The 56,812-nt window shown below is 66.9% G+C and carries 49 protein-coding genes and 1 tRNA gene (2 of these 50 running past the window's edge); 23 read left to right on the top strand and 27 right to left on the bottom strand.

The features are described 5' to 3' along the window. From AC3WLD_RS01950 to AC3WLD_RS01925, 6 genes are all read left to right on the top strand, one after another. Positions 1-1,369: the 3' portion of a 3-hydroxyacyl-CoA dehydrogenase NAD-binding domain-containing protein gene (locus AC3WLD_RS01950; protein WP_492555215.1), read on the top strand. 686 nt of this gene lie to the left of the window's left edge; only the last 1,369 of its 2,055 coding nucleotides appear in the window; the start codon falls outside the window, past its left edge; the stop codon is at positions 1,367-1,369. 102 nt (positions 1,370-1,471) lie between these two features. Beyond that, on the top strand, positions 1,472-1,771 hold the full coding sequence (locus AC3WLD_RS01945) for a PilZ domain-containing protein (protein WP_492555214.1): 300 nt from the start codon (positions 1,472-1,474) through the stop codon (positions 1,769-1,771). 126 nt (positions 1,772-1,897) lie between these two features. Next, the gene (locus AC3WLD_RS01940; RefSeq protein WP_492555213.1) at positions 1,898-2,557 is read left to right on the top strand and encodes a PilZ domain-containing protein; all 660 of its coding nucleotides are present in this window, start codon (positions 1,898-1,900) and stop codon (positions 2,555-2,557) included. A gap of 142 nt (positions 2,558-2,699) precedes the next feature. Continuing rightward, positions 2,700-4,280 carry an NAD(P)/FAD-dependent oxidoreductase gene (locus tag AC3WLD_RS01935; protein ID WP_492555212.1) on the top strand — a complete coding sequence of 527 codons (1,581 nt, stop codon included), beginning with the start codon at positions 2,700-2,702 and terminating at the stop codon, positions 4,278-4,280. A gap of 80 nt (positions 4,281-4,360) precedes the next feature. Beyond that, on the top strand, positions 4,361-4,783 hold the full coding sequence (locus AC3WLD_RS01930; protein ID WP_492555211.1) for a GtrA family protein: 423 nt from the start codon (positions 4,361-4,363) through the stop codon (positions 4,781-4,783). After that, positions 4,780-6,552 carry a hypothetical protein gene (locus AC3WLD_RS01925; protein WP_492555210.1) on the top strand — a complete coding sequence of 591 codons (1,773 nt, stop codon included), beginning with the start codon at positions 4,780-4,782 and terminating at the stop codon, positions 6,550-6,552. Before AC3WLD_RS01930 ends, AC3WLD_RS01925 begins: the two co-directional genes overlap by 4 nt. A gap of 80 nt (positions 6,553-6,632) precedes the next feature. Here the strand turns inward: AC3WLD_RS01925 and AC3WLD_RS01920 are convergent, their stop codons facing one another. The 3 genes from AC3WLD_RS01920 to sucC all read right to left on the bottom strand — a co-directional run bounded on the left by AC3WLD_RS01920 (position 6,633) and on the right by sucC (position 9,748). Beyond that, on the bottom strand, positions 6,633-7,565 hold the full coding sequence (locus tag AC3WLD_RS01920; protein ID WP_492555209.1) for an electron transfer flavoprotein subunit alpha/FixB family protein: 933 nt from the start codon (positions 7,563-7,565) through the stop codon (positions 6,633-6,635). After that, on the bottom strand, positions 7,565-8,311 hold the full coding sequence (locus AC3WLD_RS01915; protein WP_492555208.1) for an electron transfer flavoprotein subunit beta/FixA family protein: 747 nt from the start codon (positions 8,309-8,311) through the stop codon (positions 7,565-7,567). Before AC3WLD_RS01915 ends, AC3WLD_RS01920 begins: the two co-directional genes overlap by 1 nt. 237 nt (positions 8,312-8,548) lie before the next feature. Beyond that, positions 8,549-9,748 (bottom strand): ADP-forming succinate--CoA ligase subunit beta, encoded by a 1,200-nt coding sequence (sucC, locus tag AC3WLD_RS01910; RefSeq protein WP_492555207.1) that lies wholly within the window; start codon positions 9,746-9,748, stop codon positions 8,549-8,551. Positions 9,749-9,921: 173 nt separating this feature from the next. Here sucC and AC3WLD_RS01905 point away from each other — a divergent pair, with 173 nt between their 5' ends. Next, positions 9,922-10,698 carry a 3'(2'),5'-bisphosphate nucleotidase CysQ gene (locus tag AC3WLD_RS01905; protein WP_492555206.1) on the top strand — a complete coding sequence of 259 codons (777 nt, stop codon included), beginning with the start codon at positions 9,922-9,924 and terminating at the stop codon, positions 10,696-10,698. Between the two features lie 3 nt (positions 10,699-10,701). Here AC3WLD_RS01905 and AC3WLD_RS01900 read toward each other — a convergent pair whose 3' ends face one another. Together AC3WLD_RS01900 and AC3WLD_RS01895 are read right to left on the bottom strand one after the other, a co-directional pair. Beyond that, positions 10,702-11,739, bottom strand: a complete 1,038-nt coding sequence (locus tag AC3WLD_RS01900) for an aldo/keto reductase (RefSeq protein ID WP_492555205.1) — start codon at positions 11,737-11,739, stop codon at positions 10,702-10,704. Between the two features lie 81 nt (positions 11,740-11,820). Then, a complete protein-coding gene (locus AC3WLD_RS01895; protein WP_492555204.1) occupies positions 11,821-12,507 on the bottom strand; it encodes a YiaD family glycine zipper/OmpA-like lipoprotein in 687 nt (228 codons plus the stop codon). Positions 12,508-12,759: 252 nt separating this feature from the next. On the opposite strand from AC3WLD_RS01895, the gene AC3WLD_RS01890 reads away from it, so the two are divergent. Continuing rightward, positions 12,760-14,085 (top strand): hemolysin family protein, encoded by a 1,326-nt coding sequence (locus AC3WLD_RS01890; protein ID WP_492555203.1) that lies wholly within the window; start codon positions 12,760-12,762, stop codon positions 14,083-14,085. 153 nt (positions 14,086-14,238) lie between these two features. Here the strand turns inward: AC3WLD_RS01890 and AC3WLD_RS01885 are convergent, their stop codons facing one another. The 9 genes from AC3WLD_RS01885 to AC3WLD_RS01845 form a co-directional block, all read right to left on the bottom strand. Then, entirely contained in the window at positions 14,239-14,649 is a 411-nt protein-coding gene (locus tag AC3WLD_RS01885; protein WP_492555202.1) for a DUF3035 domain-containing protein, read from the bottom strand. Then, positions 14,649-15,185, bottom strand: coding sequence for a signal peptidase II (lspA, locus tag AC3WLD_RS01880; protein ID WP_492555201.1), 537 nt, complete (start codon positions 15,183-15,185; stop codon positions 14,649-14,651). The genes AC3WLD_RS01885 and lspA overlap by 1 nt, the downstream gene beginning before the upstream one ends. Further along, a complete protein-coding gene (ileS, locus tag AC3WLD_RS01875; RefSeq protein WP_492555200.1) occupies positions 15,182-18,112 on the bottom strand; it encodes an isoleucine--tRNA ligase in 2,931 nt (976 codons plus the stop codon). Before ileS ends, lspA begins: the two co-directional genes overlap by 4 nt. Positions 18,113-18,361: 249 nt before the next feature. Further along, a complete protein-coding gene (locus AC3WLD_RS01870; protein ID WP_492555199.1) occupies positions 18,362-19,288 on the bottom strand; it encodes a bifunctional riboflavin kinase/FAD synthetase in 927 nt (308 codons plus the stop codon). 118 nt (positions 19,289-19,406) lie between these two features. Continuing rightward, a complete protein-coding gene (locus AC3WLD_RS01865; protein WP_492555198.1) occupies positions 19,407-19,895 on the bottom strand; it encodes a dihydrofolate reductase in 489 nt (162 codons plus the stop codon). A 7-nt stretch (positions 19,896-19,902) separates the two neighbouring features. Continuing rightward, on the bottom strand, positions 19,903-20,961 hold the full coding sequence (locus tag AC3WLD_RS01860) for a 5-(carboxyamino)imidazole ribonucleotide synthase (RefSeq protein ID WP_492555197.1): 1,059 nt from the start codon (positions 20,959-20,961) through the stop codon (positions 19,903-19,905). A gap of 1 nt (position 20,962) precedes the next feature. Continuing rightward, positions 20,963-21,448, bottom strand: coding sequence for a 5-(carboxyamino)imidazole ribonucleotide mutase (purE, locus tag AC3WLD_RS01855; protein ID WP_492555196.1), 486 nt, complete (start codon positions 21,446-21,448; stop codon positions 20,963-20,965). 25 nt (positions 21,449-21,473) lie between these two features. Continuing rightward, positions 21,474-22,160 carry a 2,3-diphosphoglycerate-dependent phosphoglycerate mutase gene (gene gpmA / locus AC3WLD_RS01850; RefSeq protein WP_492555195.1) on the bottom strand — a complete coding sequence of 229 codons (687 nt, stop codon included), beginning with the start codon at positions 22,158-22,160 and terminating at the stop codon, positions 21,474-21,476. Positions 22,161-22,202: 42 nt separating this feature from the next. After that, a complete protein-coding gene (locus tag AC3WLD_RS01845) occupies positions 22,203-22,352 on the bottom strand; it encodes a hypothetical protein (RefSeq protein WP_492555194.1) in 150 nt (49 codons plus the stop codon). A gap of 122 nt (positions 22,353-22,474) precedes the next feature. On the opposite strand from AC3WLD_RS01845, the gene AC3WLD_RS01840 reads away from it, so the two are divergent. Further along, positions 22,475-22,549 (top strand) — tRNA-Thr (locus AC3WLD_RS01840). 193 nt (positions 22,550-22,742) lie between these two features. On the opposite strand, the gene AC3WLD_RS01835 is transcribed toward AC3WLD_RS01840, so the two are convergent. The 5 genes from AC3WLD_RS01835 to rtcR form a co-directional block, all read right to left on the bottom strand. Then, positions 22,743-23,270, bottom strand: coding sequence for a hypothetical protein (locus AC3WLD_RS01835; protein WP_492555193.1), 528 nt, complete (start codon positions 23,268-23,270; stop codon positions 22,743-22,745). Continuing rightward, positions 23,267-24,871, bottom strand: a complete 1,605-nt coding sequence (locus AC3WLD_RS01830) for a sensor histidine kinase (protein WP_492555192.1) — start codon at positions 24,869-24,871, stop codon at positions 23,267-23,269. The genes AC3WLD_RS01835 and AC3WLD_RS01830 overlap by 4 nt, the downstream gene beginning before the upstream one ends. Continuing rightward, on the bottom strand, positions 24,868-25,581 hold the full coding sequence (locus AC3WLD_RS01825; protein ID WP_492555191.1) for a response regulator transcription factor: 714 nt from the start codon (positions 25,579-25,581) through the stop codon (positions 24,868-24,870). Before AC3WLD_RS01825 ends, AC3WLD_RS01830 begins: the two co-directional genes overlap by 4 nt. Before the next feature lie 11 nt (positions 25,582-25,592). Then, on the bottom strand, positions 25,593-27,164 hold the full coding sequence (locus tag AC3WLD_RS01820; RefSeq protein ID WP_492555190.1) for a DUF4153 domain-containing protein: 1,572 nt from the start codon (positions 27,162-27,164) through the stop codon (positions 25,593-25,595). Positions 27,165-27,486: 322 nt separating this feature from the next. Beyond that, the gene (rtcR, locus tag AC3WLD_RS01815) at positions 27,487-29,073 is read right to left on the bottom strand and encodes an RNA repair transcriptional activator RtcR (protein WP_492555189.1); all 1,587 of its coding nucleotides are present in this window, start codon (positions 29,071-29,073) and stop codon (positions 27,487-27,489) included. 269 nt (positions 29,074-29,342) lie between these two features. Here rtcR and AC3WLD_RS01810 point away from each other — a divergent pair, with 269 nt between their 5' ends. The 3 genes from AC3WLD_RS01810 to rtcA all read left to right on the top strand — a co-directional run bounded on the left by AC3WLD_RS01810 (position 29,343) and on the right by rtcA (position 33,825). Continuing rightward, positions 29,343-30,890 (top strand): vWA domain-containing protein, encoded by a 1,548-nt coding sequence (locus AC3WLD_RS01810; RefSeq protein ID WP_492555188.1) that lies wholly within the window; start codon positions 29,343-29,345, stop codon positions 30,888-30,890. A 645-nt stretch (positions 30,891-31,535) separates the two neighbouring features. After that, complete coding sequence (locus AC3WLD_RS01805) at positions 31,536-32,762, top strand: RtcB family protein (RefSeq protein WP_492555187.1); 1,227 nt, start codon at positions 31,536-31,538, stop codon at positions 32,760-32,762. A 46-nt stretch (positions 32,763-32,808) separates the two neighbouring features. Next, positions 32,809-33,825, top strand: coding sequence for an RNA 3'-terminal phosphate cyclase (gene rtcA, locus AC3WLD_RS01800; protein ID WP_492555186.1), 1,017 nt, complete (start codon positions 32,809-32,811; stop codon positions 33,823-33,825). 230 nt (positions 33,826-34,055) lie between these two features. Here rtcA and AC3WLD_RS01795 read toward each other — a convergent pair whose 3' ends face one another. Further along, positions 34,056-35,489 (bottom strand): glycosyltransferase family 39 protein, encoded by a 1,434-nt coding sequence (locus tag AC3WLD_RS01795; protein ID WP_492555185.1) that lies wholly within the window; start codon positions 35,487-35,489, stop codon positions 34,056-34,058. Positions 35,490-35,783: 294 nt separating this feature from the next. Here AC3WLD_RS01795 and AC3WLD_RS01790 point away from each other — a divergent pair, with 294 nt between their 5' ends. Next, positions 35,784-36,521 (top strand): methyltransferase domain-containing protein, encoded by a 738-nt coding sequence (locus tag AC3WLD_RS01790; protein ID WP_492555184.1) that lies wholly within the window; start codon positions 35,784-35,786, stop codon positions 36,519-36,521. Positions 36,522-36,523: 2 nt separating this feature from the next. On the opposite strand, the gene AC3WLD_RS01785 is transcribed toward AC3WLD_RS01790, so the two are convergent. Beyond that, the gene (locus AC3WLD_RS01785; RefSeq protein ID WP_492555183.1) at positions 36,524-36,817 is read right to left on the bottom strand and encodes a GNAT family N-acetyltransferase; all 294 of its coding nucleotides are present in this window, start codon (positions 36,815-36,817) and stop codon (positions 36,524-36,526) included. 53 nt (positions 36,818-36,870) lie between these two features. Here AC3WLD_RS01785 and AC3WLD_RS01780 point away from each other — a divergent pair, with 53 nt between their 5' ends. Together AC3WLD_RS01780 and AC3WLD_RS01775 are read left to right on the top strand one after the other, a co-directional pair. Beyond that, positions 36,871-37,887, top strand: coding sequence for a threonine aldolase family protein (locus AC3WLD_RS01780; RefSeq protein WP_492555182.1), 1,017 nt, complete (start codon positions 36,871-36,873; stop codon positions 37,885-37,887). Continuing rightward, positions 37,884-38,801, top strand: a complete 918-nt coding sequence (locus AC3WLD_RS01775; protein WP_492555181.1) for a DMT family transporter — start codon at positions 37,884-37,886, stop codon at positions 38,799-38,801. The genes AC3WLD_RS01780 and AC3WLD_RS01775 overlap by 4 nt, the downstream gene beginning before the upstream one ends. On the opposite strand, the gene AC3WLD_RS01770 is transcribed toward AC3WLD_RS01775, so the two are convergent. Further along, positions 38,711-39,559 carry an SDR family oxidoreductase gene (locus tag AC3WLD_RS01770; protein WP_492555336.1) on the bottom strand — a complete coding sequence of 283 codons (849 nt, stop codon included), beginning with the start codon at positions 39,557-39,559 and terminating at the stop codon, positions 38,711-38,713. The two genes, AC3WLD_RS01775 and AC3WLD_RS01770, sit on opposite strands and share 91 nt — an antisense overlap. A gap of 54 nt (positions 39,560-39,613) precedes the next feature. Between AC3WLD_RS01770 and pepN the strand changes: the two genes are divergently transcribed. The 3 genes from pepN to AC3WLD_RS01755 all read left to right on the top strand — a co-directional run bounded on the left by pepN (position 39,614) and on the right by AC3WLD_RS01755 (position 43,354). After that, positions 39,614-42,238 (top strand): aminopeptidase N, encoded by a 2,625-nt coding sequence (pepN, locus tag AC3WLD_RS01765; protein WP_492555180.1) that lies wholly within the window; start codon positions 39,614-39,616, stop codon positions 42,236-42,238. Next, complete coding sequence (pgeF, locus tag AC3WLD_RS01760) at positions 42,235-42,996, top strand: peptidoglycan editing factor PgeF (protein WP_492555179.1); 762 nt, start codon at positions 42,235-42,237, stop codon at positions 42,994-42,996. The genes pepN and pgeF overlap by 4 nt, the downstream gene beginning before the upstream one ends. 82 nt (positions 42,997-43,078) lie before the next feature. Next, positions 43,079-43,354, top strand: coding sequence for a hypothetical protein (locus AC3WLD_RS01755; RefSeq protein ID WP_492555178.1), 276 nt, complete (start codon positions 43,079-43,081; stop codon positions 43,352-43,354). Positions 43,355-43,375: 21 nt separating this feature from the next. Here the strand turns inward: AC3WLD_RS01755 and AC3WLD_RS01750 are convergent, their stop codons facing one another. From AC3WLD_RS01750 to ctrA, 3 genes are all read right to left on the bottom strand, one after another. Continuing rightward, entirely contained in the window at positions 43,376-43,699 is a 324-nt protein-coding gene (locus tag AC3WLD_RS01750; protein WP_492555177.1) for a hypothetical protein, read from the bottom strand. After that, positions 43,692-43,898, bottom strand: a complete 207-nt coding sequence (locus AC3WLD_RS01745) for a hypervirulence associated TUDOR domain-containing protein (protein ID WP_492555176.1) — start codon at positions 43,896-43,898, stop codon at positions 43,692-43,694. The genes AC3WLD_RS01750 and AC3WLD_RS01745 overlap by 8 nt, the downstream gene beginning before the upstream one ends. A 142-nt stretch (positions 43,899-44,040) precedes the next feature. After that, a complete protein-coding gene (gene ctrA, locus AC3WLD_RS01740) occupies positions 44,041-44,736 on the bottom strand; it encodes a response regulator transcription factor CtrA (protein ID WP_492555175.1) in 696 nt (231 codons plus the stop codon). A 183-nt stretch (positions 44,737-44,919) separates the two neighbouring features. Between ctrA and AC3WLD_RS01735 the strand changes: the two genes are divergently transcribed. Next, a complete protein-coding gene (locus AC3WLD_RS01735; protein ID WP_492555174.1) occupies positions 44,920-48,531 on the top strand; it encodes a CHAT domain-containing protein in 3,612 nt (1,203 codons plus the stop codon). Here AC3WLD_RS01735 and AC3WLD_RS01730 read toward each other — a convergent pair whose 3' ends face one another. Both AC3WLD_RS01730 and AC3WLD_RS01725 read right to left on the bottom strand, forming a co-directional pair. After that, the gene (locus tag AC3WLD_RS01730) at positions 48,532-50,067 is read right to left on the bottom strand and encodes a glycosyltransferase family 39 protein (RefSeq protein ID WP_492555173.1); all 1,536 of its coding nucleotides are present in this window, start codon (positions 50,065-50,067) and stop codon (positions 48,532-48,534) included. Next, on the bottom strand, positions 50,064-51,071 hold the full coding sequence (locus AC3WLD_RS01725; RefSeq protein ID WP_492555172.1) for a tetratricopeptide repeat protein: 1,008 nt from the start codon (positions 51,069-51,071) through the stop codon (positions 50,064-50,066). The genes AC3WLD_RS01730 and AC3WLD_RS01725 overlap by 4 nt, the downstream gene beginning before the upstream one ends. A gap of 277 nt (positions 51,072-51,348) precedes the next feature. Here AC3WLD_RS01725 and AC3WLD_RS01720 point away from each other — a divergent pair, with 277 nt between their 5' ends. The 4 genes in view from AC3WLD_RS01720 to AC3WLD_RS01705 are tightly spaced (at most 16 nt apart) and all read left to right on the top strand, a layout consistent with a single transcriptional unit that may run on beyond the window. Next, positions 51,349-53,910 (top strand): cyclic nucleotide-binding domain-containing protein, encoded by a 2,562-nt coding sequence (locus AC3WLD_RS01720; protein WP_492555335.1) that lies wholly within the window; start codon positions 51,349-51,351, stop codon positions 53,908-53,910. Between the two features lie 3 nt (positions 53,911-53,913). Next, positions 53,914-54,876 carry a hypothetical protein gene (locus AC3WLD_RS01715; RefSeq protein WP_492555171.1) on the top strand — a complete coding sequence of 321 codons (963 nt, stop codon included), beginning with the start codon at positions 53,914-53,916 and terminating at the stop codon, positions 54,874-54,876. Between the two features lie 4 nt (positions 54,877-54,880). Beyond that, the gene (locus AC3WLD_RS01710; RefSeq protein ID WP_492555170.1) at positions 54,881-56,758 is read left to right on the top strand and encodes a cytochrome c3 family protein; all 1,878 of its coding nucleotides are present in this window, start codon (positions 54,881-54,883) and stop codon (positions 56,756-56,758) included. 16 nt (positions 56,759-56,774) lie between these two features. After that, positions 56,775-56,812, top strand: partial view of a phosphodiesterase gene (locus AC3WLD_RS01705; RefSeq protein WP_492555169.1) — the beginning only. 826 nt of this gene lie beyond the right edge of the window; 38 of the gene's 864 nt are visible here — the first part of the coding sequence; it begins with the start codon at positions 56,775-56,777; its stop codon lies beyond the right edge, outside the window.

The raw sequence follows: 56,812 nt of genomic DNA, 5'->3' as shown, positions 1-56,812 counted from the left end.
CTTCCGCGGATTCAAGGCGCCGTTCAACATCGTCAAGGCGATCGAGGCCTCAGCTGAACTGCCGTTCGACGAGGGCATGATCCGCGAGCGCGAGCTGTTCATGGAGCTGATGGCGAGCACGGAAAGCGCCGCCCAGCGCTATTACTTCTTCGCCGAGCGCGAAGCGGCGAAGGTCAAGGACCTGCCTGCCGACACCCCGCTGCTGCCGGTCAGGTCGGTCGGTGTGATCGGCGCGGGCACGATGGGCGGCGGAATCACCATGAACTTCCTCAACGCCGGGATTCCGGTGACGCTCGTCGAGATGAGCCAGGCCGCGCTTGACCGCGGTATCGCCGTGATCCGCAAGAACTACGAGAACTCCGCCGCCAAGGGCCGGATGACCGCCGAACAGGTCGAGCAGCGGATGGGCCTGATCACCCCTGCGCTGGACATCGCCGCGCTCGGCCAGGTCGACCTTGTGATCGAGGCCGTGTTCGAGGAGATGGGGGTCAAGAAGGAGATCTTCAGCAAACTGGACGCCGTGGCCAAGCCCGGCGCGATGCTCGCCTCCAACACCAGCTACCTCGACATCGACGAGATCGCCTCGGCCACCAGCCGGCCCGAATCGGTGCTCGGGCTGCACTTCTTCTCGCCCGCCAACGTCATGCGCCTGCTCGAGATCGTGCGGGGCGCGAAGACCTCGAACAGCGTGCTGGCGACAGCACTCAAGCTCTCCAAGACCATTGCCAAGGTGCCGGTGGTCAGCCGCGTCGGCCATGGCTTCATCGCCAACCGGGTGATGAGCCCGCGCAGCCAGCAGGCGATGCAGCTCGTCCTCGAAGGGCCGAGCCCGCAGGACATCGACAAGGCGATCTACGATTACGGTTTCGCGATGGGGCCGTTCGCGATGGGCGACCTTGTCGGCCTCGATGTGATCGGACGGGGCAGCAATGAGCGTACACTGCGCGGCGATCTCGTCGATCTCGGTCGGCTGGGGCAGAAGTCCGGCGCAGGCTTCTATGACTACGACGAGAGGCGCAACGCCTCGCCCAGCCCGGTCGCGGCCAAGGTCATTGCCGATTTCGCCGCTCACAAGGGCGTCGAAGACAAGGGCCCGTCGTCCGCGGAAGCGATCGTGGCGCGGCTGCTCTACCCGGTCGTGAACGAAGGCGCGAAGGTTCTTGCCGAGGGCGTCGCCCAGCGCGCGAGCGATATCGATGTCGCCTGCATTCTCGGGTACAACTGGCCGGTCTATACTGGCGGACCGATGTTCTGGGCTGACAGCGTGGGCCTCGCCAAGGTGGTCGAAGGGCTGAAGGACATGGGCATCGAGCCCGCACCCCTGCTCGCCGAGAAGGCGGCGGCGGGCAGCAGCTTCACCCGCGCCTGATCAACGGAATCTTGACGGTTTCCCGCTAGCCCTCGCTGCCGGCCCGCGCGTTCTGCGGGCGGAGCGGGGGCATGCGGCCGGGTGGAAGCAAGATCTAACCAGTTGCGGATCGAACGCGCGGCGGAGCGCCAGCCGTTCCTCGCGCAGGTCCAGTACCGCCGCGGGCGATTCCGCGCGCGGGTCGAGGTCGTCGACGTATCCGTGCTCGGCGCCAAGGTCCGTGCGCTCGATGCGCTGCGCACCGGCGACCCGATCTGGCTGACCTTTCCCGGGCTCGAGCCTCTCGAGGCGATCGTCGCCTGGGCCGACAAGTTCCTGTGCGGCTGCCGCTTTGTCCGGCCGATGCACCCGGCTGTGTTCGATTCGATGCTGGCCCGGCGCCAGTCCGAGCTGGGCTGGTGAATCGGCGGGCTATCGTTCGATTTGCGCCGTCGCCGGTAACCTCCCGGAAACCACTGTGCCGTAACGTCGTGTCCGAAGCGGGCGGGTTTCCATCCGCAGGGGCACTTTCGGTTCGGGGGACCGGCTTTGGGTGAACTGCATCGTTCCGAGAGTTGGGAAAGCCTGGGTCCGGCCGGCCCGGAGGGCCGTCACGCTCCGCGTTTCACCCTGTTGCTCAGGACCGCAAAGCTGATCGCCGACGGGCGCGAGTTTCTGTGCATCCTCCGCGACGCCTCGGCCACCGGGGTCAAGGTTCGCATCTTTCACGAGATTCCGGAACACAAGGCCCTGCTGCTCGAATTGGGCAGCGGAGAGCGCTATCCGGTCGAGCTGGTGTGGAGCGGGGACGATCACGCCGGCTGCCGATTCCTCCGAGACGTCGACGTCCACAAGCTGATCGACGATTCGAACGGGACCTACCCCAAACGCCAGCTGCGCCTGCGCATTACCCTGCCGGCCATGCTCCATTCGGGCGGAACGGCGACGCCGGTCACCTTTCGCGACATCTCCCAGCAGGGTTGCTCGATCGAGAGCGACAAGTGGCTGATGATGAACGAGCTGGTGCGGATCGACACCCAGGTCCTGCCGCCGATCTACGCCAAGGTGCGTTGGCGCAGCGCACCGCGCTATGGCCTGATCTTCGAGCATCCGTTCCGTCTCGACGACCTCGCCCGCGTTTCCGCGCCGATCCAGTTTGCCGAGGCGGTCGAGCAGGCCAGTGCCCTGGGATCGCGCAAGCCCGTTTGAGCCCAACCGGCTCGTTGTGAGGAAGCCCGGCCCGCGCCTGCGGTGCCGGGCTTTTTCGTGAGGCCGCAGTCCGGCGTTAACCTTCCCTTAGCCAATTTCCTTCACTCCCTGATCACGAGATCGGAAGCGATCGACAGGGGGTATGTCCATGACCGCAGGTTCTGTTCGTGACGTTGACGTGGCCATCATCGGGGCCGGGCCGGCGGGGCTCACCGCCGGGTACCTGCTGACCAAGGCCGGGCTTTCGGTCGCGATCATCGAGAAGGACAGCACCTACGTCGGCGGGATCAGCCGCACGGTGGAGCACGAGGGCTACCGCTTCGACATCGGCGGGCACCGGTTCTTTTCCAAGAGCCAGCAGGTCGTCGACCTGTGGAACGAGATCCTGCCCGATGACTTCATCCAGCGTCCGCGGATGAGCCGCATCTATTACGAGGGCAAGTTCTACTCATACCCGCTGCGCGCGTTCGAGGCGCTGTGGAACCTCGGCATCGTCCGCTCGGCGCTGTGCATGGCAAGCTTTGCCAAGGCCAAGCTGATGCCGCGCAAGACCGTGAAAAGCTTCGAGGACTGGACCACGAACCAGTTCGGGGTGAAGCTCTATTCGATCTTCTTCAAGACCTATACCGAGAAGGTCTGGGGCATGCCCTGCGACGAGATGAGCGCCGACTGGGCGGCCCAGCGGATCAAGGGTCTGTCGCTGTGGGGTGCCGTCGTCGATGGCCTCAAGCGCAGCCTCGGCCTGAACAAGGCGCCGAACGACGGGCAGGCGGTGAAGACCTTGCTCGAAACCTTCCGCTATCCGCGCCTCGGCCCCGGCATGATGTGGGACGCCGCGCGGGACAAGATCCTCGCCACCGGCAAGGGCGAGGTCCTGATGGGCCATGCCATGAAGCAGCTTGCCGCCGACGGCCAGGGCGGCTGGCGGCTTTCGGCCACCGGGCCGCAAGGCGAGACCGTGATCCGCGCCCGCCATGCGATCAGCTCTGCCCCGATGCGCGAACTTGCCGCGCGCATGCACCCGCTGCCGGCGACGACGCTGGAAGCGAGCAAGCTCAAGTACCGCGACTTCCTCACCGTCGCGCTGAAGATCCGGGCCGACGAGGACCTGTTCCCCGACAACTGGATTTACATCCACGACAGCAAGGTGAAGGTCGGCCGCATCCAGAACTTCCGCTCGTGGTCGCCGGAAATGGTGCCCGATACCGGGGTGGCCTGCGTCGGCCTCGAATACTTCTGCTTCGAAGGCGACGACCTCTGGGCCTCGTCCGACGATGACCTTGTGGCCCTCGCCACCCGCGAGATGGCGACACTGGGCCTCGTCTCGGCGGACCAGGTGATCGGCGGGGTCGTGGTGCGGCAGGAGAAGGCCTACCCGGTCTACGACGAGGACTATGCCGCCAACGTCGCCGCGATGCGCGCCGAACTCGAAGCCGCGCACCCGACGCTGCACATGGTCGGCCGCAACGGCATGCACCGCTACAACAACCAGGACCACGCGATGATGACCGCGATGCTGACGGCCGAGAACATCCTCGCCGAAGCCCGCGTCTACGACATCTGGTGCGTCAACGAGGACGCCGAGTACCACGAAGCCGGCGACGAGGGCGAACAGCAGCAACTCGCGGCCCGCGCGGTCAGCGAAGACCAGGCCGCCGCACTCGCCTCCGTTCGCGAAGTGCCAGAGCGGATCAAGCCGGATACGGACCGCAAGGCCGCCTGAGTTCGATGAGACCCGCGCCCCCGCGGAACGCGGGGGCTTCGTGCCGCTGGCAGACCATCTGCGTGACGAGTGCGATACCGATGAACCACGTCCTCCCCCTGATGAACCGCCTGCGCCAAGTGACGCTGCTGCGCTACCTGATCGCCAGCGTCGGCGCGCTCGCGGTCGACATGGGCAGCTTCCTTGCCCTGCTCGCGCTCGAGGTCCCGGCCATCGTCGCCTCGGCGCTGGGCTACAGTCTCGGCATTGCCGCGCACTGGGTCATGTCGAGCCGCAAGGTCTTCGCCGATTCGGTGGCGGAGCGCGGCATGGCGCGGACCCGGCAGAAGGCGCTGTTTGTCGCCTCGGCGCTGGTCGGGCTCGCCGTGACCACCGCGATCGTCGGCACGGGTGAGCGCATCGGCATCGACCCGCGTATTGCCAAGCTCTTCGCCATCGCCGCCAGCTTCACCGTGACCTGGCTACTGCGCGAGCGGGTGATCTTCCGCAAGGACGCTGCATGAGAAGCTCCGATGCGGCGTGGCAGGGGCTGACCCGTCCGCTGCTGCTGCGCGTGATTCTCGTGTGGCTCACCGTCGCGGCCCTGTCGCTGGTGGCGGCGCGGGCGAATGTCGCCGGCTTGCGCTTTGCCGATCCCGACGACACCCTGCGGCTCGTCCAGGTCCGGAACCTGCTGGCCGGGCAGAGCTGGTTCGACGTCCACATGTGGAAGATCGATCCGCCGGCCGGCGTGCTGATGCATTGGTCGCGGCTGGTGGATATACCGCTGGCGCTGGTGATCCTCACCCTCACGCCGATGGTGGGCGCAGGCGCTGCGGAGACCGCCGCCGTGATCGCCGTGCCGCTGCTGACGCTGCTGTGTGGGATGCTTCTGACCGCCCGCCTCGCCCTGCGTCTTGCCGATGAGCGCGCCGCATTGGTTTCGTGCCTGCTGTGGCCGCTGGCCTTCGCGACGATGACCCAGTTCGCGCCCTTGCGGATCGATCACCACGGCTGGCAGATCGTCACCCTGCTTGCAGCGGCCAATGCCCTGTTCGCCCGCGACCGGCGTATCGGCGGCTGGCTGTGCGGCGCGGCGCTCGCGACCGGCATGGCGATCAGCCTGGAGTTGCTGCCTTACGCCGCGCTGTTCGCGGGCGTGCTGGCGCTGCGCTGGCTGCGCGATCCCGAAGCGCGCGGAGGGCTCGTGGCGATGCTGGACAGCCTTGCCGCGACCGGCGCCGCGCTGTTCCTGCTGACCCGCGGCACGGACTTGACCGGCTACTGCGACATTGCCTCGCCTGGTTACCTCGCCGGGTTCGCCGTCGCCGCGATCGGGTTGCGGCTGGTCGCGCTGCGCAATCCGCCGCCGCGAGCGGTGGTGCTGCTTCTGGGCCTCGTCGGCGTGGCGGTGGTGGTGAGCTTCCTCGTCGTGGCCCCGCAATGCACCCGCGGGCCATTCGCCGCGCTCGATCCGCTGGTCCAGCAGGTCTGGTATCGCAACGTCCTCGAAGGCCTACCGGTGTGGCGGCAGCCCGCCGTTGCCGCCGTCCAGATCGCCGCGCCGCCGTTCATCGCACTCGCCGCCTCGCTGTTCCTGTGGCGCAGCCCCGAAACCGCCGACCGCCGCGATGCGTGGTTCGAGTTTGCGCTCCTGCTCGCCGGGTTCGCACTGGTCGCGCTGCTGGTGTCGCGGGCGGGCGCAGCGGCATGCGCGCTGTCGACCATTGCCGTCGCGGCCGCGCTGCGCCCGCTACTCGCCCGGATCGAGGCGCTGGCGAGCATGCGCGCCAAACTCGGCGCGCTGGTTCTCGTGCTGGCGGCGCTGGCCCCCGGAATGGTTGCTTTCGCGGTCGACCGGGCGATCCCCTCGGCTCACGCGGAGCCCGCCAAGGGAGGCATGTCCGACGTTTGCGGCCTGCCCGGCTCGCTCGCCGCGCTGCGCAGCCTGCCGCGCTCTACCTTGTTCACCCCGCTGGACCTCGGCCCGTGGGCGCTGCTCCGCACCGATCACGCGGTCGTCGCGACAAGCCACCACCGCGCCAGTGCCGCCATGCACGACGTGATCGCCGCCTTCCTGGGTACCGGCGACGAGGCCCACGCACTGGTCCGCAAGCATGGCGCGGCCTACGTCGTCGCCTGCGACGACCTCGTCGAGGCCGGGGTCTATCGCGACATGCAGGAGCAGGGCCTGATGGCTCGGCTTCTCGCGGGCAAGCCGCCGGTCTGGCTGCAGCCGGTTCCGCTTCCGCCGGAGGCCGGGACGCTGCGGGTGTGGCAGGTGGTCCGCTAGACCGTCGGCTTTCGCTCCGGACAAACGAAAAGGGGCCCTGCGTTCCCGCAAGGCCCCTCTCTGTTTTGGCTGGGTCCGGTTCAGAGCTTGCCGGTCAGCTCCGGCACCAGCGTGAACAGGTCGCCGACGAGGCCGATGTCCGCGACCTGGAAGATCGGGGCGTCCTCATCCTTGTTGATGGCGATGATGGTTTTCGAATCCTTCATGCCGGCGAGATGCTGGATCGCGCCCGAGATGCCGACTGCGATGTAGACTTCCGGCGCGACGATCTTGCCGGTCTGGCCGACCTGGTAGTCGTTCGGGACATAGCCCGCATCGACCGCGGCGCGGCTTGCCCCGACGCCCGCATTGAGCTTGTCGGCCAGCGGGAAGATGACCTGCTTGAAGGTGTCCGCGTCCTTGAGGGCGCGGCCGCCCGAGACGATGATCTTGGCGCTGGTCAGTTCCGGGCGCTCGCTCTTGGCGATTTCCGAACCCTGGAAGGCCGAGAGGCCCGACTCGTTCGCGCCGCCGACCGCTTCGACCGAAGCAGAGCCGCCGGTCGCCGCCGCCTTGGCGAAGGCAGTGCCGCGCACGGTGATCACCAGCTTGGCGTCGGTGCTTTCGACCGTGGCGATGGCGTTGCCGGCGTAGATCGGCCGGGTGAAGGTCTTCGGACCCTCGACCGAGAGGATGTCCGACACCTGCATCACGTCGAGCAGCGCGGCGACGCGCGGCGCGACGTTCTTGCCGGTGGTGGTGGCAGGCGCAACGAACGCGTCGTAGTTCGCCATCAGCCCGGCAACCAGCGGCGCGACGTTTTCGGCGAGCGCGTTGGCGAGGGCTGCGTCGTCGGCCTTCAGGACCTTCGAGACACCGGTGATCTGCGCGGCGGCGGCAGCGGCGCCATCGCAGCCCGAACCGGCGACGAGCGCGGTGACTTCACCGAGCTGCGAAGCGGCGGTCACCGCGGCGAGGGTGGCGTCCTTGACCGACGCGTTGTCGTGTTCGACCCAGACGAGAACGTTGGCCATCAGGCGACTCCCATTTCCTTGAGCTTGGCGACGAGCGTATCGACGTCGGGCACCTTGATGCCGGCGCTGCGCACCGGCGGTTCCGAAACCTTCAGCGTCTTGAGGCGGGCGGCGGTATCGACGCCGTAGTCGGCCGGTGCCTTGGTGGCGAGCGGCTTGGACTTGGCCTTCATGATGTTCGGCAGCGAGGCGTAGCGCGGCTCGTTGAGGCGCAGGTCTGTGGTGACGACTGCGGGCAGCGCCAGCTTGACGGTTTCGAGACCGCCATCGACCTCACGCTTCACCACGACCGAATCGCCCTCGACGGTGACTTCATTGGCGAAGGTGCCCTGCGGGCGGCCGAGCAGCGCGGCGACCATCTGGCCGACCTGGTTGCTGTCGTCGTCGATCGCCTGCTTGCCGGTGATGATCAGTCCGGGCGCCTCTTCATCGGCGATGCCCTTGACGATCTTGGCTACGGCGAGCGGCTCGACCTCGTCATCGGTCTGGACGAGGATGGCGCGGTCCGCGCCCATTGCCAGCGCCGTGCGCAGCGTTTCCTGGGCCTTCTGCGGGCCGACCGAAACCGCGACGATTTCCGTGACCACGCCCTTTTCCTTGAGGCGGATGGCTTCCTCGACGGCGATTTCGTCGAACGGGTTCATGCTCATCTTGACGTTGGCAAGATCGACGCCGGTGCCGTCGGACTTCACCCGCGGCTTCACGTTATAGTCGATCACGCGCTTGACGCAGACCAAGGCTTTCATCGAGTGGTCCTTCCTCTCGGGGGAATGGCCGGTTTAGCCGTACGATTAAATTCAGCGCGGTCGCCATTGCCGCACTTGCGAAGAAGGTCAAGACCCTACGTTGGGGTATCACAAGGGCGACCCTCTCTGCCTCCGGCATAGCCCGCCGCCCGCCACCCTGCAACGCGCCGCGCGCATGAAAACGGCGGCAGGATCGCTCCCGCCGCCGCAATTCAGCCTGCCGTAGCGTCAGCGCGCTCAGGCGACCTTCTTGACCTCGGCCACGATCTTGCGAGCCGCGTCGCCCAGGTCGTTGGCGGGGACGATCGCGAGGCCGGAGCCTGCGAGGATGGCCTTGCCCTGCTCGACATTGGTGCCTTCGAGGCGGACCACCAGCGGAACCTGCAGGTTCACTTCCTTCGCCGCCGCGACGATGCCGTCGGCGATGATGTCGCACTTCATGATCCCGCCGAAGATGTTGACGAGGATCCCCTTCACCGCCGGGTCGGACAGGATGATCTTGAACGCCGCGGTGACCTTTTCCTTCGAAGCGCCGCCGCCGACGTCGAGGAAGTTGGCCGGGAACATGCCGTTCAGCTTGATGATGTCCATCGTCGCCATGGCGAGGCCCGCGCCGTTGACCATGCAGCCGATATCGCCGTCGAGCTTGATGTAGGCGAGATCGTACTTCGAGGCTTCGATCTCCGCCGGGTCTTCCTCGGTCTCGTCGCGCAGGGCCATCACGTCGGGGTGGCGATAGAGCGCGTTCGAATCGAAGCTCATCTTGGTGTCGAGCACCAGCAGCTTGCCGTCGACGGTCTCGACCAGCGGATTGATCTCGAGCATCGAGCAGTCGAGCGCCATGAACGCTTCATAAAGCTGCCCGGCGAGCTTCTGCGCCTGCTTGTTGAGATCGCCCGAAAGCTTGAGTCCGTACGCGATCGAGCGGCCGTGGTGGGGCTGGAAGCCTTCGGCCGGGTCGATGGTGATCGTGGTGATCTTCTCAGGCGTCGAGTGGGCGACCTCTTCGATGTCCATCCCGCCTTCGGTCGAGGCGATGAACGCGACGCGGCCGGTGGCACGGTCGACGACCATCGACAGGTAGTATTCCTTGGCGATGTCGACGCCGTCGGTCACGTAGAGCCGGTTGACCTGCTTGCCCGCGTCGCCCGTCTGGATGGTGACGAGGGTGTTGCCGAGCATTTCCTTCGCGTTGCTTTCGACCTCGTCGAGGCTCTTGGCGAGGCGGACGCCGCCCTTCGCTTCAGCACTCAGCTCCTTGAACTTGCCCTTGCCGCGCCCGCCGGCGTGGATCTGCGCCTTGACCACGTAGAGCGGCCCGGGGAGCTGCTTCGCACCGGCGACCGCTTCCTCGACAGTCAGCGCGGCGTGGCCCGCCGGGATCGGCACGCCGAATTTTGCCAGCAGTTCTTTGGCCTGATATTCGTGGACGTTCATGCAAGTTCCCCGGGGATGAAGAGAAGCCAATGCCGGGGAGTCGCCCCGATCCGCGCCGCCTAAAGCACAGCGGTCCGGCAATGAAAAGGCCCTAAGTAGCGCGATTAAAGAGGCATGGCCCTTACGGCGCGCTTGCCTTGCCGGCGCTTTCGCGACAGGGCGTTTGGCCAACGATGATAGATCACGGTCGCCTTGAAAGCATTGTCCGCGAAGCCGGGGCGATGGCGCTCGCCAGGTGGCCGGGTCATGGCCATGCCCTGAAGACATGGGAGAAGACCCCGGGCAATCCGGTGTGCGAGGCAGACATCGCCGTGGACACCTTCCTCAAGCGTGAACTGCACGCGCTGCTTCCGTCGGCCGGATGGCTGTCGGAAGAGACGATTGATCATCCCGAACGGCTGGGCAAGGGGCTGTGCTGGCTGGTCGACCCGATCGACGGGACCCGCGATTTCATCCGTGGTCGGCCGGGCTGGGCGGTCTCGGTGGCGCTGGTCAGCTCGGGACGCCCCCTGATCGGCGCGCTGTGTGCACCGGCGCGCGACGAGATGTGGTGGTCCGAAGCGGGCCGCGGAGCGAGGCGCAACGGACATCGCTTGCGTGCCAGCCAGCGGAAAGAACTGGCCGGGGCTCGGGTGCCCGCGGACAGCCTGGCCAAGGTCGATAGCGACCTCGTGACGGTCGACAAGCCAAACTCGATCGCGCTCAGGATCGCGATGGTCGGGGCGGATGAAGCCGACCTGCTCGCCACGCTGCGCTGGGGCTTCGAATGGGACGTCGCTGCCGCCACGCTGATCGCGCGCGAGGCCGGAGCGGAGGTCAGCGACGCGTTCGGCAAGCCGCTGGTCTACAACAAGCGCGACCCGCGCGCGTTCGGCCTGCTGGTTACCGCGCCCGCGATCCACGCCGCCGCGGTCGAGCGGCTGGCGGAGCGGGCGGCGAAGCTGGCTTAGGCCTTAGGCCTGCTCCAGCCGCCAGGCGTCGATCGCCTCGCGTTCGCCCTCGAAGACTTCAGTGTCTATGCTCGCCTGCATGCCCCGTGAGTAGCGTTCGCCAGCCACGGTCTCGCGGTTTACCAGCGCGTCTATCTCCGCGGCAACGGCGGGCGCGACTTCGTAATCCCAGCGGGCGATGTTCTCGGCCAGGTGCGCCTCGTTAGAGGTGCCGGGGATCACCACCACGTGCTCACCGCGGCCAAGCACCCAGGCGTTGGAAAGCTGCGCGGCGGTCACGCCCTCCCGGGCGGCGATCGCCTGGAAGGCAGCGATGGTCTCGCGGTTGCGCTGCCAGTTTGCCCCGGTGAAGCGGGGCATGGACTTGCGGATGTCATGCGGGGGCAGTGCTGCCATTTCCGGCAGGTCGTCGACCAGTATCCCGCGCCCGACCGTCCCGAAGGCGACGAAGGTCGTACCTAGTTCGCGGCATGCCTCGAGGACCGCGATGTCCGGATTGCGGGTCATCACCGAGTACTCGCTTTGCATCGCGGCAATGGGATGGACGGCAGCAGCCTTGCGCAGCGTGTCGGCCGACATCTCGGACAGGCCGATCGCGCCGATCTTGCCTTCCCGCACGCAGTCCGCCAGCGCGCCGACCGAATCCTCGATCGGCGTCTGGAAGTCGCGGCGATGGAGGTAATAGAGATCGATATGGTCGGTCTGCAGCAGCTTCAGCGAAACCTCTAGCTGCTCCTTGACGAATTCGGGCTTGCCGTTGATCGCCCGGCTCTTGCCGTCCAGGAGGATGCCCGTCTTGGAGGCGAGGAAGAAGTCGCTCCGCCGCGCTTTCAGCGCCTTGCCGATGAGCGTCTCGTTCTGGCCGAGGCCATAAAGCCGCGCGGTGTCGAGATTATCGTAACCAAGGTCGAGCGCTAGGTTCAGCAGCCGAATCGCCTCGTCCTCGCTCGGCGGGTTGCCGTAGGCCCAGCTGAGTGACATGCAGCCATAGCCCACCGGGTTGACGGAACGGCCGTTGATGGTGCGGCGGGCGATAGGCATGGGCAAATCTCCTTTGCCCCATGCGTTGCCAGCCGGATGACCCGAAGGTCAACCGGCTGGCGATCGCATTTTCAGTAGATCTTACTGACCTGCGCGAGCCGCGTTCACATCGTCCTGGGTGACCGGGATGATCTTGATTTCGACCCGGCGATTGGCGGAGCGACCTTCCTCGGTCGCGTTCGAGGCGATCGGCTGGCTTTCACCGAAGCCCTGGCTGCGAATGCGCGCTGCCGGCACGCCGCGCGAGATCAGGTAATCGGCAACGGCCTGGGCGCGGCGCTGCGACAGGGTCTGGTTGTATGCGTCCGACCCGGTCGAGTCGGTGTGGCCATAGACGTCGATCAGGCTGTTGGGATACTTGATCAGCGACGCGGCAACATCGTCGAGCGTGGCGCGGAAGCCGGGCTGAACGGTGTAGCTGTCGACCGGAAAAGTCACGCCGTTCGGCAGGTTGAGCAGGATCGACTGGCCATCGCTGGTAACATCGACGCCCGAACCGGCGGTCGATTCCTTGAGTTCCTTGATCTGCTGGTCCATCTGGTAGCCGACCGCGGCCCCGGCGACACCGCCGATGCCGGCGCCGACGATACGGGCGGTCTTGCCACCGATGATCCCGCCGAGCAGGTACCCTGCGAGCGCGCCGCCGACACCGCCGATGGCGGTGCGGGAAACCTTGCGCTCTCCGGTATTAGGATCGGTGACGCAGGCCGAGAGGCTGACGAGCGAAACAGCGGCGAGCGAAGCGACGAGTGTGCGACGAATCTTCATGATACTTTGAGTCCTTCTAAACCCTGTTCCGGCGGCGCCCTGTTTGCGACCCGAGAGCCCTGTGCCGAACTGGTTGTGCTCCCGAATACGCACTCGCTGCATGAACGGTTCCCGAATGCACAATCTGCAACTGTATCCGCTTTGGCGAGTTGAGGGCTGTGGCGCTGAGGTCATTGGTTAATTTTTATGCGCCAGAATCTTGCCAACAGGACGCTTAGACTTGCCCGACAACTGTGCTAGCGCGGCGTTGCTGTGACGCCATCGCCTTTCCCCTGGTCCGACGTCTTCATCATTGCGGCCCTCGTGCTTCTCAACGGGCTGTTCTCGATGTCCGAACTCGCCATCGTCTCTGCCCGTCCCGCCCGGCTCAAGGTCGCGGCCGAGGACGGCAGCCGCGGCGCGCAGGTCGCGCTGGACCTTGCCTCCAATCCCGGCAAATTCCTCTCGACCGTGCAGATCGGCATCACCCTGGTCGGGATCATCGCCGGCGCCTATTCGGGCGCGAGCCTGGGCGGGCCGACCGGCGAGCGTCTGCAGATGCTTGGCGTGCCGGCGGAATATGCCGACAACGCCGGCTTCATCCTGGTCATCGCGATCACCACTTACTTCAGCCTTGTCGTCGGCGAGCTGGTGCCCAAGCAGTTCGCGCTCCGCGCCGCAGAGCCGATCGCCCGCCTCGCCTCGGTGCCGATGCTGATCGTCTCCCGGGTCTGCGCCCCGTTCGTCTGGCTGCTCGACCGTTCGTCCGACCTGCTGCTGCGCCTCACCGGGGTGCGCCATGCCGGCGAGAACGAGGTCACGGCCGAGGAACTCCACATGATCTTCGCCGAAGCCACCCGCTCCGGTGTGATCGAGGAGGAAGAGCGCGCGATCATGACCGGGATCATGCGCCTCGCCGACCGCCCGGTGCGCGAGCTGATGACCCCGCGCACCGAGCTTCACTGGATCGAGCGCCGCGCCCCCGAGGCGGAGCTGCGCACGGCGATCGAGAACAGCCCGCACTCGCTGCTGCTGGTCGCCGAAGGATCGATCGACAACGTCACCGGCGTGGTCAAGGTCCGCGACGTGCTCTCGGTCTGGCTGCGCGGGCGCAAGGTGCAGATGGCGCGGCTGATGAAGAAGCCGGCGATCGTCCCCGACCAGCTGGATGCGATGGACGCGCTGCGGGTGATGCAGCAGGCCGACGTGGCGATGGCGCTGGTCCACGACGAGTACGGCCACCTCGAAGGGATCGTCACGCCCGCCGACCTTCTCTCGGCCATCGCGGGGCAGTTCATCGCGCATCAGGATGAGGGCGACCATCCTCTTGTCGTCGAGCGCGAGGATGGCTCGCTGCTCGTTTCCGGCGCGCTGCCGGCCGACGCGATGGCGCTGCGGCTGGGGATAGATCTGCCGGAAGACCGGGATTTCGCGACGGCGGCCGGCTTTGCCCTGTCGGTGCTCAAGCGCCTGCCGCACGAGGGCGAGACATTCGACGAACAGGGCTGGCGCTTCGAGATCGTCGACATGGACGGCCGCAAGATCGACAAGCTGCTGGTGAGCCGCCGCAAGAAGGCGGCGGAGGAAGCTGGGGCGTAAGTTTCAGGCCCACCATCGCCCCCCCCCCCCCCGCATGCGGGAGGGGAGTAGGTAGCTCGAGGTTTGCCCTCCCGCAGGCGGGAGGGCCGCGAGACTTATGCAGCCGAAGGCGGAATTGGTCGCAGCGGGGTGGGCAATCGCGCTGTTGCGCGCTCAGCCCGGGATCGCCGCCTGCGCCTCGCGTCCATCGCCTTCCGGCGCGGCGAGGATGTCGCGGGTGACCGAACCCTTGGAGACGGTCTGCGTCGCCGGATCACCGACGGTCGAGCGGATGCCTGCGGCCGAGGCCCCGGCCTTCGACACCGCGTCGCTTTCCACCGCGCTGCGCGGGGCGGGGCCGCCGAACAGGGCGTCCATCGCCTGGCTGCTGGCGTCGGAATCCTGCGGGCGCGGCGCGCCGGGGTTCGGCGGGGTCAGCGCGAAATCGGGCGGGACGACCAGCGGGGCCTGGCGCGAGACGGCGAATTCGTCGGGCCGGTCGCGGTTGAACAGGCCGGTGCTGCCGCAGGCCGAAAGCGTGACCGCCGAGGCGGCAAGGACGAGGACGGCGGCGGCTTTACGCATCAGGCATTCTCCGTGGCGGAAGAGGTTTCCCCCTTGTCCGCTGTGTTGTCGGGCTTTTCGCGCAGAAGCAGGGCGCGGGCAAGCAGTATCAGCACGCCGAAGGTGATCGCGGCGTCGGCCAGGTTGAAGATCAGGAAGGGACGGAACTCGCCGAAGTGGAGGTCGGCGAAGTCGATCACGTAGCCGCGCGAGATGCGATCCCAGATGTTGCCGAGCGCGCCGCCCAGCACCATCGCCAGGGCGAGGATGTCCCACTTCTGGGTCTCGCGCAGCATCCACACGAACACGCCGATGGCGATCGCGGCGGTGACGGCGATCAGGCCGATCCGCATCTCGAGCGAGGTCGCGGTGAACATGCCGAGCGACACGCCGAAGTTCTGCGTCCAGTTGAGCTGGAAGATCGGCAGCAGCTCGATTGGCGTACCGCGCTCCTGCAGGAACAGCACATGCGTCATCAGCAGCTTGGTGCCGCGGTCGGCGAGGAAGATCGCCAGCGCGGTGATGAGGCCGGCGCGGCGCAGCGGGGTGAGGGTCATGCCGCTTCCCCATCGAGCACCGCGACAACGCTCTCGCAGCGGTCGCACAGGTCACCGTCCTCGCGTACCTCGGGGAGGTGACGCCAGCAGCGGCCGCACTTGTGGTCGGTGGCGGGGGCGACGGTCACGCTATCGCCTTGCCCGCGCGCGACTGTCGCGGTGATGAACAGTTCGGCGAGGTCGGCCTCGGGCGCGGATGCCGGCACGGTGACCGTCGCGGCGAGGCTCGATCCGACGACCTTTTCGCGCCGCAGCGGCTCGATCGCCTCGTTGACGGTGGTGCGCAGGCTGCGCAGTTCGGTCCAGCGGTCCTCGTCGATCGCCGAGGTCGGGATTTCCGGCCAGTCGAGAAGGTGGACGCTGCCACGCTCTGGATAGCGCGTCCCCCACACTTCCTCGGCGGTGAACACCAGCACCGGCGCGACATAGCGGACGAGCGCATGGAACAGCGTGTCGAGCACGGTGCGATAAGCGCGGCGCTTCGGATCCGACGGCGCGTCGCAATAGAGGCAGTCCTTGCGGATATCGAAGAAGAAGGCCGACAAGTCCTCGTTGCAGAACTCGGTCAGCGCACGGACCCAGGTGTTGAAGTCGTAATCCAGCGCAGCCTGCCGCAGCGTGGCGTCGAGCCGTTCGAGCAGGACGAGGACGTAGCGTTCAAGCTCCGGCATCTCCGACACCGGCACCCGCTCGCTCTCGTCGAAACCGTCGAGCGCACCGAGCAGGTAGCGGAAGGTGTTGCGCAGCTTGCGGTACTGGTCGGCGACCCCTTTCAGGATTTCGTCGCCGATGCGGTGGTCCTCGGTGTAGTCGACCGACAGGGCCCACAGGCGGATGATGTCCGCCCCGTTGGTCTCCATGACCTTGAGCGGGTCGATGGTGTTGCCGAGGCTCTTGGACATCTTCATGCCCTTGGAATCCATCGTGAACCCGTGGGTCAGCACGGCGTCATAGGGCGCACGGCCGCGGGTCGCGCAGGATTCGAGCAGCGAGGACTGGAACCAGCCGCGATGCTGGTCCGAGCCTTCGAGGTAGAGGTCCGCCGGCCACTTCAGGTCAGGCCAGCGCCCCGATTCCAGCACGAAGGCATGGGTCGAACCCGAATCGAACCAGACGTCGAGGATGTCGGTGACCCGTTCGTAGTCCTCAAGCCGGTAATCGGCGCCGAGGTATTCCTGCGCGCGGCTTTCGTCCCACGCATCGACCCCGCCCGCGCGGATCGCGGCGACGATGCGGGCGTTGACCGCCGGATCGCACAGGTACTGGCCGGTCTTGCGGTCCACGAACAGCGTGATCGGCACGCCCCATGCCCGCTGGCGGCTGAGCACCCAGTCGGGCCGCCCCTCGACCATCGAGCCGATGCGGTTGCGGCCCTTTTCGGGGACGAAGCGGACGCGCTCGATCTCGGCGAGGGCGGTTTCCCTCAATGTCCCCCTCCCGCTCGCGGGAGGGGTCAGGGGTGGGCTTGTTTCAGGGGTATCGCCGGCCGACAAGCCCACCCCCGACCCCTCCCGCATGCGGGAAGGGAGGTCCTTGTCCATCGGCACGAACCACTGCGGGGTGCAGCGATAGATCACCTTGGCTTTCGAGCGCCACGAGTGCGGGTACGAATGCCTGTAGTCCGCCGACGCCGCCAGCAGCCCGCCCGCCTCGCGCAGGTCCGAGCAGATCGGCCCGTCGGGCGCGTTGAACTTGGGGTTGATGACCGAGCCCTGCCCGCCGAGCCAGCCCCAGTCCTCGCGGTACTTGCCGTCGCCCTGGACCGCGAACACCGGCTCGATGCCGTGCGCCTTGCACAGCGCAAAGTCGTCCTCGCCGTGGTCCGGCGCCATGTGGACGAGCCCGGTGCCGCTGTCGGTGGTGACGAAATCGCCGGGGAGGAACGGACGCGGCTTGGCGAAGAACCCGCCCAAGTGGTGCATCGGGTGGCGGGCGATTGTGCCGGCGAGGTCGGAGCCCTTACCCTCCCAAGTGATAGTCTTGAGACCGATCATCTGGCCTTTGAGGCGCTGTCCCACAGTCTCCATTAGCGACTTTGCGATCAGAACGGCTTTTGGAAACTTCGAGCGATGATCTGCCCACTTTTGAATCTGATCGTCAGGTATTCCTTCCGGGACTGCTCCACCGTAGGGTTGCATTTCTAGCAGCACATACTCAACCTCCGGCCCATAAGCCAAAGCCTGGTTCACCGGGATCGTCCACGGCGTCGTCGTCCAGATCACCGCGTGCGCGCCGACGAGTTCGGGGATCGGCGATTCCGTGATTTCGAACGCCACGTCGATCTGGGTCGAGACGATGTCCTCGTACTCGACCTCGGCCTCGGCCAGCGCGGTCTTTTCGACCGGGGACCACATCACCGGCTTGGCCCCGCGATAGAGCTGGCCGCTCTCCGCGAACTTCAGCAGTTCGGCGACGATCGTGCCTTCGGCTTCCGGGTCCATCGTCAGGTAGGGATTGTCCCAGTCGCCGTTGATGCCGAGCCGCTTGAGCTGCTCGCGCTGCGTGTCGACCCAGTGCTGCGCGTAAGCGCGGCATTCGGCGCGGAATTCCTTCGCCGGGACCTCGTCCTTGTTGAGCTTCTTCTTGCGGTACTGCTCCTCGACCTTCCACTCGATCGGCAGGCCGTGGCAGTCCCACCCGGGCACATAGGGCGCGTCCTTGCCGAGCAGCGTCTGGGTGCGGCAGACCATATCCTTGAGGATGTGGTTGAGCGCGTGGCCGATGTGCATGTCGCCGTTGGCGTAAGGCGGGCCGTCGTGCAGCACGAACTTCTCGCGGCCGCGGCGGGCGTCGCGCAGCTGCTTGTAAATGTCTTGCTCCTGCCAGCGCGCGAGAATGCCGGGCTCCTTCTGGGGGAGGCCGGCCTTCATCGGGAAATCGGTCTTCGGGAGGAAGACGGTGCTGCGGTAGTCGCGCTGTTCAGTCATGATGCGCCGCGCATTAGCGGGCGCGGGGGATTCCTGCAAACGGGGAGGACGCAGTGCAGCTTTATGCTGTGTTGGCACTCAAAGGATCGTCACCCTGAACTTGTTTCAGGGTCCATTTTCGGTTTGCTCCACCAGGTGGAATCGTGGCGCGCCTTTGCCGCCAGGTAGCGCCCTGTTCATTGCTCCAGCGCTGTCGGAGAGTGGACCCTGAAACGAGTTCAGGGTGACGGCGGGTTATGGAATGTACCTTCAGTCGCCCAGCAACCGCCGCGCCTCGTCGCAGTCGCGCTTCATCTGCGCCACCAGCGCGTCGAGGCTGTCGAACTTCGCCTCGGGCCGCAGGTAGTGGTGGAACGCGACCTCGATCTCCTGGCCGTAGAGGTCGCCGGAAAAGTCGAAGAAGTGCGGCTCCAGCAGTTCCTTGGGCGGATCGAAGGTCGGCCGGACGCCCATGTTGGCCGCGCCGTTCAGCACGCGACCGTCAGGCAGCCGCCCGGTTACCGCGTAAATCCCGTAGCCAGGGCGCAGATAGTTGCCCATGTCGAGGTTGGCGGTGGGGAAGTCGATCGTCCGGCCGACCTTGTCGCCGTGCTGGACTGTCCCCCGCACCGCGAACGGGCGGGTCAGCAGGCGCGTCGCGGTGTCGCAGTCGCCGGCGCGCAGGGCGTCGCGGATGCGGGTGGAGGAGACGACCTCGCCGCCCGCCAGGACCGGGCCCACGGCGCGCACGCCAAGCCCGGCTTCCGCGCCGATCTCGGCTAGCAGCGCCATGTTGCCGCCGCGCCCCTTGCCGAAGGTGAAATCCTCACCAGTGACCACGCCGGCCGCGCCGATCCGCTCGCACAGCAGGCCCCGCACGAAGTCCTCGGCGCTCGTCCCGGCAAGCTCGGCGTCGAAGTGGAACACCAGCATCGCCGCGGCCCCGGCGGCGGCGAACAGTTCTTCGCGCTGGTCGAGCGTGGTCAGCCGGAACGGCGGCGTCTCCGGCCGGAACAGCCGCATCGGGTGCGGGTCGAAGGTCGCGACGATGGCGGGGCGGCCCTCGCTCCGTGCCCAGCGCACCGTCTCGCCCACCACTGCCTGGTGGCCGAGGTGGAACCCGTCGAAATTGCCGAGCGCGAGAATCGCGCCGCGGTAGGGATCGGGGACGGGGGTGCGGGAATCGAGGCGAGTCATAGGACTTTGCAGCTTTCGGGCCCACCCCTGACCCCTCCCGCAAGCGGGAGGGGGACGATGTAGCGCTCGCTTCTCCCACTCCCGCTTGCGGGAGGGGGTTGGGGGGTGGGCATGAGGATCAAACGCCCGTCCTTTCCAGCCGCACGAACGCATAGGCCGGGCGCGCGCCTTCGGCCTCGTGTGCCTCCCGGCGCACTTCTCGCCACTCGCCTCCGAAAGGCGGCATCCGCGTGTCTCCGCCATAATCCCGTTCTATCTCGGTCAGTTCTACCGCATCGGCGCGCGGGAGGAAGAGCGCGAACACGTCCGCCCCGCCGATAACCGCGATCTCGCCGTCTCCCGCCAGCGACAAGGAGTCTTCCACGGTGCCCGCGACCTCTGCCCCCTCCGCGTGCCACCGCGAATCGCGGGTCAGCACGATATGGCGGCGGCCGGGGAGCAGACCGGGCAGCGAATCGAAGGTCTTGCGGCCCATGATCATCGGCTTGCCCATGGTCTGGGCCTTGAACCGTTTGAGGTCGGCGGGAAGCCGCCACGGCAGCCCGCCGCAGTCGCCGATGGTTCCGTCCTGCGCACGGGCGAGATGGAGCGTAATGCGCTGGTTCATTTTGGCGTCACAGCACCAACCGGGTAACGTGGCCCATCTTGCGACCCGGCCGCACCGCCGCCTTGCCATAGAGGTGGAGGTGGTTTTCGGGATCGGAGAGGATGCCCGCCCAGTCGTGCGCGTCCTCGCCGATCAGGTTTTCCATGACCACGCCCTTCGCCGCGAGCGTCGTCGCGCCCAGCGGCAGGCCGCAGATCGCGCGGACGTGGTTCTCGAACTGGCTGGTGAGCGCGCCCTCGATCGTCCAGTGGCCCGAGTTGTGGACCCGCGGGGCCATCTCGTTGAACACCGGGCCTTTCGTCGTGGCGAAGAATTCCAGCGTCAGCACCCCGACATAGCCGAGTGCGTCGGCGACCTTGCGGGCGAGCGCGCGGGCCTCTTCCACCTGTCCGGCGATGAGTGCCTGCGCGGGGATGGTCGAGGTTGCAAGAATGCCGCCCTTGTGGACGTTCTCGGCAGAATCCCAGAACCGCACGTCGCCATCGGCGCTCCGGACGAGGATGACCGAGAACTCCGCGGCGAAATCGACGAAGCCTTCATAGACCAGCGGCTTGCCGGGCAGGTCAACGGCGTCGGCATCGGCGACCGACATGATCCGCCACTGGCCCTTGCCGTCGTACCCGTCGCGCCGGGTCTTGAGGATGCCCGGTGTCCCGATCGAGACCAGCGCGGCGGCGAGGTCCTCGCGGCTGTCGACGGTCGCCCACGGCGCAGGCCGGCCGCCGAGGTTCTGGACGAAACGCTTCTCGTTCTCCCTGTCCTGCGCGACTTCGAGCGCCCGCGAACCGGGGTGGAGCGTGCCGACCTCTTCCACCGCGCGCATCGATTCGAAGGGGACGTTCTCGAACTCGTAGGTCACGACGGCACAGGCCGAGGCGAACTTCCGCAGCGCGTCGTGGTCGTCCCAGCCGGCATTGGTGAACTCGGCGCAGACATCCGCCGCGATCGAATCCGCTTCCGGCGCATAGACATGGCAGCGGTAGCCGAGCTGCGCCGCCGCAAGCGCGATCATCCGGCCCAGCTGGCCGCCGCCGACGATGCCGATGGTTTCGCCGGGGGGGATCACCTCACGCCGGCCTTTCCGCCACGCTCGCGGTCTGGACCTCGCGGAAGGCGACCAGCCGCTGGGATAGCGCCTCGTCCGAGGTCGCGAGGATCGCCGCCGCCAGCAGTCCGGCGTTGGTTGCGCCAGGGACGCCAATCGCCAGCGTGCCGACCGGGATGCCGCCGGGCATCTGGACGATCGAGAGCAGGCTGTCCTGCCCCGAAAGCGCCTTGGACTGCACCGGCACGCCCAGCACCGGCAGGTGGGTCATCGAAGCAACCATTCCGGGAAGGTGCGCTGCCCCGCCGGCCCCGGCGATCACCACCTTGAAGCCTTCGCCGGCCGCACCCTTGGCAAAGCTGACGAGGCGATCGGGCGTGCGGTGGGCGGAAACGATCCGGCAGTCGTGCGCGACGCCGAGCTTGTCGAGCACCTCGGCGGCATGGCGCATGGTCTCCCAGTCGGACTGGCTCCCCATGACGATAGCGACGACTGGCGTTTCACTCATCGGCCTGCCCCCTGCAGGGGAGCGCTCAGCGCTCCGAAAGGTAGTAGCGTTCGACTTCGGCGAGGTTGTCGTCGAGTTCGTACACGATCGGTTGCCCGGTCGGGATCTCGAGACCCGTGATCTCGTCGTCCGAGATGCCCGAGAGGTGCTTGACCAGCGCCCGCAGGGAGTTGCCGTGGGCCGAGACGATCACGATCTCGCCGGCTTTCAGCGCCGGGGCGATCTTCTCCTCCCAGCAAGGGAGGACGCGGGCGATAGTGTCCTTCAGGCTTTCGGTCGCCGGCACCGCGATCCCGGCATAGCGCGGGTCCGAGGACAGGTCGAACTCGCTGCCCTTGTCGAGCGGCGGGGGCGGGGTGTCGAAGCTGCGGCGCCAGATCTTGACCTGGTCGTCGCCGTGCTTGGCTGCGGTCTCCGCCTTGTCGAGCCCGGTCAGCCCGCCATAGTGGCGCTCGTTCAGCCGCCAGTCCTTGTCCTCCGGGATCCACAGCCGCCCGGCCGCTTCCAGCGCCAGGTGCAGCGTCTTGATCGCGCGGGTCTGGAGCGAGGTGAAGGCGGTCGTCGGCAGCAGCCCCTTGTCCTTCAGCAGCTGACCGGCGGCAAATGCCTCGGCCGCGCCCTTCTCGGTCACGTCGACGTCCCACCAGCCGGTGAAGCGATTCTCGAGATTCCACTGCGACTGGCCGTGGCGGATCAGGATCAGGCGGGGCATCGGGACCTTTCGGCTGCGTGCTGTCAAACGGGAGCGACGCCCCTAGCGTTCGGAGGGGGTTTTGGGAACCCCGGCGAGGACGTCCGAATCGCCAGCAGCAAGCGCCCGGGCCTGCGCCTTGCGCCGGCGCAGGTTCTCGCGCAGGCGCAGGGCCAGACGTTCGTCGCGGGAGAGGGGCTTTTCCTCGCTCATAACCGCCCTCCTGCCGACCCGCGCCGCGCGAGGCAAGGCCCTGCTTGACAAAGCGAACCCCCCCGGCCAATAGCGCGCCCCTGCCCGGACCGCCCTGCGCTCCGGACACGCGGAAATGGTGTGCTGCTGTAGCTCAGTGGTAGAGCGCATCCTTGGTAAGGCTGAGGTCGGGAGTTCAATCCTCCCCAGCAGCACCATTTCCGGCGGAGAGCGCGGCGCGCGAGGCTGCCCGCTCCGGTCGTGCATAGCAAGGCTTGTGGAGTTCTTCGGGCACGACGATGCGCGACGGGTAGTCCGCGCGGACATCAACCGTTGGGTAAAGGCGCCGATTGGCGAAGGGCTTTCCAAGAAAACGGTGGCTGCCGTGCAAATGTGCAAACGGCCCCTCGACTATGCGGGGCCGGTTATCGGCTGCAAGTTCGCTGCGGCAGCGCGGAGCAATGCCCGTGCATAGAGGCGATGAACGCCGCCCAGCAGGCGGAAGAGAAGTGGTATGGCTGATTGGCCGGCTCGTCCGCCCTCCACCGGCACGACCGCAGTGCCGAAGTACAGCCGTGTCGATCTTGTGCCGCATTCTGCCTGCACCTGGGCCATCAGCCAGGAACGGGTCCGGCCCTGGTAGTCGCAGAGCAGAAGTTGATCCTGCGTCCGCCGCTCAACCGCCCAAGCGGAAAACCGGTCGGCGCTGCCGTCGGCGAGCCGCGCCACATCGTCGTCGCTCGATGTCTTGCCGACAAGCCAAGTGATGAGGAAGCGCTCCGCCTTGAACAGACGGCTGGTATAGAACGCCTGGACGAACTGCCGGTTGGAAACCTCGTCCCGGACGTCGAGGGTGAAACAGTCGGTGTAGCTGCCGTTCTCGCGGTAGCTCATCAGCAGCGATCCTTGCGGCAGCGGCCGCGCCACCGGGCCGGTCATGCCGTGGCCACCGTGATCGTGAAATGCGCCCCCTGCACTGAGGGCACGAGGCCGAGCGATGCACCATAAGCCTGCAACAGCGAGCGCGCGATCGACAGGCCGAGCCCGGTTCCGCCCTGTTCGCGCTTGCTGGTGAAGAACGGAGCGAAAATGCGCCGATGATCGGTGACGGGGATGCCGGGGCCGTCATCGATCAGATCGAAACGGACCGCGCCGGATTCCTGCCTCGCGCTGATCGCGAGCAGCGTTGCACCAGCCTGCCGCGCGTTTTCGACGAGCGTGGTGAGCACCGCATCGAATGCCTCGCCGTCGATGCGCAGCAGCGGCACCGCATCGGGAACGTCGAGCACGACCGCGAAACCCGGACTGCAGAAAGCATCGGCGACCGCCGCGAGTATCGGCCGCGCGTCGGCCCGCTCGTTCGCAACGTCCATCCGCAGGTCGGCCTGCGCCAGTTCCATCAGCCGGCGAACCAGACGCGAAAGCCGCTCCGCATCTGCCGCCATGTTGGCGAGGAAGCGCTCGCGGTCGGCCGGGCTCATGTCGTCGGCGTGGTCCTGCAGCAATTCGATCGCGCCGCTGATCGCTGCCAGGGGCGTCTTGAACTCGTGGCTGACCGAAGAGGCGAAGTCGCGCAAGTAGCGCGAGCGCTTGTCGATGGTCGCCGCCATGACCTCGAAATCCCGGAACAGGTTGCGGATTTCGACCACCTGCAGCGAAGGATGCACCGGCTCGACCTGCCGCCCTGAGGACAGGTCCCGCGTCGCGCGCGAGAGGTTTTCGATCGGCCGCACGATCGCGCGCGACAGCACCGCCGAAAGGATCAGCAGCAGCATAAAGATGACGATGACGCCGACGGCAATCTTGCCGCGATCCTCGTAGACACCCTTGAACAGCGCGCGCGGGGACCGGGAGACGAGGATCGCTGCCCGGACCTTGCCATCGACCACCACCGGGCGCGCATGGTGAAGGCGAATGTTGGACGCGCGGCTCAGCCATTCGAACGCGTGTCCCCCGCGATAATCGCCATTGATGCGCAGCACCGTCGTGGGCGTGCCGGCCAGTGCGGCACGGACTTCGGGCAGCATGGCAAGGCTCCGGCCGAGTTCCGGTCCGGTCAGGACAATGCCTTGCCAGTCGAGCATGACGATCGACGACAGCGTGGTTGTCCGGGTTTCCTCGAAGGCCGGGACAAGATGCGCGGCGACGGCGAGCGCGCCCGCTTCGGGTTTGCTGGCGCCGGCAGCAGCCGCGGGCCGCGCCGGAAGGACCGGAGAGGAGCTGAGATCGATTTCGGTGGGACGCTCGTGGTAAACACGCGCGCCGGCAGCGCCGTCCGGTCCGTCAGGAGGCGCTGTGGGGCTGCCGCCTGCCGATGAGCCGCGCACCGGCCAGTCGACTGCCGCGCTGGCGGCGAGCGCGGCGCTCTGCGCCACCAGTTCGGCTTCGGTTCGCCGGACCAGGGCGTTTTCGTAGACGCGCAGGAACACCGCACCGACGCCTGGCAGGGCGGCGACGAACAACAGGGTGCCGAACAGGATCGTCCGCAGACGCAGCACCGGCCAGCGCCGGGCGACGAAGGACTTGAGAGCCGCGATCATGCTGGCGCGGGTCGCCCCTTGCAGGTGCCGAGCCGGTATCCGACGCCGGCGCGCGTTTCGATCAGGTCGTCGCAGCCGGCCTCGGCGAACTTGCGCCGCAGGTTGCGGACATGGCTGTCGACCGTGCGGTCGGTGATCGCGAAGCCAGGGCCGTGCAGGCGGTCGATGATCATATCGCGCGAGAAGATTCGCGAGGGCGCACCCGCCAGCGTCCGCAGGATGGTGAACTCGGTGGAGGTCAGGGCGATCTCCGCGCCATGCCACTGCGCCGCCCACCCTTCGGGATCGAGCGTGAGGCCACCCTGTCCCATCGTCGCGCTTGCTGCTGCGGGCGCGGTCGGCCTTGCCGCCGTGCGCCGCATGATCGCTTGCGAACGCGCAACCACTTCGCGCGGGGAAAACGGCTTCACCACGTAATCGTCCGCACCCAGCTCGATGCCGAGCACGCGGTCGATCTCGTCATCGCGCGACGAGAGGAACAGGATCGGCACTTCCCCCGCCGCGCGCAGTCTGCGGCATACTTCGAGACCGTCCATCCGCGGCATGTTGATGTCGAGCACCACGAGATCAGGGCCGTGGGCTGCTACCTTGGCGATTGCTTCCTCGCCGTCCTGCGCCTCGATCGTCTCGAGCCCTGCCTTTCCGAAGGCGAAAACCAGCAGGTGGCGGATGTGAGGATCGTCGTCGACGACCAGGATCGTGCGCGGCATGGAAGACATGATCATCTCCCGGTCCCGGCTGTCAACGCGTCAGGTGATTTGTCCGCGCTAGCCGGCTTGGCCGCCGGGGCGTTCGGCGGCTGCGGCAAGACCGGCGCCGGTTGGACCTCGACTGCCGGGGCATAGGTCGTCCCGTCGCAATTGCGCAGCGCTGGCTTAAGCGGAGCCTCGTGGAGCGCCGCGACCAGTTGCTCGGCCTGTTCCAGCCGGCGCGCGCCCCGCAGGGTCCACGACTGGATCATGTCGTACCTGAGCCGGTTCTGGACGTCGGTCCGCACGGCCTGCACTCGCTCACGCAGCCAGGGCGCGAGATCGCGGTTCTGCTCCAGTTCGATCAGCGGCAAGAGCGACGAACTGCCGAGACTGTTCAGGTAGCAAAGGTCCAGCTGCGCTCCCCTGCCGCCGACTTCGCGGGCATGGCGAATGTTCCACCACGCCGCGAGGTTGCCGAGGTCGACAAAACTGGCCCAGGAGAGCAGCAGGCCGGCCGCGACGAGGTTGGCATTGATCAGCCAGCCGGCGCTTTTCTCCGCAAGCAGGCGCCAGCAGGTCAGCACCAGCCCGATCGCGACCAGCAGCATCCACGCCAGCGCGGAGATGCGCAGGACCGTCAGCGAATAGGCCTCGATATAATCGACCGTGCGCACAACCGAAGAGCCGACCAGAACCACGTTCTGCGCGATCCACAACACCACCAGCCGGCGAATGGCCGGGACCGCCGCAGTCGAAGAGCCGGGCCGCAAGGTCACGACCACGAACAGCGCGGCCAGGATCGCGGTCACGATCAGCGGATAGGCGCTGCGATGGGCATACTCGGCGAGGGTGATCCCGTCCGGCATCGGGATCACACCGCCAAGGTAAGCGGCGTCCATCATGTTCTGCACGGCGAACAGCAGATTGAACGCGATCAGCGACAGCTTGACCGAGGTCACCGAGACACCGGGAAGATGAAGATCTCCGCTGCCGTCGAAGGTTCCGAAGATGCGCCGGGCAAGCCGGGGCCGGACCAGGCTCCAGCTCGCGATGAACAGCAGCGTCCAGAGCAACATCCGCCCGACCGTCTCGCCGGAAATTTCGGGCAAGGCGAGGTCGGACAGCCATTGCTCGAGCACCGGGTTGGCGGCGGCGAACAGCCAGACAATGACCGCGCTGCCGATGACCGGGACCGCCAGAACCGGCACGATCGTCGGCAGGCTGAAATTGCGTCCCGGCCTGCGACGCCCCGCTTTGCGTATCCGGATCGCATCGAGAATCGGTCCTAGCGGTGTCCGCAACCCGTGCAGCACCAGCCTCTGGAACCAGCGCCAGCCGTCGTCGAAACGGCCCGTCGCGGGCAGCAGTGCCGCCATCCCGGCCGCCAGCCAGAACAGGGCCCAGGCGAGCAGGCTGGGATCCAGGACCATCGCCCAGCCGAACACCGCCGCGGCACCGGCGGCCACCAGCGCGCGCCGATCGCGCTGCACCGCGCTGCGCGCGGCGATCATTCCCGCAATCATGGCGAGAAGGAACCAGCCGACGTTTCCGCCAGCAAGTCCCCACTGGAAGAACAGCAGGTCACCCAGGCCAACCAGCATGGCTGCAACCGCCAGCTTCCATGCAAAGCTGCGTCGCACTCGAACCCCGGACATCGTCATCATCGGTCTCCCGCATTTTCGCAGGATGACGTGGCGGAGCAAAACGCAGTCCGCGCATGCAAGGGCGTGGGCTTGCCGTGTCGATCATGTGCAGGAATGGTGCAGGCGCAGCCCGTTCGCCGGGTTCGGACTGTCGCCGGATGGCTCTCGCCAGACGGACCAGTTGCGGAGGCCGACGGTGCGACCTCCCGTTGGGATGGGCAGGGCATCGTGGAACGGCCAAAGTCGCGGCCCGGCCGGGCGCTTCTCAGCGGATCGGCTTCTAGCGGATCGCCAGTTCCTCCCAGGCGAGGCCGAAGCGGGCGAGGTACTTGCGCAGCCGATCCGCGTCGTTGGTGCTTGCCCGCTTCCGGCGCGAGGCGGCGAACAGCTTGCGCCCTGCATCCGACAGCGAGCGGCTCTGCCGGCAGGTCGCGACGACGTGCGCAAGCTGGACCCGGTCGAACGAATCGATATCCGCCACCGCACCTGCGCCCAGCAATGGTTCGAGCTCGTCAGATTCGCGAACGCCGTCCCACAATCGTTTCAGACGCACAATCTCGGTGGCGACGACTTCGCTGTCGATGCGGCCCTTCGGTGAAAACGTCGCCATGCGGGTGACGCTTGCTGCGAGGTCGCGGAAGTTGCCGGACCATTTCGCTTCACCTGAAACCGCGAAGCCAAGGTAGCGATCGCGAGCTTCCTTGTTGAAAGTCACCCGTTCCCCTTCGCGCTCGGTGTGGCGGTCGAGCTCGTAGTCCAGGTTCGGCGCGATGTCCTCGCGGCGCTGGGCGAGGCCCGGCAGCGCGAAGGTCCACAGGTTGAGACGTGCAAAGAGGTCTTCACGGAAGGTGCCCTCCGCAACGCACCTGGCGAGATCGCGGTTGGTGCCCGCGATCAGCTGGAAATCGCTCTCTGCCTCGCGGTCAGCGCCAACCGGGAGGAACCGCTTGTCCTCGATCGCACGCAGGATCATCGCCTGCTCGTCAGACCCCAGTTCGCCGATCTCGTCGAGGAACAGCAGTCCGCCGTCGGCCGTGCGCAAGAGACCGGGCCGGTCTGCGGCCGCTCCGGTGAACGCCCCCTTCTTGTGCCCGAACAGCGCCGACATGGCGCTGTCGCCGCGCAGCGTCGCGCAGTTCACTTCGACGAACTGGCCGCTGACCTGTCGCTTGAGCTTCTTCAGCTCGAATATGCGCCGGGCGAGCTGGCTCTTGCCCGCGCCCGTAGGTCCCATCAGCAGGATCGGCGCGCGCGTGCGGCTGGCGACCTGTTCGATCTCGTCGATCATCGTATTGAAGACCGCATTGCGCGTTTCGATGCCCGATTTCAGGAACGAGGTGCTTTCCGCGCTTTCACTGGCGAAGCGCGTGGCGATGCTGTCGTAGCGCGACAGATCGAGGTCGATCACGCTCCAGGTGCCGGCCGCGTCGGGCGCACCGCGCTTGGGCTGGGTCTGGAGCAGGCGGCCGGGCAGGTAATGCGCCTCGGTCAGCAGGAACAGGCAGATCTGCGCGACGTGCGTGCCGGTGGTGATGTGGATCAGGTAATCCTCGACATCGGGATCGAGCGGCTGCGACCGCGCGAAATCGAGCAGCTTGCCGTAAACCTCCTCGAAATCCCACGGATCCGCAAAGTCGATGACATGACGCTCGACCATGGTCTCGGGCGAAACGGCTGCGATATCCTCGCAGACGTACTCGGCCAGGCGGCTGTGCGCCGAGCCGTGGATCATGAGCAGGCGATCGACCCGCAGATCCTCGTGCATGCACAGACCCACCGAGGGTCGCCATTTCATCCAGCGTGAAGGGCCGAACTTCGACGCGTCGAGGGTCGAGCCAAGGAAGCTGATCACGGTCGTCGGTCTCATGCGCGAATTTTATATCATCTTATCCCATAAGATACAATTTTCGAGACGTGATGTTTTCGAGAGCGGATGGTTGGGAATAGCCGCGTGTAATTTAAAACGTGATATTTCATTATTTTATAAGAAACATCCGGGGCTGGCGGGCAAACTGGCATGCCCTCTGCAATCGGTCTTGTGTCGGGTCGGTCGAACAGCCCGGCACAAGCGGTACCAAGAGGCGGCCGGAATGGGCCGGCCGCCTCCAAGGTCCGAGGATTTCGAGGAGTTGGACGATGGCCAACAAGAACCTATTCGCATCGGCCCTTTCTCGGTTCCTGCCGCGCGCCGACACGGTCAACCAGGCGGGTGGGTCCGCCTATGCCTATGGGCCCGAAGCCAGGTTGGCCCAGCTTGCCGCAACCGGCACGCTGTCCGACGGCTTCTATGCCACCGCCGAGACCCAGTTTGCCGATGTCGAGCTGGCAGCCAAGGACGTTGATTCCGAATGGGTCGCCAAGTGCGCGGTCTATGCCCGCCAGTCTGGCGCGATGAAGGATATGCCGGCCTTGCTGGCGGCTTACCTGACGATGGCCGATCCCGACCTTTCAATCCGCGTGTTCAAGCGCGTGATCGATAACGGGCGCATGCTGCGCACCTTCGTGCAGATCATGCGTTCGGGGCAGGTCGGGCGTGCCTCGCTCGGTTCTCGGCCGAAGCGGCTGGTCCGCGAATGGCTGGAGCAGGCATCGGTGGCGCAGCTGATGCAGGCGGCCACGGGTAACGACCCGAGTCTGGCGGACGTGGTCAAGATGGTCCACCCGGCCCCGGCCAATGCCGAGCGGCGCGCCTTCTATGGCTGGCTGATCGGCAAGCCCTACGATGTCGCGGCACTACCCGCCGAGATCGCGGATTTCGAGGCCTGGAAGCGTTCGCCCGCGGGCGAACTGCCCCAGGTGCCGTTCGAATGGCTGACGGCATTCCCGCTCTCGCCTGAGCAGTGGGGACAGCTTGCCACCCGCATGGGCTGGCAGGCGCTGCGGATGAACCTCAACACGCTGGCGCGCAATGGCGCGTTCGCGGTGGAGGGAGTCACCGAAGCGGTCGCGGCCCGGCTGGCTGACCAGCAGACGATCGCCCGCGTTCGTCCGATGCCATATCAGCTGATGGTGGCAATGGGCCGGGTGGGTGACGGTGTACCGCTCGCGGTGCAGGCCGCGCTCGAAAGCGCGCTGGAGGCATCGCTGGCTGGTGTGCCGAAGCTGGAAGGCCAGGTCGTGGTCTGCCCCGACGTCTCGGGCTCGATGAGCGCGCCGGCGACGGGCTACCGCAAGGGGGCCAGCTCGAAGGTGCGCTGCATCGACATCGCGGCGCTGGTTTCGGCCGCCGTGCTGCGCCAGAACCGCAACGCCCGGGTGATCCCGTTCGAGGTGGACGTGGTCAAGCTCAAGCTCGACGCCAACGCCCGTATTGCCGTGAATGCGGCAAAGCTGGCCGGGGTGGGTGGCGGCGGGACCAATGTCTCGGCTCCGCTCGCGCTGCTCAACAAGGAGCGCGCGCGGGTCGATACGGTGGTGATCGTCTCGGACAACGAGAGCTGGGTCGATCCCTACCGGTACGGGGCCACGGCGACGATGTACGAGTGGAACAGGCTGAAGGCCCGCAATCCGGGCGCGAAGCTGATCTGCATCGACATCCAGCCATATGGCTCGACGCAGGCCAAGGACCGGGCGGATATCATGAATGTCGGTGGCTTCACCGACGCGGTGTTCGACGCGGTGGCGCGGTTTGCCTCGGGGCAGTCGCGTGACTGGGTCGAGATCGTTGAAAATACGGAGGTATGAAAGGAAGGGTCACGGCGAATGCCGGACGGGACTACATCTGTGGCAGGTTCAAATCCTGCCCCTGCCGCAAGGCCGGGTAGCTCAGAGGATAGAGCAATGGCGCCTTCGGGCGTGTCCTGTCCAACCATCGTCGCCGTGACCCTTCAACGAACTTCAGGAATTGCCGTGGCGAATGCCGGCGGGACTACATTGGCACCACGAGATGGTCCGACGAGTAAAGCGTCCCTGCGCCGGCAATGGTGCGGGGGAGATGCGGGTTCGAATCCCGCCTTGCCATGTAGCTTAAGGACCGCGTCTCGCCATCCCTTGTCGCCACGGCACACCCATTCACGGCGAATGCCGGGTAAGGACTACATCTTCCCACGATGCAGGCGCGGGTTCGAATCCCGCCGGGTCCACCAGCTGCGGGCCCGTAGCTTAGCGGTCAGAGCGGCGCCCCTTGCGGGCAATGTCTTTCCCACACCTCGTCGCCGTGAAACCGATCAATGCTGGCGAATGCCGGCGGGAATACATGGTTGGAGCGCCCGCCCTTGTGGCGGGAGGTCGGTGGTTCGAAGCCATCCCCGGAGCAATCCGGAGTAGCTCAGGAAAAACGTCTCGCCATACCTCGTCGCCAGTTCCAGGACATGTTTAAGGAGGTCACCCGTGGCCGATACGAGTTTCGAATTCCAGCACGTCGAGGGCGGCGTGCCGATCAAGATGTGGACGCGCGGCGTGCCGGTCGACGACAAGGCGCGCGACCAGCTTGCGCGCGCGGCGCAGATGCCGTTCGTGTTCAGGCACGTTGCCGCCATGCCCGACGTGCATGTCGGGATCGGGGCGACTGTCGGCTCGGTGATCCCGACCAGGGGCGCGGTGATCCCGGCAGCAGTCGGCGTCGACATCGGCTGCGGGATGATGGCCGCGCGCACCTCGCTGATGGCGCACGACCTGCCCGACAGCCTCGAAGGGATCCGCTCCGCGATCGAGCAGGCGGTTCCGCATGGCCGGTCGGTCGGACGGGGCAAGCGCGACAACGGCTCGTGGGGCTCTCCGCCCGAGGGGATCGTGACGGCGTGGGCCACGCTCGCGGCCCGCTTCGATCGGCTGTGCGACAAGCATCCGCGCCTGAAGAACACGAACAACCTCGTGCATCTGGGGACGCTCGGGACCGGCAACCACTTCATCGAGCTGTGCCTCGATCAGGAGGCGCGGGTCTGGATCATGCTGCATTCCGGTTCACGCGGGGTGGGCAATGCGATCGGCACGTTCTTCATCGAACTCGCCAAGCAGGACATGCGCAAGTGGCACATCAACCTGCCTGACGAGGATCTCGCCTACTTCCCCGAAGGAACCGATCACTTCGACGACTATGTCGAGGCGGTCGGCTGGGCGCAGGACTTCGCGGCGCTCAACCGGCGCATGATGATGACCAACGTCATCGCCGCGCTGCGTTCGTCAATCGCGAAGCCCTTCGATGCCGAACTCGAGGCGGTGAACTGCCATCACAACTACGTGACGCGGGAGAACCACTTCGGCGAAAACGTGCTCGTCACCCGCAAGGGGGCGGTGCGCGCGGCCAAGGGCGTGCTGGGGATCATCCCGGGCTCGATGGGGGCGAAAAGCTTCATCGTGCGCGGGCTGGGCAACCCGGAGAGCTTCGACAGCTGCAGCCACGGCGCGGGACGGATCATGTCGCGCACCGAGGCCAAACGCCAGGTGACGCTCGACGAGCACATCCGCGACACGGAAGGCGTCGCATGCCGCAAGGACGCGGGCGTGATCGACGAGACGCCACGCGCCTACAAGCCGATCGAAGCCGTAATGGCCGCCCAGGCCGATCTGGTGGAGATTGTCCACACACTGAAGCAGGTGGTCTGCGTGAAGGGGTGATCCTCTTTGCGCAGGCCGTCGGCCCTCTTTATCGACTGACACTACAATGATCACCATCGACGGATCCGAAGGCGAAGGCGGCGGGCAGATGGTGCGCAATTCCTGCGCGCTGTCGCTCGTAACCGGCGAGCCTTTCCGGATCACCAACATCCGCGGGCGCCGCCCCAAGCCCGGCCTCATGCGCCAGCATGTCACGGCCGTGGAGGCCGCCTGCGTCATTTCCGGGTCGGAGTGCTCCGGGCTGATGGTCGGCTCGACCGAGCTGACCTTCCGGCCCGGGCGTGTCGAACCCGGCGAATACCATTTCGCCGTGGGCACAGCCGGCTCGACCGGGCTGGTCCTCCAGACCGTGCTGATGCCGCTGGTGCTGGCGGGCGAGCCCTCGCGGCTGGTGCTGGAGGGCGGCACGCACAACTTGATGGCGCCACCGTTCGACTTCATCGAACGCAGCTTCCTACCGATAATCAACCGCATGGGGCCGACCGTTAACGCGCGCATCGTCCGGCATGGGTTTTACCCGCGCGGCGGCGGACGGATCGAGGTCGACATCCAGCCGGCATCGATCACGCCGATCAAATGCCTTGGGCGCGGCGGTTCACTCGGCGTTTCAGGACAGGTGCTATACTCGGGCCTGCCGCGCGAAATCGCCGAGCGCATGCTCGCAAGGGCAAGGCGCGACCTCGCCGGCTGGCCCGACGATGCCTTCGCGGTGCGCGAGTTACCCGCCGATCAGGGGCCGGGCGTGATCCTGATGCTCGAGGCGCATTACGCCAATGTTTCGGAGGTCGTCAGCGGTTTTGGCCAGCTCGGTGTCCCAGCGGAACGACTGGCAAAGTCCTCAGCAGCGCGTATGAACGGCTACATCGAAGCCTCGGCTTTCGCCGGACCGTATCTTGCGGACCAGTTGGTTCTGCCCTTTGCGTTAGCTGGCGGCGGAAGCCTGACGACCGTAAAGCCGAGCCAGCACACGTTGACTGCTATCGACATCGCCCAGCGCTTCACCGGTCGGCGGATAGAGATGATCCGGCGGGTGGGCGGTGACCACTTGCTCACGGTAGGATAAACAGACGAGCCCGCCTCAGGCCGCGTGAGGCCAAGCATTCGCTGTTCCGACCTCTCGGAGTTCCCTGTTCCGGGTTCCTGCAATTCCCTGATGAGCGTCGCGCTTTCTAAGCCTGACACGCGCCGAACGGCCTGAAACTGCCATTTTCCCACCGGATCGGCGGGTTCAGAATTTGGCAAATCGCTTTAACAGGGAACCTGAATGGTGAGACTGGTGCGCGGCATACTGCGTCACGCACCATTTCCCTTCGCAGCGCAGCGCATTTGCAGGACCCAGATGTCGGGCTGCGCTGAATCTTCTGGAAATAGTCGATAGCCACAAGCCGCCGCGCGCAGGGTCGCCATGTCGGTTCCCATCGCGCGGTCGCCATTGCGCAGAAATCGCCCTGAGCCCTCCTGCGAGAAGACCAGCCAGTCCGCACCGGCGCGCTCAGCCGATGACGCGCCGAGGATCAGCCAGAGCGAGCGAACGTCGCGGCCTTGCGGCTGAACATAGGGAACGTAGCTCTCGATCAGAACAGTCGATCCGTCGCGAGGCAGGACGCCATCGAGCCAGTCGCGCGCTTCGGACCTGGGATCGGCGCGATATTCGATCTGGTTGCGCATGGTCGCCGCTGCCTGGCCCGCGAACAACGCCATGGCGGCGATGGGCGCAAGCCAGCGCGGTCCCCGTCGTATGGACAGCCACCGCGCGACGGCGTCGCACCCGCTTCCGGCCAGAAACAGAATCGGCGGGAACAGCGGTAGCAGGTTTCGCTCGGCAAAGACTTTCTGCGCCGAAACCAGGCCAAAGTATCCGACGACGTAGGCCAAGGCCGGGAGATTCAGCCGGACGTTCGGTGAACGTGGCAGAACCGACAGCGGCACCAGCAGCAGCAGCGGCCCGAACTCGCTGGCCAGCACCCCGAGGTTCGGAATCAGGGCGAGACCTTGAGAGCCGGGATGTCCGTGGCGGTAATGGCGAAGCTCTGACGAGATGTCGCGCCAGGCGCTCACCGGGTCAAGGAAGACGAACGGGCTGGTCAGGGCAAAGGCGATCGCTGCCGCGACCCCTGCGATCAGCCAGCCGCGCATGACGACCCGCCAGCCAAGACCGTGCAGAAGGACCGCCAACGCGACCGCAGCAAGGGCGAAGCCGGCGTTGTACTTCGCCGATGCGGCCAAGCCTGCTGCGACAGCCGCGAACGCGATGTCCCGCGAGCGCCCCTCGGCCACGATCCGGCCGGTGAACGACAGCGCGGCAGCCGTGAAAAACGCCGCGAAGACATCGGGCGTGGCGTAAGTGGAGTGAAGCAGCAGCAACGGGCTGAGCGCAAACAGCAGCCCGATGATCCCCAGCGTTACGGTGGAGAGGCCCTCCCTCCGTCCCCACAGCCAAAGCACCGGCAGGATGCCAAGACCGAAAGCTAGAGTGGTCAGCCGGGCCGCCACGAACGCGTCGGGTACGGGGGCGATGCCGTTCGCCATCGATTGCATGACGATCGGTGGCAGCGCGCCGTGGAGCGACTGGACCAGCACCTGGCCGGGCACGTTGAGGTACAGGAACAGCGACGGATAGTTGAAGAAATGCGGATTTGCGTCCGCATTGCGGACCATCATGGAAATAACGTTAAGGTTGGTCGGCTCGTCCGGATGATAGACGAAGGGGAGGCCGAAGCCAATCAACCGGGCTCGCAAAATCCCCGCCAAGAGTAGGCAAGCCACAAAGATTGCGACACCGCCCCATCGTCTGCCTGGCGCATGTCTGGCTGGCTGTACGGAACGGTCATCCATTGCATGAGCCCCCTGATGCTCCACTAAGCCTTATCATGGCCTTTCCCCAAGGCGGGGCCGTTTCTGTCCAATTCGGTTGCAAGGTTCGGAAGCAGGCAAGTCGCACCAAATCCGAAGCAACACCCCGCCACTCAGGGCAATTTTCCCGTAAAAGGATCGCAATGCAACTCGGGGGAGAGATCACCGATGTTCGGGCGAGGACTCAGGCTTTTGTCGGCGTTGCGCTCGCCCCCTGCGCGCGAGCATGCGTGGCGCACGATCGAATCCTACAACCAGCTCCCTGACACCACCTGCCCCTGCTGCGGTTTCACCGGCAAGTTCGACAGCTTTGGCCTGCGTGCGCGGCTCGGGGCCAATTGCCCTTCGTGCGAGAGCAAGGAGCGGCACCGCCTGTTCGCGCTGGCCATGCAGCGCGGGTTCCTTTCGTTCGCCGGGTGCGACGTGATCCATTTCGCGCCCGAAGGAATTGTCCGGCTCATGGTGACGGAGGATAGCCCGGCCTCTTACCGCTCGGCCGACCTCACGCCGGGCGTGGGCGACCTGGTCCTCAATCTCGAAGCGATCGATCTGCCTGCCGGGTCAGTGGACCGCATCGTCTGCAGTCACGTGCTCGAACATGTCGATGATGCGAAAGCCCTCGCGGAGATGCGGCGGATCCTTCGGCCCGGCGGCTATGCCGTCCTGCTGGTGCCGCTGATCGAGGGCTGGGACGACACCTTCGAGGACCCCTCGATCACGGCCGAAGCGGAGCGGGAACTTTACTTCGGGCAGTACGACCACGTCCGCTACTATGGGCGGGACGTCCGTCAGCGGATCGTCGCATCCGGGCTCGAGCTTGCCGAATACACCGCTGGCCCGCGCGATACCCCGCGGCACGGCCTGTCGCATGGCGAGAAGATCTTCCGGGCGACGAAAGCCGCCTGATCTCAGGCGCGCAGGTCCGCCCACTCCGGGTGGCGCTGGAAAGCGGCGGCGACATAGCTGCACTGCGGCTCGATCTTCCAGCCGTTGGTCCGGGCGTCCGCAATCAGGGCATCGACCAGCTTCGCCGCCACGCCTCGCCCGCCGATCTCGGTCGGGACGAGCGTGTGGTCGGCCACCAGGACGTCCCCGTGCCGGGCATAGGTCAGCCGGCCTGTCGCCTCGCTGCCTTCGACGCGGGCGTGGTACTCGCCGCGTGCGCCCTGGTCGTGGTGGGTGATGGTGACGGTCTCGCTCATCGGATGCTCCTCGATCTTGACCGTCAACGTAGGCACCCTAGAGGCGGTTTCCGATGAAATTTTTCTCCGACAACGCCGCCGCCGTGCATCCGAAGGTCTGGGACGCCCTGCGCGCCGCCGATTCGCCCGACTCGGCGTACGATGGCGACGCCCTGTCGCAGCGACTGGACGAGGCGTTTTCGGCCCTGTTCGGCACCGAATGCGCCGCGCTGTGGGTCGCCACCGGGACTGCGGCCAACTGCCTCGCGCTCGCCGCGATGGTCGAACCGCACCGCGGCGTGCTGTGTCATGAAGAAGCACACATCGCGGTCGATGAAGGCGGCGCGCCGGGGTTCTTCACCCACGGCGCAAGCCTGCTCACGGTCGAGGGCGAGGGCGCAAAGCTGACGCCCGAATGCCTTGCTGCCCGGATTGCGCCGATCCGCCGCGACGTCCACCAGGTGTTCCCGCAGGCGATCTCGATCACCCAGGCGACCGAGTACGGGCGCGTCTATGCGCCGGCTGAAGTTGCGGCGCTGGGGGACTTTGCGCGCGAGCAGGGGATGGGCCTGCACATGGACGGCGCGCGTTTCGCCAACGCGGTCGCGTTCCTTGGCTGCGAGCCGGGCGAAGTGACGCACCGTGCCGGCGTGTCAGCGCTTTCGTTCGGCTGCGTCAAGAATGGCGGGATGAACGCCGAGGCGCTGGTGTTCTTCGATGCCGAACTGGCCGACACGACCCGTTACCGCCGCAAGCGTGCCGGGCATCTCCAGTCGAAGGGCCGGTTCCTTGCGGCGCAGGTCCTGGCGATGATCGAGGGCGGGCTGTGGCTCGACAACGCCCGCGCCGCCAACGCCGCCGCGCAGGAAATCTCTGCGGCGGCGGGTGACAGGCTGATGCATCCCGTCGAAGCCAACGAGATTTTCATCACGCTCGCACCGATCGAGGCCGACCGGCTTCGCGAGCAGGGCTTCGACTTCTACGACTGGCCCGCCCCCGCCGGAGCGGAAGGCGCGGCGCGGTTGGTGACGGCGTGGAACAGCGCGCCCGGCGAAGTCATGGCGCTCGCCGCCGCCATCCGCGCGCTATGAGCGAACGGCCCGGCGAAGCCTCGTTCTTCGCGCCCCGCATCCTGCTGCCGTTCCTGCTGGTCGCGCTGATCTGGGGCTCGACCTGGCTGGTGATCAAGGACCAGGTGGGGACCGTGCCCCCCGGCTGGTCGGTGACCTGGCGCTTCGCGCTCGCGGCGGTCGGCATGGCGGTGCTGGCAACGATCCGGGGCGAGCAGCTGCGGCTGGGGCGCGAAGGCATGATCCTTGCCGCCACCATCGGCGTGTTCCAGTTCGCGATGAACTTCCAGTTCGTCTACCGGGCCGAGGTCCATCTCACCTCCGGTCTTGTCGCAGTGCTGTTCGCGCTCCTGCTGGTGCCCAACGCGCTACTTGCCCGCGCCGTGCTCGGCCAGCCGGTGACGCGCGGCTTCATCGGGGGTTCGGTCATCGCGCTGGGCGGGATCGTCTTGCTGCTGGTCCACGAATACCGCCTCGCCCCGCCCGAAGGGAAGGTCGTGCTGGGGGTGGTCCTGACGCTGTGCGGGATCATGAGCGCATCTGTCGCCAACGTCCTCCAGGCGACCGAGCGGGCGCGGCGCCAGCCGATGCTCGGTGTTCTCTTCTGGGCGATGGTGTTCGGCACGCTGGCCGATGCGGTGATCTCGTGGGCGATGAGCGGCCCGCCGCAATTCGAGATGCGGTGGAGTTATCTGGGCGGCATCGCGTATCTCGCGATCGTCGGATCGGTGGTGACCTTCCCGCTCTATTTCATGCTGATCCGCGAACTGGGCGCGGGGCGGGCGGCGTACAACGGCGTGGTCGTGCCGGTGATCGCGATGCTGCTATCGACACTGTTCGAGGGCTACCGCTGGAGCCTGCTCGCGGCGGGCGGCGGGGTGTTGGTGATGATCGGGCTGGTGGTCGCGCTGCAGGCCCGCAACCCCTCGCGATAAGTCGGGCAAGCCGGCTGCCACCCCAGCAGCCGCCTGGTCTTGCCGTTCGCGACGCGGCGGTTCTCGGCGTAGAAAGCGCGGGCCATCGGGGACAGGTTTGCCTGCGCCAGCGTCTGCAGCGGCGGCGGCGCCATACCGAGCAGGCGCGCGGCTTCCTCGATGACCGTGTTCTGGCTGCATGGCAGGTCGTCGGCGAGGTTGTAGACGCCCGCAGGTCCGGCGAACGCAGCGATCACGCCGCCGGCGATGTCGTCCACGTGGACCCGGCTGAAGACCTGGCCCGGCAGGTCGATGCGGTGTGCCGAGCCTGCCGCAACCCGATCGAGCGGACTGCGACCCGGTCCGTAGATGCCTGGCAGGCGAAACACCCGCACCCGCGGGTCGAGCGCCTGCCACGCCCGGTCCGCCTCGGCCCGCGCGGTGCGGCGGCCTAGACCGATCGGCGCGCTTTCATCGACCCACGCCCCGCCGGTGTCGCCATAGACCCCGGTCGACGACAGATAACCAATCCACTCCGCGCCGCATCCCCCCATGGCCTCGCCATAGGCATCGAGCACCGGGTCGCAGCCGGTGGATTCCGGCGGGACCGACGAGAGCACGTGCGTCGCCTGCGCCAGCGTTTCCAGCACCGAGTCGCCGTCGGCGAAGTCCAGATCGCCCGCTCTGCCGGTGCCGCGCACGGTCCAGCCCATCGCCCTCAGACGCATCGCCAGCACGCTTGCGCTGTAACCCATCCCGAAAATCAGCATGCTCGCCATCATCGCCCCATATCGCGAATTGCAGGCTTGCGCACCCGGGCCTACCTTGCGGCCATGAACGATCTTTCCCAGACCCCGCAGGTCCCCGCCCAGCCGACCGTCATCCAGCGGCTCGACTATCGCCCGCCCGCCTGGCTGGTGCCCGAAATCGCGCTCGACTTCGCGCTGTCGCTGACCGCGACGAAGGTGCGTTCGGTCCTGCAGGTGCGGCGCAATCCGGAGGGTGACGGCGGCGAGATGCGCCTCAACGGCGACGGGATCGAGGTCGCGCATCTCGAGGTCGACGGGCAGCCGGTCAACGACTGGCGCATGGACGGCAGCGACCTGGTGATCCCGCTCGCGGGCGATGCCCACACCGTCACCATCGACACGGTGATCAACCCAGAGGCGAACACCCAGCTTTCCGGGCTCTATGCCTCGGGTGGGATGCTCTGCACCCAGTGCGAGGCCGAGGGCTTTCGCCGCATCACCTTCTTCCCCGACCGGCCGGACGTGCTCTCGGTCTATTCGGTGCGGATGACGGGCGACAAGGCGGCGTTCCCGGTCCTGCTGTCGAACGGCAATCCGGGCGCGAGCGGCAACAATGGCGACGGCACCCACTGGGCCGAATGGCACGATCCCTGGCCCAAGCCGTCGTACCTGTTCGCGCTCGTCGCCGGCGATCTCGTCGCCCACCGCGATCACTTCACCACCATGGGCGGCCGCCATGTCGATCTCGCGATCTATGTCCGCAAGGGTGACGAGGAGCGCACCGACCACGCCATGCGCAGCCTGATCGCCTCGATGAAATGGGACGAGGACGTCTATGGCCGCGAATACGACCTCGACCTGTTCAACATCGTCGCCGTTTCGGATTTCAACGCCGGGGCGATGGAGAACAAGGGCCTCAACGTCTTCAACACCCGCTACATCCTCGCCGATCCGGAAACCGCCACCGACGGCGACTACGATGCGGTCGAGGGCGTGGTCGCGCACGAGTATTTCCACAACTGGTCGGGTAACCGAGTGACCTGCCGCGACTGGTTCCAGCTCAGCCTCAAGGAAGGCTTTACCGTGCTGCGCGACCAGCAGTTCAGCGCCGACCGAGGGAGCGCCCCGGTCAAGCGGATCGAGGACGTGCGGATCTTGCGCGCCGCGCAGTTCCCCGAGGATTCGGGCCCGCTCGCGCACCCGATCCGGCCGGATTCGTATCAGGAAATCAGCAACTTCTACACCGCGACCGTTTATAACAAGGGCGCCGAGGTGATCCGCATGATGACGGTCCTTGCCGGCCCTGAACGTTACCGGAAAGGCACCGACCTCTACTTCGACCGTCACGACGGCGAGGCTGCGACCTGCGAGGACTTCGTGCGGGCGATCGAGGATGGGGCGGGGCTCGACCTCACCCAGTTCCGTCGCTGGTACGAGCAGGCGGGCACCCCGAAGGTCGAGATGGACCTCGTCCACGACGCCGACACCCGCACCGTCACCCTGACCCTGCGCCAGACCGTGCCGCCGACGCCCGGCCAGCCGGACAAGCTGCCGATGGTCATTCCCCTGCGCACCGCGCTGTTCGACCGCGCCACCGGCACGCACGGCGGCGAAAAGCTGATCGTGCTCGACCGGGCCGAGCAGAGCTTCGTGTTCGAGAGCTTCGACGCCGCGCCGGTGGTCTCGATCAACCGCGGCTTCTCCGCCCCAGTCGCGATCGTCACCCCGACCCCGGCGGAGGACCTCGTGTTCCTTGCCGCGCACGACGACGATCCGTTCGCGCGGTACGAGGCGATGCAGCAGCTGGTGGTCCAGCACCTCGTCGCCGCGGTGAAGGGCGAGCTCGATGACGCGGCGCGCGCCGCCGGGCGCGAGGCGATCCGCGGGGCGTTCGCGGCGGTGCTGGCCGATCCCAAGCTCGACGACCTGATGCGCGGCGAACTCGTCATTCTTCCGGGCGAGGTCTACCTGCAGGAGCAGCTTGCGGTGATCGAGCCGCTGAAGGTCCACCGCGAACGCGAGGCGCTCAAGGCGTTCCTCGGCAGCGAGCTGGGCGCGGAGTGGAAGGCGCTGCACGACCGCTGCGCCGCGGTCCCCTACAGCCTCTCGGCGGAGGCGCGGGGCGCGCGCAAGCTGAAGACGCAGGCGCTGGTCTATCTTGCCCCGGCCGATCCCGCCGAGGCTGCGCGCCGCGCCAAGGCGCAGTACGACGCCGCCGACAACATGACCGATCGCCAGGGCGCGCTGATGGTGCTGTGCGGGCTCGACTCGCCGGAGCGGGAGGCGGCGCTCGCCGACTTCTACCGGCGCTTCGAGGGCAACCTGCTGGTGATCGACAAGTGGTTCTCGCTCCAGGCGGGTTCGCTCCACCCGCAGGCGCTGGAACACGCCAAGGCGCTGGCCGAGCATGCCGACTTCACCATGACCAACCCCAACCGGGTTCGCGCGCTGTGGATGGCGTTCGGGGCCAACCCGCAGGCGTTCCACCGCGAGGGCGGCGAGGGCTACCGCCTGATCGCCGATCTCATCCTCGCGCTCGATCCGATCAACGCCAACACCGCCGCCCGATTCGTCACCCCGCTCGGCCGCTGGCGCAAGATGGCACCGGACCGCGCCGGCCTGATGAAGGCGGAGCTGGAACGGCTCGCCGCCTGCCCCACCCTGTCGCGCGACACTCGCGAGCAAGTGACGCGCAGCCTCGGCGGATGAGCGAGCCGGTCGAAGTCCTGACCAGCCCGCTGCTGACCGCCCCGCACGGCTTTCTCGGCCGGCGCGGCGGGGTCAGCACGGGCGCCATGGCGGGGCTCAACGTCGGCACCGGCTCGGACGACGATCCCGCGCTGATCGCTGAGAACCGCCGCCGCGCAGGCGAGGCGGTGCTGACCGGCGCGGCGATGGTCATGGCCTATCAGGTTCATTCGCCCGATTGCTTGACGGTGACCGAGCCGTGGGATCACGTCGACCGGCCCCAGGCCGACGCGCTGGTCACGGACCGGCCGGGGCTGCTGCTCGGCATCCTCACCGCCGATTGCGCGCCAGTGCTGTTCCACGATGCGCGGGCCGGGATTATCGGCGCGGCGCATGCCGGGTGGAAGGGCGCGATTGGCGGGGTCACCGACAACACCATCGCGGCGATGGAAGCGCTCGGCGCGCGGCGCGAGAACATCGCTGCGGTCGTCGGGCCGTGCATCGCGCAGGATAGCTATGAGGTGGACGCGGCGTTCGAAGCCAACTTCGTCGCCGCCGAGACGTTCAACGCGCGGTTCTTCAAGCTGGGGCGCGAGGGCCACGCCTGGTTCGATCTCGAAGGCTATGTCGCGGCGCGGCTGGAAGCGGCGGGGCTCGGTCAGGTCGGCAAGCTCGGCGAGGACACCTACGGCCAGCCGGAGCGGTTTTACTCGTACCGCCGCGCGACGCATCGCAGCGAAGCGAGCTATGGCCGGCAGGTCTCCCTGATCGGACTCTGAGCCTTTTCGGATGATTTATATCTTTGACTTCGTTAGGGAAAGTTAGTTAGGAGACGTTGTCGACCAAGGGAGGGGGGTCGCAATGTCAGTCAAGAAGCCAGCGAACTTGCTCGACGTCGAGCCCAGGACCAGGCCCGACGCTGAATTTCGCCGAGCCTACCGATCGAACCTCGGTCGCAAGGTCGAGGGCGAATTGCTCCGCAAGGCGAGTTCCGAGTATCTCGGCGATCTGCTCGCCTGCGACCTTGACCAAGGCCTTCGCTTTCGGATCGAGCAGATCCTCGACAAGCGCGGTCTTTCATCCGCGAACTCTCGGTGGGGCCGGGTCAAGGCGTTCCTGCGGATGAATCTCGAATAACCTCGGGTAAGAGATCGTCAGCTAACTACCGACGAATTTTTTCCGCTTGCTGTCGGCCCAGGACTTGCCCGCGTCGCCGCCCCACAGCAGCCACGCGATGAACCCCGCGGACGGATCGCTGTCGCTGCCCCATTTGTGGGTTTTGGTATGCTTGTCGACCGCGTGGCGCGCGAAGAAGCTGTGCATCGCCTTGACCTCGGCCTCGCTCAGCGGGTCCTGCGCCGCGAGCTGGCGGGCGCGGGCGAGGCCGACTTCGGTGCCGCCGCGGTTGAACTTGTCGTGCAGCCGCAAGCCGCGACGGGCGGCCGCGGCCATGCGCTGGGTCGGTTTGTAGCTGTCAGCCACGGCGCAGCGCGTCCGGCTTGTGCGCGGCGCGCTTGCCCTCCTCGGTCTCGACGAGGAACTCGGGGTTGTCCTTCGAGACGGCGACCTTGTGACCCTTGATCGTCGTCGGGCTCGTCAGTTTCTTGACGACCTTGCCATGCGCCTCGCCGCCGTGGCTGCTCCAGCTGACCTTGTCGCCGACGTGAAGGTCCTTGGCCATGCTCATCTCCTGTTCGATTTCAACAGGTTGAGCGCTCATCTGCGAGCGAGGTTCCCGAAACGCGAAACGGCCCGCCGTTCCCGGCGGGCCGCTCCCCCGTGCCGCCTTCCTGGTCCGGGGACGGCGGCCTATCTTCTTAGGCTCAGGCGGCCTGCGCCTCTTCGCCCGGGTCGCGCAGGACATAGCCGCGGCCCCAGACGGTCTCGATGTAGTTCTCGCCGCCGCAGGCATGCGCGAGCTTCTTGCGCAGCTTGCAGATGAACACGTCGATGATCTTGAGTTCCGGTTCGTCCATCCCGCCATAGAGGTGGTTGAGGAACATTTCCTTGGTCAGCGTCGTGCCCTTGCGGAGCGAAAGCAGCTCCAGCATCGCGTATTCCTTGCCGGTCAGGTGAACGCGGGCGCTGTCGACCTCGACCGTCTTCGCGTCGAGGTTGACCGAAAGCTTGCCGGTGCGGATGACCGACTGCGAGTGGCCCTTCGAGCGGCGCACCACGGCATGGATGCGGGCGATCAGCTCTTCGCGGTGGAACGGCTTGGTGACGTAGTCGTCGGCACCGAAGCCGAAGCTGCGGACCTTGGAATCCATCTCGGCGATGCCGGAGAGGATCAGCACCGGGGTCTGCACCTTGGCGACGCGCAGCTTCTTGAGCACGTCGTACCCGTGCATGTCGGGCAGGTTCAGGTCGAGCAGGATGATGTCGTAGTCATAGAGCTTGCCCAGGTCCAAGCCCTCTTCGCCGAGGTCCGTCTGGTAGACGTTGAATCCTTCGGTGGTCAGCATGAGCTCGATCGCCTTAGCGGTGGTCGGCTCGTCCTCGATCAGAAGCACACGCATTGAGCAGCCCCTTCCTGCCAAATCCCCAGTTGGCATTAACGCCCCTGCAAGGGGTGTTGCGCGCCATTAACCATAGGACCAATGAACATGAAAGGTTAATTTCTCGTAAATGCTTGATTCATGGCGAGTCGTCCTGCTCCTGTGCTGGCGGGCGTGAAAAGGCCGCCGGTGCAGGGGGACGGTATGAGCAGAAGGCGGTTGTTGCAGGGCGCGGCGCTGGCGGTGCTGGCGCTGGCGGCGAGCACGGGCGAAACGCTGGCGAAGCCCAAGGCCCCGCCGCTGATCGACATCAGCAAGATACCCGTCATGCAGACGATGCCCGAGAGCCCGCCAGCAGAGGAAGACTATCCCGACAACCGCTTCGAAGCGGTCGCCGATGGGTTCGAGAAGATCTACAAGCGCGCCGACGCGACGGGCCTGAAGCTGCCGGTGGAGCCGGTCGATGCCTCGTTCCTGACGGTCGAAGTGCCCGGTCCGCTGCCGCGCCGGCCCGATGCCGACTACGACCGGTTCATCAAGACGTCCCCGCCGCAGCTGCCCGGGCTCGACCCTTCGCCCGAGCGCCTTGTCGCGTGGGGTGATTACCTGCGGGCAAAGATCGAGGACCTCGCCAACGTGAAGGACCGGGCGGGGCAGCGCAAGCTGGCGGCCGACCTGCTGCTGGTCGAGGAGATCAACGCCGATTCCGCCAATTTCTACGGGACGACGTCGGATGGCTATATCGGGGCGCTGGGGCTGTACCTGGCGACGGTCGATGCCGAAGTTGACCTGACCGAAACCGAGCAGTTCGCTCTCCTCGCCGGCGACCCGGCGACCGAAGCGGCGGTGCGCAAGCGGCTGAGTGCCGCGCGCGCGGCGCTGCCTGCGGACGACCGGTCGATACTCCTGAAGGGCGACGCCAAGCTCCTGGCGATCCTGACCAGCCTGCGCCCGCTCGAGAAAATGGACCTCGAATTCCTCACGCGCCACGAGGACATGCTGCGGATCGCAGGGCGCAGTGCCGAGGCAGACCGGATCGCCGGGCTGGCCGCGGCTGTCACCCGCAACGGCGCGATCTCGCAGTACAACGCGATGATCGATTACCGGCAGCAGAACATCGAGATCAACAATTTCGACTCCGCGGTCACCTGGGACATTTCCGGCCTGAAGGCGCTCGGCGAGGCGCTTGGCAAGGAGGCGGCGATCAAGGACCCGCTGGTCCTGCGCTACGCGCTTCTGGTTGCGGCCGACGGCTTTGCGGCCGGCGATGCATTGCTCGCGGACCAGCTGACCGCAGGCGGAATCATGATCGCCAGGAAAGCCTGCGAAGTTCAGGCCTGCGGCGATCTGACCGGAACCGCCGGGTTCAAGGAAGGCCTTGCCCTGCTCGACGGCGCGAACCTTCCCGCGGCCAGCGCGGCGTATCGGGCGGCGGTCGCAGGCGGGAAGGCACCGGCTCCGGACCCGGTCAACGAGAAGCTGGCCGCGCTCAAGATCGAGCTGTTCCAGTGCTATGGCAAGGCGGATGTAATCACGCTTGGCAGCGGCCTGCCGCAGCTCACCGCGAGGGGCGCTCGGGACGTGGCGCGCTGCGATGCTTCGCTGGGCGGACAGATGATGGCGCTGCGCAAGGCACGCGGTGAAACCGCCGAGAAGCCGGGCGAATACCGCGACCTGCTGCGAGAGGTGGCCGATGCCTCGCAGGTGCTCGGCCAGCACGAGCAAACGGTGGCGGCCTATGCCGAGCTGCTGGCGATCGACGAGAAGGGGGAACCCAACTACATCGCGCTCAGCATCGATACCTCAGCGCTGGCCGGCGCGCAGATCGCGTTGGGGCGGCTGGCCGATGCCGACGCGACGCTGGCGAAGAAGCGCGCAATCAACGAGCGGCTCTATGCCGAAGGCTACCTCTTCCCCAACGAATACGACGCCGAGAACAAGGGCATCCAGTACCTGACCATCGAACGCCTGCTCGCCGATCCGGCGCGCGCCGGCGAGGCTTTCGATCCGGCGCTTGCCGGGGCGCAGGAGGAGCGCACGTTCCGCGAGGGACTGGGCGGCACGGTCCGCGAAGAAACCCAGCTCGCCCGCAGCGCCGGCTATGCCAACCGCTTCACCACGCTGCTCGATGCTGCGTGGGCGCGGCAGGCGAAGGGCGGAGACCTGCTCGAAGCCGCGGTCACCGCAGCGCAGGACGCGACACTCGATCCGACCAGCCTGTCGCTCGCCATGTCGGTGGCGGCGGACCCGGCGACGACCGACCCGGCGCTCGCCGCGCTGGTCGGGCGGCGGCGCGAACTGCTCGACAAGCTTGCACCCTATTACGGCGTCGACCAGAAGACGCCGGATTTCGACCTCAGCGTCCGCAGCGGTGTCGCCCAGCGCGAAGGGGCCGCGCAGGCGCAGAAGGACCTCGCCGAGTTCGAGCAGGTCACTGCCGAACTGCGCACCCGCTTCCCCGATTACTTCGCGCTGATCCGGCCGCGTGCACTGGGGATTGCCGAGGCCCGGGCGCTGCTCAAGCCCGACGAGGCGGCGCTGCTGATCGTGCCGACGGAGCGCGGCACCCACTCGATCGTGGTGACCAGCGAGGGCGCGCACTGGGTGCGGGCCGATCTGACCGCGGACCAGCTCGGGCAGGACGTGCGGCGGCTGCTGTGGTTCGCCGGCGGCTCGGTCGGGCCGACCGCTGCCGAGCAGGCCGAATGGGCCGACGCAGTCGATGGCGGGGAAAGCGGGTTCGACCGCGACACCGCCTTTGCGCTCTACGGCAAGCTGATCGCGCCGCACGAGGCGCAGCTCGGCGGCAAGACGAAGCTGCTGGTTTCGGCAAGCGGCGCGCTCGGGGCCATGCCACTCGCGATGCTGGTCACCGCTGCGCCGCAAGGGGCCGACGACGATCCGGCGGCGCTGCGCGGTACCTCGTGGCTCGCCGACCGCTTCACCCTGGCCGAGCTGCCCTCGCTCCAGAGCCTCGCGTTCCTGCGCAAGTTCAAGGCGAAGCCGGGCCAGCGCAAGGGTGCGTTCATCGGCATCGGCGATCCGGCGCTCGCCGGACCGGCGCAGGACACCGGATCGCGCCGCGGCGCGGTGCGCGGGGTGCCGGTCGCCGACCTTTACGAAAAGGACCCGGGCGGCGGCAAGGCGACGCTCGACGTCGAACGCTTGCGCAAGCTGCCGAGCCTTCCCGGCACGGGCCGCGAGCTCAAGGCGATGGCCAGCGCGCTGTCGCTCGGCGACGATGCGCTGCGGCTGCGCGAGAGCGCCAGCGAGAGCACGATCAAGTCGCTCGACCTGTCGGGCTATGGCGTCGTCACGTTCGCCACGCACGGCCTGCTCGCGGGCGAACTCGGCCCGGGGCAGGAGCCGGGTCTGGTCTTCACCCCGCCGGCGGAGGCGAGCGCCAACGACAACGGCCTGCTGACGCCCGAGGAAGTCGCCCGGCTCAAGCTGTCCGCCGACTGGGTGATCCTGTCGGCCTGCAACACCGCCGGGGGCGACGGCAGCGACGGGGCGCCCGCGCTCTCGGGGCTCGCCCGCTCGTTCTTCTATGCGGGCGCGCGCAGCCTGCTGGTGTCGCACTGGCCGGTGCGCGACGATGTTGCCGCGAAGATGACCGTCCGGGCGCTGCAGATCCGCAGCCTCGATCCCGATGTGTCGCGCGCCGAGGCGTTCCAGCGCGCCCAGCGCGAGATCCGCAAGAGCCCGGTCGCCGATGGCGTGGTCACGACGAGCGACGGGGGCCGCTATGAGAACAGCTGGGCCCATCCCAACGCGTGGGCACCGTTCGTACTGATCGGCGACGTCTCGGAATGATCAGCTGAAGTTGCGCTCATCGGGCCAAAGCCGGTCCAGCGGTTCCCTGAGGTCGCGGCACAATGCAATGGCCTTGCCGTTTTCATGCGCCACCGCCCACTTCGAGTAGGTCCGGCCCAAGACCGTGACCGAGCCGCACCAGGATGCGAGTTCAACCGGGTCGCCGGTCACCACCAGCAGGTGCCGCGGGTCCTGTCCGCGCAGGCCCCAGAGCCAGTACTGGTTGTGGCCCGACAGCGCCTGCGGCAGACCCTTGCCATAGAGATCGAGCGACGCCGCCTCGCCGTAGTTGCCGGTGAGGATGGCGGTAGCCTGACGGTCAGCCTCAGGCACTTGCCTCCAGGCAGCGGAAACTTGCGCGGTGAAGTCGTGCCAACCGAGCTGGTCGGCGAAGACTTGGGGAAGCGCGGTCCCGGCGAAGCTGCGCTCTTGCTGCTGCGGGGCGATGCCGAGCCGCTCGATCCATGCCGCGAGGGCGCCCGGCGAAAGCAGCGGGATCGCCATCGGTGCGGCGAGGGCCGAGACCGCGAGTCCGGCCGCGCTCCACGTTCCGACGAAGCCCTTGCGCCAGCGGGCCACTGCCCAAGCGCCAATCGCCACCGCGCCGATCGCGAAGAGAATTGGGTAGCACGGCGCGAGGTAGTAATCCTTGCCGTGCCCCAGTCGGACAATGACCAGCACCACGAGGCAGGCCACCGGCACGAACCGCAGGTCGCGCAAGCGCCTTGAGACGAATGGCGCGATCAGTCCCGCTAGCCAGACCGGCGCAAAAACGGGATTCATCACCATGACCTGGTTGGCAAGGAATTCGCCCAGGGGCACGTCGACGTTCTTGCCCGCCGCCGCCTTGCCCAGCTCGAGAAAGGGCAAGCCGTTGAACGCCTGCCAGATCGCCGACGGAGCGGCGATTAATGTGGCGATCGCGAACCCGCCCCACAGTGCCGGCCTTGCCAGCACTCGCCGCTCGGGCGTCACCAGCAAGCCGACGACTAGTCCGAACAGCCAGAAAACCAGCGAATACTTCACCTCCAGAGCAAGCCCCGCGACGACGCCCGCCCACAGCAGCGCCCGGTCGTCGCCCAGCCGCAAGGCGCGAAGCATAAGCCAAGCGATAGCGGTCCAGGCGATCGGGTCGAAGGTCGTGGTGTTGAGCGTTGTGGTAATGCCCATCAGCATCGGTGCCGTCGCCGCGGTCAGCACCGCAAGCGCGACGGCCATCCCGTTGCCGCCGAGAAGCCGCGTGATCCGTACCGCCAGCCACACCAGCGCGCCCGCTGCCAGCGCAGCCGGAATCCGCACGCCCCAGGCACCGAGGCCGAGCTTGTAGAGGGCCGCGGCGATAAGCGGGACCAGCGGTGGCTGGTCGGCATAGCCGAACGCGGGATGCTGGCCGCAGACAATGAAGTAGAGTTCGTCGCGGAACAGGTCATAGTGGCCGATGAAGGCGAAGCGCACAGCGAATACCGCTGCCGCGCAGCCCAGCGCCAACCGGTCGAGCGCCACGCGCTTGCCCCGGCCCGACGCGTGCGAGGTCACGCCCCCGGCACCCCCAGCGTCGCCGCCGCCTCGCGCAGCTGGCGGCTGGTCTGGGTGTCGTTCTTGAACGCGGCGAGGCCATCGGCGAGCGCCTTTTGCGCCTTGGCCGGTTCGCCCAGCTGCATCCGGCTGCGCATCAGCATTATCCAGCCTTGCGCGTTGGCGGGGTTGGCCTTGAGCTTGCCTTCCAGCCCGTCGACCATGCCGCGGACCATCGCCTCCTGTTGTCCGGCGGGAAGCTGCCCGGCGGCCTTCATCTCTTCCGAGGTCGGCCCCGGCACGGCGGCGGCGGCCATGGAGGGCCCGGCGGTCTTGAGGCCGCTGGCCGGCGGAGCGAACTTCGCCTCGGCCAGCCGCTTGGTCACATCGATGTTGTTCTTCTTGGCGACCTCGGCGATCACGTTGCGGACGTCCTCGGCATAAGGCGCATCGGCCGGGGTGTCGGCCATCAGCTCGAACCACGCGTCGATCGCCGCCTTGTGCCGTCCGTCGAGGTCCATCGCCACGGCGCGGAAATAGCGGGCGCGGGCGTCCTTGGGATCGAGCTCCAGCGCCTTTTCGAAAGCGAGGCGCGCGTCGCGCGGCATCTTGCCGTCGTCGTTGCTGGCCATGACCAGCGCCTCGCCGAGGAACGAGAAGGTCTCCGCGTTCTTGGGGTCGAGCGTGGTCGCGCGCTTCAGCGCGGTCGCCGCCTCGGCGAAACGCTCGGTCTGGTAATAGGACCAGCCGAGCATCCGCCAGCCTTCGGCGTCGTCGGGATTGTCCTTGAGTTTTTTCTCGAGGCTGGTGATCACCTCGTCGACCGTCGGCTGCTGCGCCCCGCCGCTGGCCGACGCCTCCGGCAGATCGGGCGTTCCGCCCTGGCTGTTGCGATAGGCCGAAACCCCCGCAGCGCCGAGGGCCAGCGCCGCCGCGGCAATCAGGGCGATCCGGCCATAGCGGGGAGGCGCGGCATCGTCCCGCGCGGTCGCTGGCTGGGGGGCGGAATCAGGGCTCTCGCTCATCGGTGGTGGTGTTCCCGTCAGTCGTGTCGCGAGGGGGCATATCGCGGAGGCCAGCGCGGACGCAAGCGGGGCGCAGCGAATTGGGGCCGATCTGCAACGACACGCAAATTGCGGGTGGCAAACGCAGTTCCTTTCGCTAATGTCGGGAAAAGGGGTCGCAACGAAACTTGGGGTCGAACCGGGTGCTCGCAAGAAGCGCCGCGGTCGTCGTTGCGGGGGACACGCGCCAGTGAGCGAGGTCTACAAGGTTGCGATTATCGGGTCTGGCCCCGCGGGCATGAGCGCGGCCAGCCAGGCTGCTGCGCGCGGGATGAGCCACGTCCTGCTCGAAAAGACCGATCACCTGTCCGACACGATCTACAAGTACCAGAAGGGCAAGCACGTCATGGCGACGCCCAACCAGCTCATCCTGAGGGCTGGGGGCAAGCAGGAATTCGAGGCGGGCAAGCGCGAGGACATCCTCAAGAAGTGGGATGACCGGACCGAGGAACTGGGCGTCAACGTCAAGTACAATGCCGAGGTCAAGGCGATCAAGGGAACCGGAGAGGCCATTCCCGGCTCGATCCAGAAGATCGTCACCCGCGCCCGCGACGGATCGAGCACCACGACCGAACTGCAGCGCCACGCGCCGCCCTATGCGATCACGCTGACCAATGGCGAGACGGTCATGGCGGAGAACGTGATCCTCGCCATCGGCACCCAGGGCAATCCCAACCTGATGCGCTGCCCGGGCGCGGACCTGCCGCACGTCACGTACCAGCTGGACGACCCCTATGCCGTGCTCGACGAACACATCGTCGTCGTCGGCACCGGCGACGCGGGGATCGAGAACGCCCGCGGCCTGGTGGAGGACGCGGCGCAGGGCAACGTCGTCACCGTGCTCAACCGCGCGCCGCGCTCGCAGAACGAGGTCGAAAGCTTCCCGACGGCCAAGCCGCCGAACGCGATGGCGCTGATCGCCGACCGCGACGAACGCAAGCTCGACATCCGCTACGAGACCGAGACCAAGGCGGTCGAGCCCGGCTGGATCACGCTTTCGACCCGCGAGGGCGAGGAAAAGATCCGCTGCGACCGGATCATCGCCCGCATCGGCTCGGCCCCGCCGCGCGGCTTCGTCGAGGGCTGCGGGATCGAGTTCGCCAGCGCCGACCGGCTCGCCTTCCCGACGCTGTCGCCGGTGTTCGAATCGACCGCGCCCGGCATCTTCGTGATCGGCGCGCTCGCCGGCTATCCCCTGATCAAGCACTGCATGAACCAGGGTCACGACGTGATCGAGTTCATCGCCGGCAACACCGATCTGAAGCCCGCGGACGAGCCGCTGCTCGAAGCCAAGTTCAAGGCCATGCCGCAGAAGAAGTCGGTCAACGACTGGCTCGAGTACCTCAAGAACAACGTCTCGATCCTCTCGGGCATGACCACGCTGCAGCTGCGCGAATTCATGCTCGATTCCGAGATGAAGGCGTACCGCAAGGGCGACGTGGTGTTCGAGAAGAACGACCCAGGGTCATCGCTGTTCGCCATTGCCGAAGGCTCGGTCAATGTGGTGGTGCCGCGCCCCGATGCCGAGCCGCTGCTCATTCCGATCGGCGCGGGTTCGATCTTCGGCGAGGTCGGCCTGATCTCCGGTCGCCGCCGCGGCGCGACCATCGTCGCGGCCGAGAATGCGATCTGCGTCGAGATCAGCCGCACCGCGGCGCTCAAGCTGCAGAGCCAGGTGCCGACCGCCAAGGCCGCGATCGCGCGGATCACCACCGAGCGCCAGCTGCTCCAGATGTTCGGCTCGGGACTGACCCCCGACGACATCAAGGAAGTGGTCGACACGGCGAAAATCGAGCAGGTCCCGGCGGGCAAGACCATCATCAACGAGGGCGAGGATGGGACCGACATCTTCGTCATCCGCGTCGGCTCGATGATCGTCGAGAAGGAAATCGGCGGCAAGCCGGTGTTCCTCAGCTACCTCCCCGCCGGCTCCTATGTCGGCGAAATGGCGCTGATCGACGGCGGCCAGCGCACCGCGACCGTCCGCGCCGCGATCAAGAGCGAGGTCGTGCGCATCCAGGGCGATGCCTTCGCCAAGGTCCTTGCGGCCAAGCCCGCGCTGCTCGAACGCGCGCGGAAGGACATGAAGGTCCGCCGCGAGACCAACGCGCTGATCGAATCGAAGAAGGACAGCTTCTCCGGCGTGGTCGACCTGTTCTCCGAACAGGCCAAGTTCCTCGTCTCGCAGGGCGTTTCGGAAGCGACCGACGTGCTGCTGATCGACGAGCGGCTGTGCGTGGGCTGCGACAACTGCGAGAAGGCCTGCGCCGACAGCCACGACGGCCTGTCGCGGCTCGACCGCGAGGCGGGCAAGAGCTTCGCCCACCTCCACGTGCCGACCTCGTGCCGCCACTGCGAGCACCCGCACTGCATGGCCGACTGCCCGCCCAACGCGATCCATCGCGGGCCGGACGGCGAGGTCTATATCAACGACACCTGCATTGGCTGCGGCAACTGCCAGCGCAACTGCCCCTACGGCGTGATCCGGATGGAGAAGGTCCCGCCGAAGAAGCCGTCGCTGCTGTCGTGGCTGTTCTTCGGCAAGGGCCCCGGGCCCGGCGAGCCGCCGTACAAATGGTCGAAGAAGACGGTCGGCAAGATCATCGACGGCATCGCCGACGAGGAAGAGCGGAAGAAGACCAAGGACGCGCTCGAACGCAAGAAGGCGATCAAGTGCGACATGTGCTCCGGCATCGACGGCGGTCCGTCGTGCGTCCGCGCCTGCCCGACCGGCGCCGCAATCCGCGTCGCGCCGGACGAGTTCCTGACCGTCGCGCGGCTCGAGAACGAGGGGGCCTGAGGCATGGCAAGCATCGCACAGAACCCCGACGAAAATCCGCTCGAGACCGCGGCGACCGAGCCGAACACGACCTCGACGACCGCGCCGGTCAAGCGCGGCAAGGTCCGGCGCGAGCGTGCCTCGACGCACGAAGGGTTCCTTTCGCACAACAACTTCCTGTGGCTGAAGCTGTCGGCGGTCCTCGTGATCGCGCTGATCGTGCTCTACATCTTCGTGCCGCTTCCGAACCAGCACTTCGGCTCGACCTGGCTCGGCTACACGCTCGGCACGGTCGGCGCGCTGCTGATCCTGTGGCTGACTGCGCTGGGGATGCGCAAGCGCGCGATCACGCCGGGCACCTGGTCGCTCAAGGCGTGGACCTCGGCGCACGTCTATCTCGGCCTCTCGCTGATCGTGATCGGGACGCTTCATTCGGGCTTCGACCTCGGCTGGAACGTCCACACGCTGGCGTGGGCGCTGATGATGCTGGTGATTGCCTCGGGCGCGTTCGGCATCTGGGTCTATGCGACGCTGCCGCGCTCGCTTTCGGCCAACCGCTACGACGAAGACGGTGCGATCACCGAGAAGCAGATGATCGAGCAACTCCGCTCGCTCGACCGCCAGATCCACGACGCCGCCCAGCCGCTCGATCCCGCCGACGCCGCACTGGTCGAGCAGAGCCTCGACGACGATCCCTTCGCCGGCTCGGTGTGGAACCGGATCACCGGGCGCTACCCGAAGTGCAAGACCCGCATGGCCGCGTCCAAGCTGCGTGAGGCCCGAGCCTATCGCCCGCGCAAGGCCGACGACCCGCTCGACCGGGTCGATGCGCTGCTGACGAAGAAGGAGGGCACGCTCGCGCGCCTGCGACGACACTTGCGGATCAAGTCATGGCTCCAGGCCTGGCTCTATGTCCATGTGCCGGTCACCTTCGCGCTGATCGCCGCGCTCTCCGCCCATATCGTCTCCGTCTTCTTCTACTGGTGAGCGCATGAGCTTTCTTGTCCGCCAGATCTCGTTCAAGGCCAGTGGCGAGGAAATCGTCCGGCCGAGCCGCATCGATGGTGACGAACTCGTCATCGGCCGCGACAAGGACTGCGGGATCCACCTGCCCGACCTCGCGGTCGATCCCCGCCACGCCCGCGTCCGCCGGATCGACGACGGCACCCTGCTGGTCGAATCGGTCGGCGAGCAGCCGTTCACCTTCAACGGTCGCAGCGTCGGCCGGGTCGAGTTCCAGTTCGCCGCCGGTGCGGAACTCATGTTCGGCGGGCACCGCCTCACCGTGGGCAAGGACGCCGACAGCGGACTGCCGACGTTCTCGATCGTCCGGGTCGAGGCGCTGTCCGAATCGGCCGAAGATATCGACGCCAACAAGGCCTACACGCTGGCCGGGCTGCTGCCGGGCAAGCGGATGTCGGCCTGGGGCTTCGCCGTCCTCGTCCTGCTCGCCTTCCTCGTCGGCCCAATCTGGTCGTACGCCACCTACAAGCCGCTGTCCCTGCAGGAAAAGGCGCGGCGGCCCGACGGCATCCACGCGGACACAGCGTGGTCCTCGGGGCATCTCAGCCTCGCCCACAAAAGCCTCAACAACGACTGCCAGGCCTGCCACGTCGACGCCTTCGTGGCCGTACGCGACAACGCCTGCCTGACTTGCCACACCGATGACGCGCACCAGCACATCAAGGACGGCAACCGCCTGCTCGCCGCGCGGGGAGAGCCGACCGGGTTCGCCGCGTTCCAGCGCGCGGTCGCCAGCGCATTCAATCGCCCCGCCGGCAGGTGTGTCGATTGTCACACCGAGCATGAGGGCGCGGGTGCTATGCCGGCAACCCAGCAGAAATTCTGCACGGAATGCCATGACGGACTGAAATCGCGCTTGCCCGACACGAAGATCGCAGATGCCGCCGATTTCGGCACGGCCCATCCCCAGTTCCGGCCCATGATCATCGTGGACCCGAGCGGGGACAAGCCCGTGTTCCAGCGTGCCACGTGGTCGCCCACGCTCCGCGAAAACGACGGGCTCAAGTTCACCCACGCCCAGCATCTGTCCAAGACCAATGGCGTCGCCCAGATGGTCGCCCGCCGCGCCAGCGAGTATCGCGGGGCGCAGGCGCTCGACTGCAAGGACTGCCACGAGGTCGACGCGACCGGCGTGCGCTACAAGCCGGTCGAGATGGAGAAGTCCTGTCAGACCTGCCACTCGCTGAGCTTCGACCAGGTTGACGGCACGTTCCGCACGCTCCGCCATGGCGAGCCGGCGATGGTGGTGGCGGACCTGCGGGCGTTCTACCGCGGCACCGCGCCGCCGCGCCCGGCGACGCTTTCGGGCATGGCCCGCCGCCGCCCGGGTGATGCAGCGATGCAGTCGACCGCAGCCGATTATGCCCGCGCCGTGCGCTTCTATCCGACCCGCGCAGAGCAGGCGATCGCGGCAGTCTTCTCGAAGGGCGGGATGTGCTATGACTGCCACACCGTGACCCCGGGCGGTCCGGCGGCGACCGGTGGCTTCACCGTCCAGAAGGTCGCGCAGAACAACCGCTACTACAACACCGGCTGGTTCAGCCACAAGGACCACACCAAGTCCGACTGCGCCGAATGCCACGTCAAGTCGAAGACCTCGAACGACGCGACCGACCTGCTGGTGCCGGGTCTGGACGGCCCTGGCGGCTGCCGGACCTGCCACGTGGGCGAGGCCGGCACGAAGCTGGCTGCGTATAACCCGAAGGACCCGGTCGAAAGCGGCTGCGCGATGTGCCACTCCTACCACATGGATGGCGGCGCCCCCTGGACACCCAAGAAGCCCAAGGTGAACACCGCCGACGCTGCCGATCGTCCGCGCTTCCCCTTCCGCGCAGCCTCGCGCTGAAGGGGCCGGGTCGCCGATGCTGATCGCCCAGATCACGGATATCCACCTGGGGTT

The sequence above is a fragment of the Novosphingobium sp. FW305-C-111 genome, from assembly GCF_058783565.1.
The sequence above is the reverse complement of the archived record's forward strand: the minus strand, read 5'-3'. Positions and strand labels throughout refer to the sequence as shown.

Coding starts and splice junctions, on each gene's coding strand:
- purE (WP_492555196.1), bottom strand. CDS start 21,448: ATGAGTGAAACGCCAGTCGTCGCTATCGTCATGGGGAGCCAGTCCGAC.
- AC3WLD_RS01885 (WP_492555202.1), bottom strand. CDS start 14,649: ATGCGTAAAGCCGCCGCCGTCCTCGTCCTTGCCGCCTCGGCGGTCACG.
- AC3WLD_RS01770 (WP_492555336.1), bottom strand. CDS start 39,559: ATGGCGAGCATGCTGATTTTCGGGATGGGTTACAGCGCAAGCGTGCTG.
- AC3WLD_RS01755 (WP_492555178.1), top strand. CDS start 43,079: ATGTCAGTCAAGAAGCCAGCGAACTTGCTCGACGTCGAGCCCAGGACC.
- AC3WLD_RS01825 (WP_492555191.1), bottom strand. CDS start 25,581: ATGCCGCGCACGATCCTGGTCGTCGACGACGATCCTCACATCCGCCAC.
- AC3WLD_RS01920 (WP_492555209.1), bottom strand. CDS start 7,565: ATGGCCAACGTTCTCGTCTGGGTCGAACACGACAACGCGTCGGTCAAG.
- AC3WLD_RS01835 (WP_492555193.1), bottom strand. CDS start 23,270: ATGACCGGCCCGGTGGCGCGGCCGCTGCCGCAAGGATCGCTGCTGATG.
- AC3WLD_RS01715 (WP_492555171.1), top strand. CDS start 53,914: ATGGCAAGCATCGCACAGAACCCCGACGAAAATCCGCTCGAGACCGCG.
- AC3WLD_RS01895 (WP_492555204.1), bottom strand. CDS start 12,507: ATGAAGATTCGTCGCACACTCGTCGCTTCGCTCGCCGCTGTTTCGCTC.
- AC3WLD_RS01845 (WP_492555194.1), bottom strand. CDS start 22,352: ATGAGCGAGGAAAAGCCCCTCTCCCGCGACGAACGTCTGGCCCTGCGC.
- AC3WLD_RS01725 (WP_492555172.1), bottom strand. CDS start 51,071: ATGAGCGAGAGCCCTGATTCCGCCCCCCAGCCAGCGACCGCGCGGGAC.
- AC3WLD_RS01900 (WP_492555205.1), bottom strand. CDS start 11,739: ATGCCTATCGCCCGCCGCACCATCAACGGCCGTTCCGTCAACCCGGTG.
- AC3WLD_RS01870 (WP_492555199.1), bottom strand. CDS start 19,288: ATGACTCGCCTCGATTCCCGCACCCCCGTCCCCGATCCCTACCGCGGC.
- AC3WLD_RS01785 (WP_492555183.1), bottom strand. CDS start 36,817: ATGAGCGAGACCGTCACCATCACCCACCACGACCAGGGCGCACGCGGC.
- pepN (WP_492555180.1), top strand. CDS start 39,614: ATGAACGATCTTTCCCAGACCCCGCAGGTCCCCGCCCAGCCGACCGTC.
- AC3WLD_RS01810 (WP_492555188.1), top strand. CDS start 29,343: ATGGCCAACAAGAACCTATTCGCATCGGCCCTTTCTCGGTTCCTGCCG.
- AC3WLD_RS01710 (WP_492555170.1), top strand. CDS start 54,881: ATGAGCTTTCTTGTCCGCCAGATCTCGTTCAAGGCCAGTGGCGAGGAA.
- AC3WLD_RS01915 (WP_492555208.1), bottom strand. CDS start 8,311: ATGAAAGCCTTGGTCTGCGTCAAGCGCGTGATCGACTATAACGTGAAG.
- AC3WLD_RS01745 (WP_492555176.1), bottom strand. CDS start 43,898: ATGGCCAAGGACCTTCACGTCGGCGACAAGGTCAGCTGGAGCAGCCAC.
- AC3WLD_RS01935 (WP_492555212.1), top strand. CDS start 2,700: ATGTCCATGACCGCAGGTTCTGTTCGTGACGTTGACGTGGCCATCATC.
- AC3WLD_RS01780 (WP_492555182.1), top strand. CDS start 36,871: ATGAAATTTTTCTCCGACAACGCCGCCGCCGTGCATCCGAAGGTCTGG.
- gpmA (WP_492555195.1), bottom strand. CDS start 22,160: ATGCCCCGCCTGATCCTGATCCGCCACGGCCAGTCGCAGTGGAATCTC.
- AC3WLD_RS01865 (WP_492555198.1), bottom strand. CDS start 19,895: ATGAACCAGCGCATTACGCTCCATCTCGCCCGTGCGCAGGACGGAACC.
- lspA (WP_492555201.1), bottom strand. CDS start 15,185: ATGACCCTCACCCCGCTGCGCCGCGCCGGCCTCATCACCGCGCTGGCG.
- ctrA (WP_492555175.1), bottom strand. CDS start 44,736: ATGCGTGTGCTTCTGATCGAGGACGAGCCGACCACCGCTAAGGCGATC.
- sucC (WP_492555207.1), bottom strand. CDS start 9,748: ATGAACGTCCACGAATATCAGGCCAAAGAACTGCTGGCAAAATTCGGC.
- AC3WLD_RS01820 (WP_492555190.1), bottom strand. CDS start 27,164: ATGCTGGTTGGCCTGGGTGACCTGCTGTTCTTCCAGTGGGGACTTGCT.
- AC3WLD_RS01925 (WP_492555210.1), top strand. CDS start 4,780: ATGAGAAGCTCCGATGCGGCGTGGCAGGGGCTGACCCGTCCGCTGCTG.
- AC3WLD_RS01905 (WP_492555206.1), top strand. CDS start 9,922: ATGATAGATCACGGTCGCCTTGAAAGCATTGTCCGCGAAGCCGGGGCG.
- AC3WLD_RS01735 (WP_492555174.1), top strand. CDS start 44,920: ATGAGCAGAAGGCGGTTGTTGCAGGGCGCGGCGCTGGCGGTGCTGGCG.
- rtcR (WP_492555189.1), bottom strand. CDS start 29,073: ATGAGACCGACGACCGTGATCAGCTTCCTTGGCTCGACCCTCGACGCG.
- AC3WLD_RS01790 (WP_492555184.1), top strand. CDS start 35,784: ATGTTCGGGCGAGGACTCAGGCTTTTGTCGGCGTTGCGCTCGCCCCCT.
- AC3WLD_RS01830 (WP_492555192.1), bottom strand. CDS start 24,871: ATGATCGCGGCTCTCAAGTCCTTCGTCGCCCGGCGCTGGCCGGTGCTG.
- AC3WLD_RS01720 (WP_492555335.1), top strand. CDS start 51,349: ATGAGCGCGGCCAGCCAGGCTGCTGCGCGCGGGATGAGCCACGTCCTG.
- AC3WLD_RS01775 (WP_492555181.1), top strand. CDS start 37,884: ATGAGCGAACGGCCCGGCGAAGCCTCGTTCTTCGCGCCCCGCATCCTG.
- rtcA (WP_492555186.1), top strand. CDS start 32,809: ATGATCACCATCGACGGATCCGAAGGCGAAGGCGGCGGGCAGATGGTG.
- AC3WLD_RS01930 (WP_492555211.1), top strand. CDS start 4,361: ATGAACCACGTCCTCCCCCTGATGAACCGCCTGCGCCAAGTGACGCTG.
- ileS (WP_492555200.1), bottom strand. CDS start 18,112: ATGACTGAACAGCGCGACTACCGCAGCACCGTCTTCCTCCCGAAGACC.
- pgeF (WP_492555179.1), top strand. CDS start 42,235: ATGAGCGAGCCGGTCGAAGTCCTGACCAGCCCGCTGCTGACCGCCCCG.